At 56.6% G+C, this 57379-nt stretch carries 50 protein-coding genes and 7 pseudogenes (2 of these 57 cut by a window edge); 22 read left to right on the forward strand and 35 right to left on the reverse strand.

The window, feature by feature from the left end; all coding sequences use genetic code 11:
- Together tal and dusA are read right to left on the reverse strand one after the other, a co-directional pair.
- A protein-coding gene (tal, locus tag ACZ3GY_RS05975) for a transaldolase (RefSeq protein ID WP_465909310.1) crosses the window boundary here: on the reverse strand, window positions 1-302 show its beginning. 625 nt of this gene lie to the left of the window's left edge; only the first 302 of its 927 coding nucleotides appear in the window; it begins with the start codon at window positions 300-302; its stop codon lies off the left edge, out of view.
- A gap of 92 nt (window positions 303-394) precedes the next feature.
- A complete protein-coding gene (dusA, locus tag ACZ3GY_RS05980) occupies window positions 395-1405 on the reverse strand; it encodes a tRNA dihydrouridine(20/20a) synthase DusA (protein ID WP_465909311.1) in 1011 nt (336 codons plus the stop codon).
- Between the two features lie 108 nt (window positions 1406-1513).
- Between dusA and ACZ3GY_RS05985 the strand changes: the two genes are divergently transcribed.
- Window positions 1514-2698, forward strand: a complete 1185-nt coding sequence (locus ACZ3GY_RS05985) for a tyrosine-type recombinase/integrase (protein WP_465909312.1) — start codon at window positions 1514-1516, stop codon at window positions 2696-2698.
- On the opposite strand, the gene ACZ3GY_RS05990 is transcribed toward ACZ3GY_RS05985, so the two are convergent.
- The 18 genes from ACZ3GY_RS05990 to ACZ3GY_RS06075 all read right to left on the reverse strand — a co-directional run bounded on the left by ACZ3GY_RS05990 (window position 2668) and on the right by ACZ3GY_RS06075 (window position 19432).
- Window positions 2668-2943, reverse strand: a complete 276-nt coding sequence (locus tag ACZ3GY_RS05990; RefSeq protein WP_042554137.1) for a pyocin activator PrtN family protein — start codon at window positions 2941-2943, stop codon at window positions 2668-2670. The genes ACZ3GY_RS05985 and ACZ3GY_RS05990 overlap by 31 nt on opposite strands.
- Window positions 2944-3358: 415 nt before the next feature.
- Window positions 3359-4597 carry a type II toxin-antitoxin system HipA family toxin gene (locus ACZ3GY_RS05995; protein WP_465909313.1) on the reverse strand — a complete coding sequence of 413 codons (1239 nt, stop codon included), beginning with the start codon at window positions 4595-4597 and terminating at the stop codon, window positions 3359-3361.
- Window positions 4594-4890, reverse strand: a complete 297-nt coding sequence (locus ACZ3GY_RS06000) for a helix-turn-helix domain-containing protein (RefSeq protein WP_082045793.1) — start codon at window positions 4888-4890, stop codon at window positions 4594-4596. The genes ACZ3GY_RS05995 and ACZ3GY_RS06000 overlap by 4 nt, the downstream gene beginning before the upstream one ends.
- A gap of 338 nt (window positions 4891-5228) precedes the next feature.
- A complete protein-coding gene (locus ACZ3GY_RS06005; RefSeq protein WP_465909314.1) occupies window positions 5229-5516 on the reverse strand; it encodes a HigA family addiction module antitoxin in 288 nt (95 codons plus the stop codon).
- A gap of 16 nt (window positions 5517-5532) precedes the next feature.
- Complete coding sequence (locus ACZ3GY_RS06010; RefSeq protein ID WP_465909315.1) at window positions 5533-5811, reverse strand: type II toxin-antitoxin system RelE/ParE family toxin; 279 nt, start codon at window positions 5809-5811, stop codon at window positions 5533-5535.
- A 90-nt stretch (window positions 5812-5901) separates the two neighbouring features.
- Window positions 5902-6135, reverse strand: a complete 234-nt coding sequence (locus ACZ3GY_RS06015) for a DUF2274 domain-containing protein (protein WP_042554141.1) — start codon at window positions 6133-6135, stop codon at window positions 5902-5904.
- On the reverse strand, window positions 6128-7393 hold the full coding sequence (locus ACZ3GY_RS06020) for a TraB/TrbI/VirB10 family type IV secretion system protein (protein WP_465909316.1): 1266 nt from the start codon (window positions 7391-7393) through the stop codon (window positions 6128-6130). Before ACZ3GY_RS06020 ends, ACZ3GY_RS06015 begins: the two co-directional genes overlap by 8 nt.
- A gap of 3 nt (window positions 7394-7396) precedes the next feature.
- The gene (trbG, locus tag ACZ3GY_RS06025) at window positions 7397-8386 is read right to left on the reverse strand and encodes a P-type conjugative transfer protein TrbG (RefSeq protein ID WP_465909317.1); all 990 of its coding nucleotides are present in this window, start codon (window positions 8384-8386) and stop codon (window positions 7397-7399) included.
- Window positions 8383-9090 carry a conjugal transfer protein TrbF gene (gene trbF, locus ACZ3GY_RS06030; RefSeq protein ID WP_465909318.1) on the reverse strand — a complete coding sequence of 236 codons (708 nt, stop codon included), beginning with the start codon at window positions 9088-9090 and terminating at the stop codon, window positions 8383-8385. Before trbF ends, trbG begins: the two co-directional genes overlap by 4 nt.
- Before the next feature lie 12 nt (window positions 9091-9102).
- Window positions 9103-10263 (reverse strand): P-type conjugative transfer protein TrbL, encoded by a 1161-nt coding sequence (gene trbL, locus ACZ3GY_RS06035; RefSeq protein WP_463565121.1) that lies wholly within the window; start codon window positions 10261-10263, stop codon window positions 9103-9105.
- A gap of 193 nt (window positions 10264-10456) precedes the next feature.
- Window positions 10457-11191 (reverse strand): P-type conjugative transfer protein TrbJ, encoded by a 735-nt coding sequence (gene trbJ, locus ACZ3GY_RS06040; RefSeq protein WP_465909319.1) that lies wholly within the window; start codon window positions 11189-11191, stop codon window positions 10457-10459.
- A complete protein-coding gene (trbE, locus tag ACZ3GY_RS06045) occupies window positions 11188-13617 on the reverse strand; it encodes a conjugal transfer protein TrbE (RefSeq protein ID WP_465909320.1) in 2430 nt (809 codons plus the stop codon). The genes trbJ and trbE overlap by 4 nt, the downstream gene beginning before the upstream one ends.
- A gap of 10 nt (window positions 13618-13627) precedes the next feature.
- Window positions 13628-13894, reverse strand: coding sequence for a VirB3 family type IV secretion system protein (locus ACZ3GY_RS06050; protein ID WP_042554149.1), 267 nt, complete (start codon window positions 13892-13894; stop codon window positions 13628-13630).
- A complete protein-coding gene (locus ACZ3GY_RS06055) occupies window positions 13891-14223 on the reverse strand; it encodes a TrbC/VirB2 family type IV secretion system protein (protein WP_463565118.1) in 333 nt (110 codons plus the stop codon). The genes ACZ3GY_RS06050 and ACZ3GY_RS06055 overlap by 4 nt, the downstream gene beginning before the upstream one ends.
- Window positions 14220-15227: a P-type conjugative transfer ATPase TrbB gene (trbB, locus tag ACZ3GY_RS06060; RefSeq protein WP_465909321.1), complete on the reverse strand. Its 1008-nt coding sequence runs from the start codon at window positions 15225-15227 to the stop codon at window positions 14220-14222. The genes ACZ3GY_RS06055 and trbB overlap by 4 nt, the downstream gene beginning before the upstream one ends.
- Complete coding sequence (locus ACZ3GY_RS06065; protein WP_465909322.1) at window positions 15224-15661, reverse strand: ribbon-helix-helix domain-containing protein; 438 nt, start codon at window positions 15659-15661, stop codon at window positions 15224-15226. The genes trbB and ACZ3GY_RS06065 overlap by 4 nt, the downstream gene beginning before the upstream one ends.
- Complete coding sequence (locus tag ACZ3GY_RS06070) at window positions 15658-17652, reverse strand: conjugal transfer protein TraG (protein ID WP_465909323.1); 1995 nt, start codon at window positions 17650-17652, stop codon at window positions 15658-15660. Before ACZ3GY_RS06070 ends, ACZ3GY_RS06065 begins: the two co-directional genes overlap by 4 nt.
- Before the next feature lie 349 nt (window positions 17653-18001).
- Window positions 18002-19432, reverse strand: a complete 1431-nt coding sequence (locus ACZ3GY_RS06075; RefSeq protein ID WP_465909324.1) for an IS1182 family transposase — start codon at window positions 19430-19432, stop codon at window positions 18002-18004.
- A 335-nt stretch (window positions 19433-19767) separates the two neighbouring features.
- Between ACZ3GY_RS06075 and ACZ3GY_RS06080 the strand changes: the two genes are divergently transcribed.
- The 5 genes from ACZ3GY_RS06080 to ACZ3GY_RS06100 all read left to right on the forward strand — a co-directional run bounded on the left by ACZ3GY_RS06080 (window position 19768) and on the right by ACZ3GY_RS06100 (window position 26331).
- The gene (locus tag ACZ3GY_RS06080) at window positions 19768-21204 is read left to right on the forward strand and encodes an ABC-three component system protein (protein ID WP_465909325.1); all 1437 of its coding nucleotides are present in this window, start codon (window positions 19768-19770) and stop codon (window positions 21202-21204) included.
- The gene (locus tag ACZ3GY_RS06085) at window positions 21194-21886 is read left to right on the forward strand and encodes an ABC-three component system middle component 1 (protein WP_465909326.1); all 693 of its coding nucleotides are present in this window, start codon (window positions 21194-21196) and stop codon (window positions 21884-21886) included. Before ACZ3GY_RS06080 ends, ACZ3GY_RS06085 begins: the two co-directional genes overlap by 11 nt.
- Complete coding sequence (locus tag ACZ3GY_RS06090) at window positions 21886-24246, forward strand: AAA family ATPase (protein ID WP_465909328.1); 2361 nt, start codon at window positions 21886-21888, stop codon at window positions 24244-24246. Before ACZ3GY_RS06085 ends, ACZ3GY_RS06090 begins: the two co-directional genes overlap by 1 nt.
- Before the next feature lie 410 nt (window positions 24247-24656).
- Window positions 24657-25706, forward strand: coding sequence for a phosphoribosyltransferase-like anti-phage protein (locus tag ACZ3GY_RS06095; protein ID WP_465909329.1), 1050 nt, complete (start codon window positions 24657-24659; stop codon window positions 25704-25706).
- Between the two features lie 13 nt (window positions 25707-25719).
- Window positions 25720-26331, forward strand: coding sequence for an NADAR family anti-phage protein (locus tag ACZ3GY_RS06100; protein ID WP_498056003.1), 612 nt, complete (start codon window positions 25720-25722; stop codon window positions 26329-26331).
- A 150-nt stretch (window positions 26332-26481) separates the two neighbouring features.
- On the opposite strand, the pseudogene ACZ3GY_RS06105 reads toward ACZ3GY_RS06100, so the two are convergent.
- A pseudogene (locus ACZ3GY_RS06105) lies at window positions 26482-26631 on the reverse strand (integrase); the annotation flags it as partial.
- Here ACZ3GY_RS06105 and ACZ3GY_RS06110 point away from each other — a divergent pair.
- Window positions 26621-26875, forward strand: a pseudogene (locus ACZ3GY_RS06110) (transposase); the annotation flags it as partial. The pseudogenes ACZ3GY_RS06105 and ACZ3GY_RS06110 sit on opposite strands and share 11 nt — an antisense overlap.
- A gap of 109 nt (window positions 26876-26984) precedes the next feature.
- Here the strand turns inward: ACZ3GY_RS06110 and ACZ3GY_RS06115 are convergent.
- The 3 genes from ACZ3GY_RS06115 to ACZ3GY_RS06125 all read right to left on the reverse strand — a co-directional run bounded on the left by ACZ3GY_RS06115 (window position 26985) and on the right by ACZ3GY_RS06125 (window position 29006).
- Window positions 26985-27722: an SDR family NAD(P)-dependent oxidoreductase gene (locus ACZ3GY_RS06115; protein WP_465909331.1), complete on the reverse strand. Its 738-nt coding sequence runs from the start codon at window positions 27720-27722 to the stop codon at window positions 26985-26987.
- A gap of 94 nt (window positions 27723-27816) precedes the next feature.
- Window positions 27817-28770 (reverse strand): zinc-binding dehydrogenase, encoded by a 954-nt coding sequence (locus tag ACZ3GY_RS06120; RefSeq protein WP_465909332.1) that lies wholly within the window; start codon window positions 28768-28770, stop codon window positions 27817-27819.
- Entirely contained in the window at window positions 28767-29006 is a 240-nt protein-coding gene (locus ACZ3GY_RS06125) for a hypothetical protein (protein ID WP_465909334.1), read from the reverse strand. The genes ACZ3GY_RS06120 and ACZ3GY_RS06125 overlap by 4 nt, the downstream gene beginning before the upstream one ends.
- Before the next feature lie 173 nt (window positions 29007-29179).
- On the opposite strand from ACZ3GY_RS06125, the gene ACZ3GY_RS06130 reads away from it, so the two are divergent.
- The gene (locus ACZ3GY_RS06130; RefSeq protein ID WP_465909335.1) at window positions 29180-30109 is read left to right on the forward strand and encodes a LysR family transcriptional regulator; all 930 of its coding nucleotides are present in this window, start codon (window positions 29180-29182) and stop codon (window positions 30107-30109) included.
- 227 nt (window positions 30110-30336) lie between these two features.
- Here the strand turns inward: ACZ3GY_RS06130 and ACZ3GY_RS06135 are convergent, their stop codons facing one another.
- Genes ACZ3GY_RS06135 through ACZ3GY_RS06145 form a run of 3 tightly spaced genes read right to left on the reverse strand, consistent with a single transcriptional unit; the run spans window position 30337 to window position 37537 of the window.
- Window positions 30337-31902, reverse strand: a complete 1566-nt coding sequence (locus ACZ3GY_RS06135; RefSeq protein ID WP_465909336.1) for an ATP-binding response regulator — start codon at window positions 31900-31902, stop codon at window positions 30337-30339.
- 40 nt (window positions 31903-31942) lie between these two features.
- A complete protein-coding gene (locus ACZ3GY_RS06140) occupies window positions 31943-36349 on the reverse strand; it encodes a response regulator (protein ID WP_465909337.1) in 4407 nt (1468 codons plus the stop codon).
- Window positions 36350-36379: 30 nt separating this feature from the next.
- Window positions 36380-37537: a response regulator gene (locus ACZ3GY_RS06145; protein WP_111461845.1), complete on the reverse strand. Its 1158-nt coding sequence runs from the start codon at window positions 37535-37537 to the stop codon at window positions 36380-36382.
- Between the two features lie 218 nt (window positions 37538-37755).
- Between ACZ3GY_RS06145 and ACZ3GY_RS06150 the strand changes: the two are divergent.
- From ACZ3GY_RS06150 to ACZ3GY_RS06165, 4 genes and pseudogenes are all read left to right on the forward strand, one after another.
- Window positions 37756-38123, forward strand: a pseudogene (locus tag ACZ3GY_RS06150) (tyrosine-type recombinase/integrase); the annotation flags it as partial.
- Window positions 38124-38253: 130 nt separating this feature from the next.
- Window positions 38254-38352: pseudogene (locus ACZ3GY_RS06155) on the forward strand (PAS domain-containing protein); the annotation flags it as partial.
- Between the two features lie 296 nt (window positions 38353-38648).
- Window positions 38649-39122 (forward strand): ProQ/FinO family protein, encoded by a 474-nt coding sequence (locus ACZ3GY_RS06160; RefSeq protein WP_465909338.1) that lies wholly within the window; start codon window positions 38649-38651, stop codon window positions 39120-39122.
- Between the two features lie 20 nt (window positions 39123-39142).
- Complete coding sequence (locus ACZ3GY_RS06165) at window positions 39143-39640, forward strand: P-loop nucleotide/nucleoside kinase family protein (RefSeq protein ID WP_465909339.1); 498 nt, start codon at window positions 39143-39145, stop codon at window positions 39638-39640.
- A gap of 213 nt (window positions 39641-39853) precedes the next feature.
- On the opposite strand, the gene ACZ3GY_RS06170 is transcribed toward ACZ3GY_RS06165, so the two are convergent.
- The gene (locus ACZ3GY_RS06170) at window positions 39854-40297 is read right to left on the reverse strand and encodes a MarR family winged helix-turn-helix transcriptional regulator (protein WP_465909340.1); all 444 of its coding nucleotides are present in this window, start codon (window positions 40295-40297) and stop codon (window positions 39854-39856) included.
- 58 nt (window positions 40298-40355) lie between these two features.
- Here ACZ3GY_RS06170 and ACZ3GY_RS06175 point away from each other — a divergent pair, with 58 nt between their 5' ends.
- Together ACZ3GY_RS06175 and lpdA are read left to right on the forward strand one after the other, a co-directional pair.
- Window positions 40356-40913 (forward strand): PaaI family thioesterase, encoded by a 558-nt coding sequence (locus ACZ3GY_RS06175; RefSeq protein ID WP_465909341.1) that lies wholly within the window; start codon window positions 40356-40358, stop codon window positions 40911-40913.
- A 375-nt stretch (window positions 40914-41288) separates the two neighbouring features.
- Complete coding sequence (gene lpdA, locus ACZ3GY_RS06180; protein WP_465909342.1) at window positions 41289-42689, forward strand: dihydrolipoyl dehydrogenase; 1401 nt, start codon at window positions 41289-41291, stop codon at window positions 42687-42689.
- A gap of 67 nt (window positions 42690-42756) precedes the next feature.
- On the opposite strand, the gene ACZ3GY_RS06185 is transcribed toward lpdA, so the two are convergent.
- Both ACZ3GY_RS06185 and ACZ3GY_RS06190 read right to left on the reverse strand, forming a co-directional pair.
- On the reverse strand, window positions 42757-44244 hold the full coding sequence (locus ACZ3GY_RS06185; RefSeq protein ID WP_465909343.1) for a GGDEF domain-containing protein: 1488 nt from the start codon (window positions 44242-44244) through the stop codon (window positions 42757-42759).
- Between the two features lie 477 nt (window positions 44245-44721).
- Window positions 44722-44916 (reverse strand): annotated as a pseudogene (locus ACZ3GY_RS06190) (YetF domain-containing protein); the annotation flags it as partial.
- 7 nt (window positions 44917-44923) lie between these two features.
- Here ACZ3GY_RS06190 and ACZ3GY_RS06195 point away from each other — a divergent pair.
- Together ACZ3GY_RS06195 and nhaA are read left to right on the forward strand one after the other, a co-directional pair.
- Window positions 44924-45723, forward strand: a pseudogene (locus tag ACZ3GY_RS06195) (APC family permease); the annotation flags it as partial.
- A 900-nt stretch (window positions 45724-46623) separates the two neighbouring features.
- Window positions 46624-47973 (forward strand): Na+/H+ antiporter NhaA, encoded by a 1350-nt coding sequence (nhaA, locus tag ACZ3GY_RS06200; RefSeq protein WP_465909344.1) that lies wholly within the window; start codon window positions 46624-46626, stop codon window positions 47971-47973.
- Here nhaA and ACZ3GY_RS06205 read toward each other — a convergent pair.
- Window positions 47963-48895, reverse strand: coding sequence for a helix-turn-helix transcriptional regulator (locus ACZ3GY_RS06205; protein ID WP_463565013.1), 933 nt, complete (start codon window positions 48893-48895; stop codon window positions 47963-47965). The two genes, nhaA and ACZ3GY_RS06205, sit on opposite strands and share 11 nt — an antisense overlap.
- A gap of 480 nt (window positions 48896-49375) precedes the next feature.
- Here ACZ3GY_RS06205 and ACZ3GY_RS06210 point away from each other — a divergent pair.
- The 6 genes and pseudogenes from ACZ3GY_RS06210 to mntP form a co-directional block, all read left to right on the forward strand.
- A pseudogene (locus ACZ3GY_RS06210) lies at window positions 49376-49558 on the forward strand (MFS transporter); the annotation flags it as partial.
- 146 nt (window positions 49559-49704) lie between these two features.
- The gene (locus tag ACZ3GY_RS06215; protein WP_463565012.1) at window positions 49705-50400 is read left to right on the forward strand and encodes a fumarylacetoacetate hydrolase family protein; all 696 of its coding nucleotides are present in this window, start codon (window positions 49705-49707) and stop codon (window positions 50398-50400) included.
- A 170-nt stretch (window positions 50401-50570) separates the two neighbouring features.
- Complete coding sequence (locus ACZ3GY_RS06220) at window positions 50571-51335, forward strand: SDR family oxidoreductase (RefSeq protein WP_463565011.1); 765 nt, start codon at window positions 50571-50573, stop codon at window positions 51333-51335.
- 46 nt (window positions 51336-51381) lie between these two features.
- Window positions 51382-52338: a 2-hydroxyacid dehydrogenase gene (locus ACZ3GY_RS06225; RefSeq protein WP_463565010.1), complete on the forward strand. Its 957-nt coding sequence runs from the start codon at window positions 51382-51384 to the stop codon at window positions 52336-52338.
- A 70-nt stretch (window positions 52339-52408) separates the two neighbouring features.
- Window positions 52409-52642: a hypothetical protein gene (locus tag ACZ3GY_RS06230; protein WP_465909346.1), complete on the forward strand. Its 234-nt coding sequence runs from the start codon at window positions 52409-52411 to the stop codon at window positions 52640-52642.
- Between the two features lie 179 nt (window positions 52643-52821).
- Entirely contained in the window at window positions 52822-53388 is a 567-nt protein-coding gene (gene mntP, locus ACZ3GY_RS06235; RefSeq protein ID WP_463565009.1) for a manganese efflux pump MntP, read from the forward strand.
- A 153-nt stretch (window positions 53389-53541) separates the two neighbouring features.
- Here mntP and ACZ3GY_RS06240 read toward each other — a convergent pair whose 3' ends face one another.
- The 4 genes from ACZ3GY_RS06240 to ACZ3GY_RS06255 all read right to left on the reverse strand — a co-directional run.
- A complete protein-coding gene (locus tag ACZ3GY_RS06240; RefSeq protein WP_463565008.1) occupies window positions 53542-54543 on the reverse strand; it encodes an aldo/keto reductase in 1002 nt (333 codons plus the stop codon).
- Between the two features lie 208 nt (window positions 54544-54751).
- Entirely contained in the window at window positions 54752-55834 is a 1083-nt protein-coding gene (locus tag ACZ3GY_RS06245; protein ID WP_465909347.1) for an alpha-hydroxy acid oxidase, read from the reverse strand.
- A 128-nt stretch (window positions 55835-55962) separates the two neighbouring features.
- A complete protein-coding gene (locus ACZ3GY_RS06250) occupies window positions 55963-57069 on the reverse strand; it encodes an LLM class flavin-dependent oxidoreductase (protein WP_465909348.1) in 1107 nt (368 codons plus the stop codon).
- A 67-nt stretch (window positions 57070-57136) separates the two neighbouring features.
- Window positions 57137-57379, reverse strand: partial view of an LLM class flavin-dependent oxidoreductase gene (locus tag ACZ3GY_RS06255; RefSeq protein WP_465909349.1) — the final stretch only. It continues 1092 nt past the right edge of the window; only the last 243 of its 1335 coding nucleotides appear in the window; its start codon lies beyond the right edge, outside the window; its stop codon occupies window positions 57137-57139.

Below are 57379 nucleotides of genomic sequence, written 5' to 3' on the forward strand. Positions count from 1 at the left end.
GTCGCCTGGGTATCGAAGGACAGGCGGGCGTCCACTTCGGTGGAGATGCGCCCCGGAATTACCTGCAGAATTTCACGCCCAACGGTCACCCCGAAACGGTCGCTGGCCAGATCGACATCGCCTTTGCTGGCACTGACCGCCTGCTTGAGCAGCTCGGCATAACGCGGCAGGGCGGCAGCCTTGAGCAGCAGGGAAGGGTTGGTGGTGGCGTCCACTGGCTTGAGGCGGGCGATAGCGTCGATGTCACCGGTGTCGGCAACCACGGTAGTGAATTGCTTGAGTTGATCCAGCTTGGAGGTCATGGCGGGGCCTTGTCGATTCGCGGTGCCATGACCTTACCTGAGCATCATGTAGTGCTCAACTGGTGGCACAACAGGTCGCTTTCGGCAACCCGTTAGCGGCCCTGCAAAAGTTCGGCAGCCTGGTCGAAAATGGCCAGCGGCCGATCGCTCTTGTGGATTTCCGCAGAAAGCAACTGGCGGAAGCGGCGAGCCCCTGGAAAACCCTGCGCCAGGCCGAGCATATGGCGGGTGACGTGGTGCATCAGGCCACCGGCAGCCATGTGCCGTTCGATATAGGGGCGCATGACCTGCATGGCTTCATACCGGCTGATGGGTGGCCGTTCGCTACCGAACAACTGCCCGTCGACCTCGGCCAGCAGGTAAGGGTTGTGGTACGCCTCACGGCCAAGCATCACGCCATCGAAGGTCTCGAGGTGCTCCTGGCAGGCCTGCAGGGTCTTGATCCCGCCGTTGAGCACCAGCTCCAGCTCGGGGAAGTCCTGTTTCAGCTGCGCGGCGATGTCGTAGCGCAGCGGCGGCACTTCACGGTTCTCCTTGGGCGACAGGCCGGAAAGAATGGCGATCCGTGCGTGCACCGTGAAACTGCGGCAACCGGCGTCACGCACCTGGGTGATGAAGTCGCAGAGTTGCGCGTAGCTGTCACGCCCGTCGATGCCGATGCGGTGCTTGACCGTCACGGGAATGCTTACCGCATCGCGCATCGCCTTGACGCAGTCGGCCACCAGCGCCGGATGGGCCATCAGGCAGGCGCCGATCATGTTGTTCTGCACCCGGTCACTGGGGCAGCCGACATTCAGGTTTACCTCGTCGTAGCCCGCCTGCTCGGCAAGCCGCGCACAGGCCGCCAGATCGGCCGGATTGCTGCCGCCCAGCTGCAGCGCGAGCGGGTGCTCGGTCTCGTCGTAATGCAGAAACCGCTGGGTATCGCCATGCAATAACGCGCCAGTGGTGACCATTTCGGTATACAGCAGCGCGTGCTGCGACAGCTGGCGCAAAAAGTACCGGCAATGATGATCCGTCCAATCCATCATCGGCGCCACGGAGAAGCGGCGGGAGGGCTGAGCGCCCGTATTTACTGGCTTTGAGGCTAATTCTGAAGGCATTGGCTCATGTCATTTCAGTGCTAAAAAAGGCTATTTTTGGCCGTTTTTTGGCCTTCAGTGCTAAAATGTAGCACTGAGATTTTTTTTGTAGCACTGGTGGGAGGCAACTTGGGAACCATCACTCAGCGCGTTAAAAAAAACGGTAAACCCACGTACACGGCGCAGATTCGGCTGCGTCGCAACGGGGCCGTAGTCTATCAAGAAACCCAGACCTTCGATCGTAAGGCCGTGGCACGTGCATGGTTGACTCGTCGGGAGGCGGAGCTTGGGTCACCGGGCGCTCTGGATCGAACCAAGGGCGAGGATGTCCCTCTGAAAACGATCATTGATCGCTACCTGGATGAGTACGAGCGAATCCGCCCACTTGGGAAAACCAAGCGAGCGACCTTGAAGGCAGTTAGTGAATCTTGGTTGGGTGATGTGGCTGGTGCCGATTTAACGAGCCAGAAATTGGTTGAATATGCGCAGTGGCGGATGAGTGAACACGGCGGCAGCGTTCAGGCGCAGACCGTCGGTAACGATCTTGCGCATGTTGGCGCCGTGCTCTCAGTGGCCAAGCCTGCTTGGGGCTATCTCATCGATGCCACAGCCATGCCCGATGCCCGAAAGGTGCTCCGGAAGCTGGGAATGGTCAGCCGCAGTAAAGAGCGTGACCGTCGGCCGTCCAAGGACGAATTGGATAAGCTGCTCAACCACTTCTTTGATATTCAACGGCGCAGACCACGCTCCATCAATATGGCCAAGGTCCTGGCGTTCGCAATTTTCTCGACACGCAGGCAGGAAGAAATTACTCGGATCCGTTGGGAGGATCTGGATGCTCGGCGGCAGGCTGTGCTCATTCGAGACATGAAAAACCCTGGCCAGAAAATTGGTAATGACGTCTGGTGCCGTCTCCCGGATGAGGCCTGGAGAATCGTTCAGAGCATGCCCAAGGCCTGCCGTGAGATATTCCCTTATGACTCAACTTCGATTTCTGCAGCGTTCACCCGTGCCTGCCACTTCCTGGCGATCAACGATCTGCGTTTCCACGATCTGCGCCATGATGGGGTGAGTCGGCTTTTTGAAATGGGTTGGGACATTCCGCGAGTTGCCAGTGTATCGGGCCACCGCGATTGGAATGCCATGCGCCGCTATACGCATCTGAAGGGGTTGGGTGATCCTTACGAGGGCTGGGGCTGGTTGGACAAGATTGTTGAGGCTCCCGTAGAACTCGGAATCAGGGTCGTAACCCCTGAAGCCACATCCGCCCCAGGGGTTAAGCTTCAGGCGAGGCGCCGCCGCACCCCCAACTGATTCTGCTCTTTGAGTGCAGCTTCTCGCTGCCTATCGATGTAGGCAGCGAGATCTTCTAGGTGCACGGCCAGGTTGGCTTTCTGCGAGCTGGTGCCAAGCCTCATCACAGGAAGATCGATTTCACCCATAAGGCGCTTGCGCTTGAACTTGTCGACTGAAAGACCGAGAAAGTCTCTGCATACCCAGTCGATTGGTATCACGGCTTGGCCGTCGTACTGAGCCATCAAAAGTAAGAGGGTTTTCATTGCTCCTTCCTACAAGTGGTTTCGGTGTTCCCAGCCTATGGGGCAGCTCCTTGAATGAAAACCGGCTGTGTCGCAGCCTGGCGTAGAAAAGGACGGCGGGATTCCTCGTACCACACTGGGCAATGTCTGAAAGTTGTGCTCTGACGTCTCGGTAAAGCACATCGATATCAGCTACCTGACCACAGGCTTGTAAAACGGGTATGGCCCGCGACGCTGTATGGATCTCACTCTTATCGGGTAAAACTTGCTGCCACCTTTCCATCAGATTAAGACACACCAAGAGTTCGCATTGGCACAGCAACTGCGTCGCTTGGGATCCACGTAACCTGGTTCAACTCGTATGGACTTTGCGCCCGGCCGGTGTGCCTGCCACTTGATGTCTCCTCAACGTCCGTTACGTCGACTGATGCCTGCGTCAGTCGAGGCGCGTGCGGATTTCGTTGAATGCCCGCTGAATTACTCTCTGCTGACTGGGATCGATTTCAAGTTGATTACACAGTGAAGACCACCCGGAGAGCGCATCAAGGGTCTGCTCGACGTAAAGATCCGGATCTAAATATCGAAAGGCAGCGCAAACTTGTTTGAGCTTTTTTCGTGTTGGCAATCCGGAACCGTTGAAAGAGGTGGTGTGCTCGTCTGCATAACCCCGGACAGGGGCATAGGTCAGGTCATAGGCTGGAGCTAATTCCCACCGTCCTTGGTGGTGTAGGAACGCGAAGTTCTTGGCGTGATCATCATGGTTGTGGGTCAGCGCGTTGAATACCATGAGTCTCGCCATGCGCTCCACCTCCGCCGCATGGTTAGTGACCGCATTGGTTGTTTTCAAGAGATCTGAATAGTCAAGTGAGGGCGCTTGGTGATCAGCATAGAGAATGCCGCTGGCAGTCATCATGTGGAGTTTGCTATTGCCATGCCGGTCGAAACGTTTGGCAGCAAAGAAACGCTCGGTGCCGTTTAACGAGCTGACTGTGAGCAAATCGCTCGCAGCCATCTTCACTCCCGCACGTTCTGCCAGCAACGCGTAGGCGTATTCGATGGCGCCGGTATCACGATGCTCGGTTGGTGCCCGGAATTTCACTAGCCAGTGTTGGTAGCCGGCCGGGAGCTGCTGGAAAGACGTATTGCACAGCTTTCTGTCTGGGGACAAGGCAACCACTACCTTTGGTCGAGCGCCTGCAGGGGAGCCGCCAGCGAGGCGCAGAACATCAAGAATGGACGCAGTGTCTCCTTCGTAGACCGCCTGAGACTCCTGATAGAGCAGGGCCAAGTCAATATCATCTTCACTGGTGGCTTGCTCAAGCACCGGGCGGTATTCCAGTGCACCCATGCCCCTGTCTGCCATGTAAGCCAGCCGATCAAGCGGGGAAATGTGTCTACGGTCTAGGCCATGATTGGCAAGGAAATAACGATCCATTAGCAGCATGCCCCATCCGTCTGGAAGGGAATCGGCAAGCGCGCCTGGTAGGCCTGCGAAAAGAACAGGATCTGCAGCTTTCTGGGGGTGGGTTGTGAATTCCATGTTCAGGGGCGACAGGTTGAAGCCTTGCGCTACCCAATGTGGGTGATAGGCAAAGTAGATACCCTGTCGACTGGCAACAAGCTCCCCGACCGGTGTGCCTGCGAGCAATACCTCTACGACGTTGATGGATTTCATTGGCGCCCCCGGGTACGTCCTGTTTGTTTGATTTCTTCAAGCGAGACAGGCCGCTCATGCTTGAACAGGTCAGCGATTTGGCGTGTGGCACCAAGTGCTGTAGCGATGAGCACCAGAGCATCAAGGGTGATCTGCCCATTGGACTCAAATCGCTTGATGGTCGATTCGGACACACCCGCCATCTTCGCCAAGGATTTGCGGGAGAGGTTTTGTGCGAGTCGCGCTTCTCGGGCGTTGGCACCAATCTTCTGGGCCAGTTCGCCTGGAGCGAGCAGAGAATGGGTTAGAGCCAATGGGCAACCTTATTTAATGGTTCACATCTGATCAATTATATGTGATTTAGGTACTTATTGGTTCAAATATGATCCATTGTCTTCACGTCCTGGATGGATCTAAGGCGGAGACCGATTTGAGGGCTACTGATTTTTAAATTCATTCAGAGCAACTTAGTACGAGTGTCCTTTTGACGAAGATCCGCACTCACATTCGTTACCAGCCTTTCCGGACGCAGGGGCTTTACAAGCGGCCTGTGAGCAGAACAATCGATGTTAGTAAGTGCATCGTCTAAGGCGATGTCCAGCGTGCGATGCGAGCGAAACCGGGCTTTACGAACAGGGCGTGGTCAAAACGCCTAAGCAATCGCAGCGAAGCGCTCGATCGGAGGCTGCTCTCGATGCAGGGCTTGCCAGAGGTCATAGTCGGTCTGTACGCCAAGCCAAGCGCGAGCCTTGCCGATACCCGCCAACTCTAGGCGAACGGCGAGATCCGGACTGATAGGCGCGCGACCATGCAGGATCCGCGACAGCGTTTCACGTGCAAAGCCAAGCCGTCTCGCAAGCTCCGCAATGCTGATATCAAGTTCGGGGAGCACGTCCTCGAGCAACGTTTCACCGGGGTGCGGTGGGTTAAACATGGCCATGATTAAGCCCTCCTGTTCAGTGGTAATCGAGGTAGTCGACGAGTTCTATGTCGCTGCCCTCAAAACGAAAGATCACTCGCCAGTTACCGTTGACGGTGAGTGACCAGAACTCTTCCATTTCCCCTTTGAGGGGATGCAACCGCCAACCCGGTATATCCAGATCCGCAGGCGCACAGGCTCTATCCATAAAACTGAGCATCCGAGCCAGCCTTTTGGCGTGGTCGGCTCGGATGCCTCTGGTGGAGCCTGTTTCAAAAAAAATGCGTAGACCTTTGTGACGAAAGCTAATGATCATGGCTAAAGTGTGATGTATTAGGTCACGGTTTTCAACCGCGAGATGGATGTTTCCCCTGGCAATCTAGGGCGCGAAATGCAACCGTCGTGATCAACTGCTGCGAATTGCTCGAGAGCTTGTTTTCCGGAACGCTCGGTCTCTTGCCATGAATGTTTCGAGCATATGTGGGATCAACGCGAGCACATCAACGGGTTCACCGTAGGTCTGGGCATGCATCTGTGCGTAGCGTTCCAGGTCGCACTTCAGGCTCGCAGGGCAGGTGAATGTCAGTTTCAGGCTCTCGGTCTTCGGTAGTGGGCCGAGGCGCAGCTTGGCGTTACTCATTGCGGTTCCTCTGCTGGGTGAACAAGGGTTGATAGGGGCGCAGTACCAGATCGCGGTTGACGATCACGCGCAGCGGCAGGCCTTGCCGCTGGGTGAGGGTGGGCTGTATGTCGAGATTGCGCCGAGTGACTTCCTGGCCGACCTGGTTCACCGTGTCCTGAAGGCTATCGCGCCCTGCAATGATGATCCGGTCACCGTCGTTTCGATTTCCAGGGGCGGCGAGTTCGGCGCCCACGCCCAGCAAGCTGGTCATCGCAGCGCCCGCGACGAGCCTGTCCCAGTGCCAGTCGACGCCGTCTTCGAGGCCTGCATACCCGGCGGCATCGGTGCCGACTAAGTCGTCGAGCTCGAACGAGGAGGTGTCGGGAAGGATTACGCGTTGCCACACGACCTGTACGCGACTTTGTCCATAGCTGACTTGGCTGTTGTAACGACCGAGTAAGCGCGAGCCCTGAGGTATCAGTACGTGTTGTCCTGTTGCGCTGTCGTAGACCGGCTCAGTGACGGTTGCAATCACATCACCTGGCAGGTCTGACTTGATACCGGTGACAAGTGCCGCGGAGATGAGCGTGCCGGCCATCACCTGATAGGGCGAGGCGGGTTCTTGCAGCAAACCGGACCTACTGATTTCTGTATTTACGGATTTACTGAGAGTCCGCTCGTCCTTGCCAGGCACCGATGACCCTGTAGCCGAGCCGGTACTCATTGAGGCCAAAGCACTCGGCGTAGAGTGCTGAGGGTCAGCCGATGCACCACCCAATCCACCCGATCTGTTGGTCTGGAAGAACACCGACGACAATGCTGCCTCTTCGGCCTCCTTCAGTCTCGCTAGACGCTCCGCCTCAGCGTTGTCGGTCGCAGCTTGGTCGTACTCATAGCCGTGCGTGCGTTGTTCGGCTTTCAAGATGGGGGCACCAAGGTCGCCTGGCAGTGGTGGGCCCAATTGAGGCACGTCTGTCGGAGTCACGGGCGTCGGCGGTAGCTGCGAGTAATCCGCAGGCAATTGTTCGAGTGACTCTGAGCGTGCCACCCGGTCAACGTTGTACAGCTCGTTCTGCTCTTGGTTCTTGCGCTGCTGCTGTGGCTGCAGCGACCAAAGCATCGCGCCCAGCACTGTGGCTGATAGGCCGCCGATGATCGCGGCAAGCACGCGCAGATTAAGGCGACTGATCGGCCTTGGCTGGGCTCGCAGCTCCAGAGATTCCGGTGATTCCTTCGGTGGCAACGAGGAGGAGGGCTTGTTGATCTCGTCGGTCATGGCTCAGTTTCCCCGTGCCACTCCATCGTTGCGCTCGATGCGCACGATGTCGCCTTTGTCTGCGCCCAGCCGGAGCTCGGCGGCGCCAAAAAGCCGATCCACGATGTAATACGGAGAGCGGAAGCGGTAGTTCACCAACTGCCCATCGCCCTCGGCGCCGATCACGAAAAGCGGTGGAAGATCAGTGTTGGAAATGCCCGCCGGGAACTGGATATACACCTTGCTACCATCATCGAATGCGCGCAGTGGTTTCCACGTTGGATCATCACCACTGATTGCATAACGAAAGCGCAGGCGCTCCAGTGCAAGGCCTGTATTCAGAGGCTCGGCTAACTTGGCTTCGCCGGCGCGACGTTGCAGAGCCAGCATCTGATCCTTTGGGTAATCCCAGGATACTGATGCCATCCACGCCTGCTCGGTCGAGGTCAGCTCGATCAGGTACGTGCGCCGCGTTGTGGTGATCACCAGGTTGGTCTTGAGACCAGTGCGGGTCGGCTTGATCAGTACGTTGACGCGTAGGCTATCGCCTTGGCCTGTAGCCGTATCACCTAGGATCCAGCGTACGGTGTCCCCAGCTGCAACGGTCACCAGTTCCTCTCCAACCTGCAGGTTGATCGCGGTCACCCGACCGGGGCTGGTATACACCTGGTACAGCGCCCCATCCGAGTAAGGCCAGACTTGGATGGCGTTGATGTAGCCTTCCTGCGTAGGTGCCACCCGTGCGTCCCGGTTGGCACGCGAGACTCTGGCTTTTTCGTCGACTGGCTCGTTTGCCGGTTTGCGTTTGCCGGCTTCCGGCAGCGGCTTGAGCTGCGCCGGTAGCGCAAGAGGTTTGGGTACTTCCACGACTTCAACAGGCTTCGGCGGATCCGGTATCCGTTTAGCTTCAACGGGCTCGTCCAGCACAATTCTGGGTGGCTTCTGAGGGCTCGCACAGCCTGATAACAGCGTCATCAATACGACTAGAAGGCAGAGGTTCGAAGACATTTTCATGGTTTCTTCACTCCTTCCGAGGTGTCCAGTTCTCGGCTCCAAGACAGCCCGTTTACATAAATGCCCAGCGGGTTACGCCGCAGTTTTTCCTCCGTGCGGGGACGCTGCAGCACAAGCGAAATCATTGCCGTCCAGCGTTCTGACCCGGCCGGGGCCCCATTCACGTAGCGGCGTTCGACCCAGCGCACCTGGAACGTTTCATCGCTGGCACGCACGACGCTGGTCACTTCGACGGCTACCGATTCTTTGCCGACCCGCGTGAATGGATCGTTGCTTCGGGCATAGTCGTTGAGGGTTGCAGCGCCTCGGTCGGTGGTGAAGTGATAGGCCTCCAGCCAGTTTTGCCGTACGACCACCGGGTCGATGGAAAGAGAGCGGACCAGTCCGATGAACCGCGCCAGATGATGGGCAATCTGGGCGTCTTGGGGCTGGTAGGGGCTGGTGGCTTCACCAACAGCGCGTACCTGCCCGAGTGTGTCGACTTCCACAACGTAGGGCGTTACCCGCGACTGCAGGGAAAGCCAGACGAGTCCTGACGCCATCACCAACGACAAGCTCAGGCAGCCGAATGCCATGAGGCGCCAATTCCGAGCCTGCGCCAGGCTGCTACCCATACGCAGATCCCAGGCTTGTCCGGCTCTCTGGTAAGGGGTTACGGGTATTGGGGTGTCGCTGTAGCGAACCCCTGGACGTTTGAATCGCATCCGTGTCCTCCTTCACGAATTCGATGGGTCGCGTACAACCGGACCCGATGAGGAGCCGCCGCCGTCGCCGCCACGCAGGGTGTGGGCAACGGTGGTAGCTGCCTGTGAAAGCTGCTGTCGGCGTTGCAGGCGCCTCGCCCAGTCAGGCTGAGTGGTGGCGGCTGCCGATGATCCGGAACCAGCATTCAACTGCGCCGCAGATGAGCTAATAGATGCCCCCGTGAGGGAGTTCGAAGCACTCATCGCCTTGCGGCCGGCTACTGAAGTCATTCGAGCGCCTGCCATTACAGCGCCGCCCACACCGGACGCCATAGCTGCTGCGCCTGCTGCCATCCCTGCTGCTCCGAGTGCGGTACCGGCGACCGAACCAGCACTCAGTTGTGGTGCTCCGGAGACCAATCCCGTGGCAATCCCAGGCCCGAAAATACCCAGGCCGAACAACGCAAGCGAAGCGAGCATGATCACCAACGCGTTATCGATGGAGGGTTCATCGGGGACAGCCTGAAATTCGGCAAATAACCCGGTACCGATCCCGACGATCACCGCCAGCACAAGAACCTTGATGCCGGAGGCGACTACGTTGCCGAGCACCTTCTCAGCAAGAAATGCCGTCTTGTTCCACAGGGCGAATGGCACCAGAACAAAGCCGGCGAGGGTGGTCAGCTTGAATTCGATCAGCGTGACGAACAGCTGAATGGCCAGAAAGAAGAAGCTGATGATGACCACCAGCCACGCCAGGAACAGCACCAGGATGCTGTGGATATTGCTGAACACCTCCGGGAAGCCGCTCAGTCGGCTGATCTCCTCCAGCAGCGGTGCTCCGGCTTCAACGCCAGTCGCTGCAAGCCGCCCCGGTTGCAGGAACTCGTCTTGGCTCAGCGCAGACCCTGAAGCAAGAAGGCCCAGTCCCGCAAAGGAGTTGAAGACGATTTTCGCCAGGGCATTGAAGTTGCCGATGATGAAGGCGAAGGCGCCCACGTAGAGCGTCTTGCGGATCAATTTGGCGCTTACGTCTTCACCGCCCATGGCCCAGAACAGTCCCGCCAGCGTCATGTCGATCGCCACGAGGGTCAGCGTAAGAAATGCGACCTCATCACCGAGCAGGCCGAAGCCAGAGTCGATGTACTGAGCGAACACGTCGAGAAATCGGTCAATCACGCTGACGTCATTCATGGCACGGCCTCATCGAAGCTCGGTGGAATCTTCGGCAACTCGCTTGCATCCAGGAACTCGCCGTCCGGGGCGCAGCCACAGTAGAAACGGTCCACGGGGTTCTCAGGCATTGCAGCCGGCGAGTGCTCGTATCTGCACGCTGTCAAAGCGACCAGATACAACAGCAGCGTTGGGGCCTTCATAACGCTGCTCGCTACCGGTAGAACTGGACGGGGTGAGGGGTATAGGGCGTCCCGCTCCCCATGAACCGGCGGCTTAGCTCGCGTGCTTTCTCTTGCGCGGCGGCCTGACGTGCAAGCTCGGTGGCAACAGCCCGGTTCTGGGTGATCTGCAGCTGCTGGGACTGAATGGACTGCTTGGCCTGCAGGGCCAGCAACTGGTTGGTCGCCTGAGCAGCTTGCAGCGCCCCTTCGGCGGATTGGCTCTGATTCACGAGATTGGCGAGAGTGGCTTCATCCTGCCCAAGATTTTGCCGCACCTGCGCCTGCACGCGCATCGCGGTCTGAAGACTGTCGAGCCCCTTCTTCCAGCGTTCTCTAGTTTCAAGGGCAAGCTCTTCACTGCTGGTGTCGGCTGAGTACTGGTTTGGGTAGAGGCGCGAGAACTCCTGATCCAGGCGTTTAATTTCATACGCCAGCCCCTGTGCCTGGCTGATCAGGCGCTCGGTGTTGGCCAAGCTCGCAGCCAACTGATCCATCGCGTTGTAATCGAGGCGTGACAGATTGCGGGCCTGGTTCTTGAGCATCTGGGACTGATTCTGCAACTCGCTGATCTGGTTGTTGATCATCTCCAGCGTGCGCACTGCAGTGAGTGCGTTTTGAATCAGGTTGGCAGGATCGACCACTGTCATGGCCTGGCTCGACACTGAGCCGAGCAGGGCAGTCACCAGCAGAGCGGCGCGTTGAAAACGGCGGGTTAGGCATCTCATGACGTGTACTCCGTGCTTACTTGGGAATGATGAGCGAACAAGTCGCCGGCCCAATCCAGGCCGCAATGCCGAAGCCATGCTTCAGCGAAGTCCGGGGACTGGGCGTCCTGCTGGATCCGATCCATTTCACGTTGCTGTGCCGGGCTGGCAGAGGCAGCGAAGGCCAGCGCTAAGGGGCCCAGATCCAGATCGAACAAGCGATTGCCCAGGCGGGACTGGTAGTAGTACTCACGTTTGGGAGTTGCCTCGGCAACGATGTCGATCTGCCGCTCGTTAAGTCCGAAGCCCTGGTAGATGGTGCGGATCTGAGGCTCTCGAGCTTGGGGATTCGGCAAGAAGATGCGACTGGCACAGCTCTCGATGATTGCTGTCGCGATAGTGGAGTCCTTGATATCCGCGAGCGACTGTGTCGCGAAGATCACCGAGACGTTCTTCTTGCGCAGGGTCTTGAGCCACTCACGAATGCGCGCGGCGAACAGTGGCTCATCAAGAAACAACCAGGCTTCGTCGAGGATCAGAAGCGTTGGCGAGCCGTCGAATCGATGCTCGAACCGCTTGAATAGATAGCTCAGCACAGCGGCCACCGCCGCCTCGCTGTGCATCAGTTCCTCCATCTCAAAGCACTGCACATCGGCGCAGCCGAGACGATCACTATCCGCGTCCAGTAGCTGGCCGTGGGCTCCGCCAAGGACGTACGGCTGCAGGGCTTGGCGCAGATTGTTGTCTTGCAGCAATACAGACAGACCAGTCAGCGTGCGTTGGGCCTCAGGCGCGCCGGCCAAGCTGTCCAGCGCTGTCCAGAGCGCTGACTTCTGCTCTGGATTGATGGCTACGCCTTCTTTGAGAAATCGCGCTGCCAGCCATTCGGCGGCCCAGGCCCGGTGTCCGGCCTGATCTATATGCGCCAGAGGCTGGAAGGCCAGGCCTGCATCGTTGCTCAGCGCGTAGTGCTCACCCCCCATGCCCAGTACGGCCGCTCGCAGGGAGCGGCCCATGTCGAACATCAAGAGTTGCGAGCCTGCGTATCGACGGAACTGCAGGGCGAGCGTGGCCAACAGCACCGACTTGCCCATGCCGGTGGGGCCCACGACCAACGTATGGCCCACATCACCGACATGATTTACCAACCTGAAGGGCGTCGCACCAGCGGTGCGGGTGATCATCAGTGGCGGCCCATCCAGATGCTCATTACGTACCGGTCCGGCCCAGACTGCCGAGACCGGCATCAGGTGTGCCAGATTCAACGTTGAAATCAGCGGTTGCCGGACATTGGCGTAGGCGTTGCCGGGTATCGATGACAGCCAGGCCTCAACCGAATTGAGGCTCTCGGCAATGGTCACGAAGCCGCGACCCTGAATCACGCGCTCGACCAGCCGTAGCTTTTGATCCGCGAGCTGAGCGTCCTCGTCCATGACCGTTACGGTGGTGGTGACGTAGCCGAACGCGACATGGTCTTCCCCAAGTTCCTGCAAGGCTGCGTCAGCATCGCCTGCCTTGTTGGCCGCGTCGTTATCGACCAGAGGACTCTCCTGCTGAAAGATGGCTTCACGCAGCAGCGCCAAGACCCCTTTGCGTTTGGCGAACCACTGGCGGCGCAGACGAACCAGCTCCCGTTCGGCCTCATCCTTTTCCAAACAGATGAAGCGGGTCGCCCATCGATAGGCGAAGCCCAGACGGTTCAACTCGTCGAGCACCCCAGGCCAGGTCGTCGATGGAAAACCGCGTACAGACAGTACGCGCAGATGCTGATCGCCCAACCGCGGCTGGAGGCCTGTGGTCAGGGGGCTGTCGGCCAGTAAGGCATCAAGGTGGAACGGGACGTCGGGAACCGCCAGTCGTTGGCGATGTGTCGAAATGGTCGCATGCAGATAAGTCAGTGTCTGGCTGTCACTGAGCCAGGCGAGTTCCGGCATCACGCCGTCCAGCAAATCGAAGAAGCGATCGCTCTCGGCGATGAAACCTGCCAACTGTTCGCGCCAGTCAACACGCTGCTGAGTCTGCCGTTCGAACAACAAGCCAGCCGCGCGCGAGTGTGTTTCTTCCGGCGCCAAATACAGCAGCGTCAGGTGATAGACGCTTTCGAAGTGGCTGCCTTGCGCTTCAAATGCTGCCCGGCGCTCGTGGTCAACCAGCCAGGACAGAGCATCGGGAAACGAGCTCTGGGGGTAATCGCTCGCCGCGAGACGCTCAGCGTCGATGAACAGCGCCCAGCCTGAGCCAAGCCGGCGCAACGCATTGTTCAGTCGAGCTGAAAGGGCCAGCAGCTCACCCTGTGTAGCGCTGTCCATATCGGGGCCACGAAAACGTAGGGTGCGTTGAAACGCGCCGTCCTTGTTCAATACGACGCCAGGGGCTATGAGTCCTGCCCAAGGTAACCAGTCCGCAAGTTGGGCGGGGCGGCGCTGGAATTCGGAGAGATTCATCATCGTCTTGCACTCACACGTCCAGCAACGCGCGCTGCTTGATGTGCCTTGCGAAGACCGGCAGAAACTGGGGATCCAGCCGCGCGCCCCAGACCGCAAGCGAATGGCTGACTACCCATAGCACCAAGCCAGGAATCCATAGCTGAAGGCCCAGGCCTACCACCGCTGCTAGTGTGCCGTTGAGGATCGCGACATTGCGTGGTGCGCCGCCGAGCAGGATTGGCTCGGACAGCGAGCGGTGCAGCGGCACTTCGAAGCCGGTCATGCGTTCACCGTTCATACCGTCGCTCCCCCTGCAAAGCTGAAGAAGCTGAGAAAGAACGACGAAGCCGCGAAGGCGATCGAGAGGCCGAAAACGATCTGGATCAGTTTGCGAAACCCGCCGCTGGTATCGCCGAACGCAAGGGCCAGCCCCGTGGCGATGATGATGATCACCGCGATGATTCGCGCGACAGGCCCCTGTACCGAATCGAGGATTGACTGCAGCGGCCCTTCCCACGGCATGCCTGACCCGGCAGCAAGGGCTATTGCTGGCAGACTGAGGTAGATCATGGCTCCCAGCAAGGCGTGAAAGATGCGCTGGCGAGCATGCGCGAAGAGACGTGTCATGACCGTTCTCCCTGGCTATCACGGGTACGAAGTAGGGTGTCGATGGACGCGAGCTGGTAACCGTGGCTGTCGTGTCCCATGACTCGGGCAATCTGCTGGACGTGCCGGCTACGCCCGCGACCGGACAGGAAAACCACCAGGTTGACCGTCTCGGCAATCAGCGCGCGGGGCGCTGTGAGCGCTACCTCGAGAATCAATTGCTCAAGACGAAGCAGGGCACCTTGAGCAGAGCCGGCATGGATGGTTGCGATACCGCCCGGGTGCCCGGTTCCCCACGCTTTGATCAGATCCAGTGCTTCACCTCCGCGCACCTCACCCACCACGATCCGGTCAGGTCGCAAGCGCAGCGTGCTCCGCACCAGATCCGCCATGGAAACGAGTCCGGGTTTCGTTCGCAGAGCAACGTGGTCATGGACTGGGCACTGCAGTTCGATGGTGTCTTCAAGCACCAGGACGCGATCATTGGTGCTGACAACTTCCTCGAGCAGGGCGTTAGCGAGCGTCGTCTTGCCGGTACCCGTACCACCTGCGACCAGAATGTTTTGCCGGTCGCACACCGCTGCCTGCAGGTACTGCGCTTGATCGCAACTGAGTATTCCATCAGCTACGTACTGCCCCAGGGAGATGACGCCGCAGGAGCGTTTGCGCAAGGCGAAGCTTGGGGCACTTGCCACCGGGGGGAGGACGCCTTCGAATCGCTCACCCGTCTCTGGCAGTTCAGCGCTGAGCAATGGCTTTGTACGGTGTGCTTCGGCGCCAACGTGCGCAGCCACCAAGCGAATGATCCGTTCACCATCCTCAGGGGGCAGCGTGCCCAGACGGACGCGCCCTTGGGTAAGTCGATCTGACCAGAGCACCCCGTCGGGATTGAGCATCACTTCAACCACGTCGGGATCGTCGAGTGCGGCAGCGATCAGCGGGCCCATCGCGGTACGCAGCATGCGGGTGCGGCGATCCAATGAGGCTTCAGCGGCAGCCGCTACGGAGAAGGCGGCGCTGCTCATTGATGATCACCGCCATTGTGATGAGTGCTCTGAGGCTCAGCCGTTTGCAGGTCTGTGACCAGACTGCGGCCTCGCTGAAGGTGACGGCCCAGTTGCTCTACGAACTGAGCGAAGCGCAGCTTGCCCTGTGTACGTGCTGCCTCCTGGTGTGCCTCGGGCACCGGTGTGCTGACCGTCAGGTAGTAGCGGATGTAGAGCGCCATGGTTTCAACGAGAATGTTCTGATCGCGTTCCAGGCGTTCGAATTGTCGTGACAGACGATCCAGTCGTTTGGCTATGGCCGTGTCACGCTGCTCGCCAGCCTGGGGCGCAAGCCAGGAGGCGAGGGCAGTGGCCACGATCGAGGACTTGGATACGCCCTTTTTGATCGCGAGTTCATTGAGGCGTTTTGCATGCTCGGGCTGAATGAATAGGTTCAAACGGGCGCGACTCATAAGGCAACTCCATCGTCAGGATCAAGGGCAGCCAGCCTTGCCGAACGTTGAAAGTCAGGATCTGGCTGGCATGAGAATGCACAAGGCATGTCGTCTTCATCGAGAAGGAAAAGATCACTGGAGACGTCAGCCGAAGCCTGCAGCTGGCGTGATTCGATCAGGTCGTGCTGGTAATCCAGGTGGCTGCCTCCGACTGGCGCCAAGCGAGTCGAGTCGCCGATCGGCTGGGCCTCTTGCGCCTCGGGCAGCTGCAAATTGCTCCAGTCATCAGCACGAGGTGTGGGTGCATCGGCATATCGTCCAGGCTCCAATTGAGGTGCCGGCAGCACGCGCGTTTGAAAGTTGTCATCGGTGAAGTAGCGCAACTTCTTCGCCCGTATCGGCGCATGGCCTGCGAGCATCACGACGGACTCTTCGGCTGGAAGCTGCATCACTTCCCCAGGCGTCAACAAGGGTCTGGCTGTCTCCTGACGGGACACCATCAAATGGCCCAGCCAGGGGGCTAGACGGTGGCCGGCGTAGTTGCGTTGAAGACGCAGCTCTGTTGCGGTACCCAGGGTTTCGGAAATGCGCTTTGCGGTGCGCTCATCGTTGGTCGCAAACGTCACCCGTACATGGCAGTTGTCCAGAATTGAGTGGTTCTGGCCGTAGGCCTTGTCGATCTGGTTGAGCGACTGGGCAATAAGGAATGCACGCAGCCCATAGCCGGCCATGAAGGCGAGCGCAGATTCGAAGAAGTCCAAGCGACCCAGAGCCGGAAACTCGTCGAGCATGAGCAGCAGCTTGTGCCGACGTGCGAGGCTGTCATTAGCTTCGAGCGACTCGGTCAGTCGCCGTCCGATCTGATTGAGGAGCAGGCGTATGAGCGGCTTGGTACGGCTAATATCGGATGGGGGGACGACCAGATACAGCGACACCGGGTGCTCGGCGGAAATGAGATCTGTGATCCGCCAATCGCAGCGTGACGTGACCTGTGCAACGGTCGGGTCTCGGTACAGACCGAGAAAGGACATCGCCGTGGACAGTACGCCTGAGCGCTCGTTTTCACTCTTGTTCAGAACCTCCCGTGCTGCAGACGCAACGATCGGATGTGGTGCATTTTCCAGGTGCGGGGTGACCATCATCTTGTGCAGGGTCACTTCGAACGGACAGGCAGGATCGGAAAGAAAGTTGGCCACGCCGCAGAGTGTCTTGTCCTGCTCTGCGTAGAGCACGTGCAAGATGGCGCCGACCAGCAGCGCGTGGCTGGTTTTCTCCCAATGGTTTCGGCGTTCTAGTGCACCTTCAGGGTCGACCAGTACGTCGGCAATGTTCTGTACATCGCGCACCTCGTGGGTACCGCGACGCACTTCAAGGAGAGGGTTGTAGGCGGCTGACGCCGGGTCTGTCGGATTGAACAGCAAACAGTGCGAGAACCGTGAGCGCCAGCCTGCAGTCAGGCTCCAGTTCTCGCCTTTGATATCGTGGATTACCGCGGACGCCGGCCAGGAAAGCAGGGTAGGAACTACCAGTCCCACGCCTTTACCTGAGCGGGTTGGGGCGAAAGCCAAGACGTGCTCAGAACCTTCATGACGCAAGTAGGTTTGCTCGAATAGCCCGAGGAATACCCCGGCCGACTGGCTTAACCCAGCCTCTCGCACCTCATCCGCGTCGGCCCAGCGGGCAGTGCCGTAGGTGGTGACACGACCGGCCTGACGCGCACGCCAGATGGCCATGACGATGGCAACGGCCAGAGCCAGCAAGCTGCTACTGGCCGCTATGGCACCGCCGGCATTGAAGATTTCCGGCGCGTAGGCATCAAAGAAGAACCACCACTCCAGCAATCGCCACGGATGGTAGATGGGGGTGTCACCCAGTTCGAACCATGCCGATCCCAGGCGTGGCTGGTGACCCAGTTGTGAGGCCGTCCACTGGGTTGCGATCCACACCCCCGAAAGGGTGATGCCCAAAACTATCAGTACCTGGCCGTAAAGTACCGTCGTGCCTCGCATTGCCGAACCTCATCTCCTTTGCGATATCCACGGCACCTAAGGGTGCCGTGGGCGTGAGATTCGGTGCTGCGAGAGGCAGGGTCAAAGACCGTTTCGGAGACGATTCAGAGCGTAAAGGAAAGATTAGGAGCTGAACTCGCGAGGTCGCTAAAACCAGGTGCGCCGGAGCGTTCATCTGTGAGCATTACGGCCCAGAGTGTGTAAAAACACTTTCGTATCGTGGATGCCTCGGCCCAGCGCAGTTGGGCGAGTCGATTGCCCACGCATTTGCCACGATCAGCACCGGTAACGCTCCGGAGCGCTTATGAAGCGTTTTAGCTCCACCTGGAGCAACAAAAGCCGGGGGCTTTTACACCGCCATTGCCTTCAACAAGCCTTCGGCACCGATGATTCTCATGACCCGCTTCATGTTGTAGGCGAGCACATTCAGACTCATCTCCGCGCTGACGCCGGCCAGCCTACGTGTGAGGAAATGTGTGGATCCCATCCATTGTTTGAGCGTCCCGAAGGGATGCTCAACAGTGCGCTTTCGGACTCGCATCATGTCCGGCGCATGGTTCAGCCGGTTCTGCATTTCGTCTAGCACGGCTTCATGCTCCCAACGCCGCACTCGTTGCTGCTTGCTCGGCGTGCACTGAGTTTTCAGGGCGCAGCTCTGGCAGTTCGAACTCCAGTAGCAGTGCATGTTCAGGCCTTTCTCGACGCTGGAGAAACGCCAAATCAATGCCTCACCAGCTGGGCAAACGTATTCATTTTTAGCTGCGTTAAAAACGAAGGCATCTTTGTTGAAAAGCCCGTCCGCTTTAGCTCCTGAAGTCATCGGCTTGGGTACATAGGCGGTAATTTTTGCATCATGGCAGGCCAGGATTTCCTCGCTTTTGAAGTAGCCTCGATCAGCCACGACCGACAGCGTTTCTGAACCAATGGCTTCCCGCGCCTGCTTAGCCATCGAGCTGAGTTGGTCGCGGTCAGAGCCAACGTTCGTCACCTCGTGAGCAACGATCAAATGGTGCTGGGTATCGACCGCCATCTGTACGTTGTAGCCGACGATGCCATTGCCACGCGTCATCATCGAGCGGGCATCGGGGTCAGTCAGTGAAACCTGTTTGTCTGGAGAGTCGTTGAGCTGAGATTCGATTGTCTGAAGCTCTTTCATCTGAGCTTTGAGCTTGGCGATTTTCTCTTCCAGGCGCGTAGCATCTGGCTCAGCGGCGCTTGGCACTTGCCGATCAGCTGCATCAAGGGAGGTCAGGTAACGGTTGATGCTCGACTCGATTTCTTCCATTCGCCGCTTCAGTTTGGCGCTGGTGAAATTGCGGTCGCGGTTGTTCACTGCCTTGAATTTGCTCCCGTCGATGGCCACTAGGTTTTCGCTAAACAGCCCCAGCTGCTGGCACAGCACAACGAACTGGCGGCACGCGCCGCGAATGGTTTTGCTGTTGTCTTTTCGGAAGTTGGCGATGGTTTTGAAGTCGGGCATCAAGCGCCCGGTTAACCACATCAGCTCGACATTGCGCTGAGCTTCTCGCTCAAGGCGTCGGCTCGATTGGATGCGGTTCAGATAGCCGTAGATATAGATCTTCAGGAGGATCGCAGGGTGGTATGCCGGTCTGCCGGTTTCGGCTGGAATGACGCCATCAAAACCCAGCGTGGCCAAGTTGAGTTCATCGACGAAGACATCAACCACCCGTACCGGGTTGGTATCGCTGACGTAGTCGTCGAGGCTCTCGGGAAGTAAGGTGCTTTGCCCTCGGTGCTCAACCTGGATAAACCGTTTCATAGGCTTCCCTTGCGATGAAGTTCTCAGAAATCATAGCAAGGGTATGCCCGGGCGTTTTTACACACTCTGGGCCAGTAGCAGTCATTCAGCTGTGCCCAGGGAGTTAAGGACATAGCACCAGCGAACGATACCGCTTCTGGCTGAGTTCACGTGAAATCTTGTGCAAAGGCGGTGTTGGCACTTCAGATTTCCAATAGTCAGCCTCGCCAAAATTTCTGTGTGGTGGCATTGTGCTATAAATTGCTCCATCGCTCGACCATTCGGGCGTTTGCGCAGAAAGAAGTACTGATTATCTAAGAATGCTGGACTCTGAATTATTACAAGGAACTGCAAGCATGATCCACGACGCGACTCCCTCTTGGAGTGGATACAATTACCAAGGAAAGCTTGCTCTTCATTACGTACTTTGTCACATATGTGACAAGCTTGGCGCAGATCCTACATATACATTCCACCGTGACTCAATCGTTCTAGAGAATAACGAAGATTTTGAGTTGTTCGTTGGAAGAGAGTTGGTGTCGTTTCATCAAGTTAAAGCTTACGAAAAACAAAGTCTCAGTTCATATGATGAGGCACTTTTCGGGCTTGCACTAAATCTGTACAACCAACCAGGCCCGTTAGGCTATATACATACTTGGAAGGTGATTAATCTTCCAGCCGGTAAAAGCTTACAACAAGCCATTGCAGACTTTATTGCGGATCTGATAAGTGAGCATGATGCTGCACCGGCTTCAAGCACTATTTTTAAAGCAGTCAACGTTACAAAAGACAGGAATAAAACTGCTAAAATCATAAAGCAGGCGTTCAATGATTTTACAGTAGGGCAAGTATATGACGCACTCCAATCTATCCTAGGTGACCCGCAGCTTGCATTGGGAAGAATACAGAGCTATATGTATAGCGGAGTAGCTTGTTGCAGTATCGATGGTATCAATCATCTAATTAAGTCGAAGCTTCAAGAAGTTCTTGTTATAAGGGGTGGGGTTAATACTGCTAAGCAAATCGATAGCGGTTTTCACCACTTGCTGGAAATGGTAGACGTTTATGTGACGGAGCGGCACTTACAAAAGCAAGTATCTGATCTTTTACATATTGATATATCCGACATTCTCGCGATTTTGGATGCGGACTATGAAGATGTAAGTAGTAGGTATCTGGCTATTCAATTTAAAGAGCGTTTTTTCTGTCTCTTTGATGAATTCATGAATAATCCCGATTACTATTCCGTGCCTGAAAATTTGGAAGGGTTCGTGTGTAACCTTTCCCAGATTCGATATGCATTGCTGAGTGTTGGCCCGGAAAAACTTTTCAGTTATTACAAAAACTTTTCTCCAACCGTGAAGTTTGATCTGTTAACTAATATAGAGCAAGCCTTTGCAGTCAATGAGAATGGTGTGACCGACGTGCTGCTCAGGATTTTTAACGCTATTAGTTGTGCGTCTTGCGAGAATGATGAGGGCACTAATAAATTAGTGTATCGATCACTGGCTAATCCAGAGAACTATTATCTTCCGACAACCATAAATGATCGATCGCCTACTAATATCGCCAAGAAACTCAAAGCCAATACTCGGATAGTCGAGGACCTATATGAAGTAAATCATATGATCTACGACGGACCGCAGATGATGTCGCTGAATGAGCAAGCTACTACGCATACTACCGCACCACCGTCGGCCAACTGTTCAGAAGAAAGTCCCCGTGACGATTATTTTAGCAACCTTCGGCTGATACCCATTCAGCAAGCCATGGATGAAATAAATGCTGATTGATATTGTAGATAAGGTTTTTTTGAATAACGGATATGAGTCTGTAAGTTTCGAGCATGGCTACGATGATTTGATAACAAAACTATTTAAGCCTAAAGCTTCCGAAAACAAGGCTGAGTACTATTTGGTTGTGGAGTGCAAAAAAGCTACGATCCAGCATGCTGAAAAATTACTATCCGAATGGGCTGATGCCTTGCATCTAAAAGTTAGAGAAAGCCCTGTGGTGGATAGAGTTTTCTCTAAGAATTGTACGATGATCATTTGCTGGCCTGAGCTCGCCATCACTAGTAGACAAGTATTTCAGTTGGAAGAGGATCGATACAACTTCAAGAAAAATGTGATTTCCTATAGTTCGGAAGAACTCGAGGACTTGATCGGTAAAGATAGCGATTTTACAATTTCACAACTCAACGATTTAGTGGGTCAAGGTAATGGAGCATATTTTCAACGGTTCAAAGAAAAATCGGCTGACCTTGAAAATTACTACTCTCTTTTGCTAAAAATATTTATAAAAATCCCTTTTGTTACTTATGTGCATGATTCAAAGAGGTTGTTTGATTTAGACTCATCCTTAGTTTCAAGTCTGACCCAGAGAGAATTGGCGTTGTATGATTTTTCGATGGGGATTGATGAGGGTCTTTCCGATGAAGAAGTGATGTCCGAGTTTTTGAAGAGGATAAGCTAGTGCTAAGGCTATCAAGTATTGAATTTACCAATTTCAAGGTGTTCGGCAAGGACACCTATCGGGTCAACTTCAATAGTAGTGATTTAATGCTACTGGATGGACCAAACGGGTATGGAAAAACCTCGGTTTTCGATGCCATCGAATTAGCTCTTTCTGGGGCAATTAAGCGTTTCATTAGTACGGATGGTCGTCAGACTCCTGAGGATGTGGTAGTTGCTTATGACCCTCAATCAGATGTCCTTATTGATGTAGTACTGTCACGCCCCCTAGGAGAACAGTTATCGTTCAGGCGCAAACTCAAATCCCCAATACCCGCGGGCGCACAAAAAATATCTCGCTTTCCTGAACTTTGGGACGTTTTTATCAGGGATGAGTCGGGTTGGACGCCCGCAAAGCAAACGGACGTAGACAGATTACTTGAGAATAATAGCTTCACTAGAGACTTTCATCTGTTCCATTATGTTCAGCAAGAGGAAGCAGCTTCATTTTTGAAGTCCAATAGTGAAACTGCGCGGGCTACTGAGATATCACAGCTTTTTGGTGATACCGCCGCTGCAGAAGCTAAATACACACATTTGAAAAATACTGAAAAAAGGCTCGCTTCCCAACGTACGATACAGCTTCAGAAGGCACAGCTATTAAAAGATAGTCACAATATAGATGGCGCAAAACATACGTCGAAAATTAGTGAGGTCCAGCACCATTATCTGCTTCCTTGGTTGCTAGAGACTTCTAAATCTCCGGAATGGGATTTGCCGGAGTTTGAAGCATTCAATCAGTCAAAATTTTCATCTTTTTCCAGCGAGCTTGATCGTATGCTGGAACTTGTTAAGAATCGAGATTTCTATCTTGGCTCACTTCCGTATTTAAGAGCCTATCGGTCATCTGAGCTCGCATCAGATTATATTTGTTTTTACAATTCTCTAGACCTTATCCAAGGTATGGAAGAAAAGAGGTCGGTTGATAAAATCCTTGAAAGGTGTCATGACGCTTTAATAGGTGGCAACATTCCGGATAATTTATTTCATGTTTTTGATCTGTTAGGACGGAATGATTTCCAGCAATTTCAGAAAGATCAGGATTCTATAAATGAGCTTCGCAGGACAAGTTCTGGGCTCAAAGCAATCTACCGAAAAATTGTTAAACAACATACAGAGCTAAATAATTCCCTGGCTTCGTTGCCCGAAGAATCTAGATGCCCGTTCTGTGGCAAGCCTCACGGCAATCATGATCAGCTAGAGATTGCCGCCTCAATTCGCGTTAATGATTTTTCAAAGCTATTATCGGATCAGGATGTATCAATTCTGGCACTGGGAGACAGTATAAAAAAACGGTTCATCGATCCGGTAATTGCGCAGATTGCAGAGCATAGGGCTAAGAATGCTATTCTTCCTGATGACCTGATGGCTTCGTTAAAAAAAGCAGACCTAACCAAAGAGCGCCTGACTAAGTTTGACGCGTGGTTAAAAACTTGTCCCTTCAGTGTCGAAGATCTAATGTTTTCGCCATTGTCTCATCATGTGGATGCGGAAAAACTTTCCTCTAACCTTGAGGAAATGATGCGTCGAATACATAAAAATACACCGTCTGCCACATTGGAATACCAAGTCGCAAACGACGGTGATGCCTTTGATCGGATGTTCAGAGAATATTTTGGAAGTCGCAACAGCAATCTCTTGTCAATGACTGAAGAAAGTGTGGAGCAAAAGCTGAGATACCTGGAGTCTAGTTATTATTCGTCATTTCAAAATGTGCTTAAAGATATTGCCGTACATACAGAAAATGCTAAAAAGCTAGAGGGGGTTGAACAGGAGTTGGCCGGAATCGCGGTTAAGGTGCTTAAAAAAATTCGTCAATACAAAAAGAAATTGATTGGCGATATCGAGATTCCGTTCTACATATACTCGGGGAAGATATTGCAGTCACATCAGTCCGGGATTGGACAGGGTGTTTTCCTTAAGGATCCCACCGGTGGGGATGAACTTAAGAACGTTAGACTGGTATCAAATTATCAGCGTGATCATGATGTTCTGAACACCATGAGTTCAGGGCAAATTTCAGCAGTGGTTATTTCGCTAACTCTGGCCCTAAATAAAATTTACGCTAAAAAATTCTCGCCAATTCTGATTGACGATCCAGTGCAAACCATGGACGACATCAACATGTCTTCATTGGTCGAGCTGTTGCGTAATGAGTTCCCTGATCGGCAAATAGTGCTTTCCACTCACGAAGATAAAGTGGCTAAATACTTTGTGTATAAGTATCTAAAGTATGGCCGGAAGGTACGTCAGCTGAATCTTATGACAGGGGAGGAATTTGATTCAGTAGATAACTATAGATACGCACCTGTGGTCGGATAGTGCACAGTGAGCCGTTGTGGACTTTATGGACACCTCTGAACGGCTCTTCTGGCCGGATTCTGCCGTTCGTACGGGGCAGCTTGTGCCAGCCTCGGGGCGAGGTTGTATGAAGTCCTCAGAATCGAACTGTTAAAAAAGGATCTGAAAAATTGCTCTTCTACGCGTACTCTGGATTCATTGAGCAGCCAAATTTTTCCAAATTTCGCGTAGGAACATCATCCTGGACAAGCACTGGAGGTTTTCACATATCATCGATCGTCAGTGAATGGCCACAAGCCAACTCGGCTCTCTTTTGAGACCATACAGGTCAAGAACGATCGTTGTGTGCTAACCCTGCCTTTGTCGTGACGAGGTTGATGGCAATGTGCTACGCTGCTGATGGAGGCCGTCAGTGCGCAGGGAGCTAGCAGATGAGTGAGAAGAACCAGCTACTTGAGTCAATTTCAAAAACAATTCACACCTATCGCGAGGGTGAGCTTCCAGTACCGACCCCTGATCATGTCGAGCGGTGGGCATCTCAATTTACCCGCGCTGATGAAGTCCCATTTCTTCGTGAGTTCGATCACGTTATCAGGCAAACGTTCCTAACGAAGGAAATTGTCGGGAAGTTTCTCGCTGGGCTGGTCTTTAATAAACTTCTTGCTGGAGAGGATCCCCGAGTATTCTGGGCTGGGACTAATTTCCTTCAGATCCAGAGCGATGGGCAAAGTCAAAGGGAGATGGTACAGAGGTTTGCAGAAATTTTGCGAGATCAGTGTGGTCTTGAACTTGCAAAATGCGGTGGTGATACGGGAGTTTTTATATATCTAGATGACGTGCTATTCAGCGGTAGGCGAGTTGAGACGGACCTTCAGCGCTGGATTACTAACGAGGCGCCCGCCAATGCTATCGTGCATGTCATCCTAATAGCTTTCCACACCAGCGGACATTACTACATCACCAGCACTGGATTGAAACGCGCTATTGCAGATTCAGGCAAAAATATTAAAATCAAATTTTGGCGTCTGGTAGAGTTGAAAAATCAGAAAAGCCAGAAAAACTCCTCAGATGTTCTTTGGCCGTCCGCTGTGCCGGAGGATGACGCAGTTCAACAGTATGTGGCGTCAGAGCAGCGTTTTCCGCTGGCTCTTCGAGCACCTGGCGGGCCGCTAGGATTTTTCTCTTCTGAGGACGGTCGAGCCCTCTTGGAGCGTGAGTTCTTGACTGCAGGCGTCAGGATCAGATCGCTTACACAGACGCCGCGCAATCATGTTCGACCTTTAGGTTTTGGTAGTTTTGGAGTCGGGTTCGGTTCGTTGGTAGCGACTTATCGGAATTGTCCGAACAATTGCCCATTGGCTGTGTGGTGGGGGGATGCCAAAGCTACGTCAGGGGCATTGTGCTGGTATCCTTTGCTGCCCCGAAAAACGTATTCTGATCCGGAGAACATTTTCAGTGCCTTCAAGTCGCTCACTACCTGAAAGCTCGGCCCATATGCGGACGTATCTCAGGTCTGAAGCAGTTGTGGTGCATAAAACCAAGGAAGAGTTCGGTGGGCTGTCAAACATGGCCTCAGGCTTCCCGCTTCACATTGATGGTATATGCATTTTGACCTCTGAGGCCTTGTACCAAGCCTGCCGCTTCCCTCATGACCCGGATCTTCAGAGAGAAATTATCGGGCAGCATAGTCCCATGACTGCCAAGATGAAGAGCAAACCTCACCGTGAGAATTCCAGAGCGGACTGGGACGATGTTAGGCTCAAGGTGATGAGGTGGAGTCTTCGGGTGAAGCTCGCCCAGAATCACGAATCTTTCGGAGGGCTGCTCCTGTCAACCGGCGATGGCCCTATCGTTGAATTGTCCCGGAAAGACGTTTACTGGGGGGCCAAAGCTTCTGGTTTGGACGATAGCGAGTTGATAGGAATGAATGTGCTCGGACGTTTACTGATGGAGCTACGGGAATTACTAAGAAGAGATAGCGAAGGTAGGCTGAAGACCGTTTCACCTTTGAATATTCCGAATTTCTTATTGCTGGGAAAACCGATTGGTACAGTAAATTCTCAGGATTCCCTTCCGGTGAGTAGACGACAACCGGATCTATTTTAATGGATCAACGGTAAGTGTAGTGAATCGATCCGAGTTTCATAGATACTTTCGAGCCTCAGAGAAATCGGCCCGGCCTTGGCGTGACCGGCAGCTTCTGGCCGATTTCTGCCTGTTTCCACCGTCAACTATGGGGAGGTAGTTACTCCTTGGTCAGAGTATCGAGACGATTTTCCTGTCCTGGTTTTCCGTCATTGCTGACACTGACAGATTGCCCGTAGCAGCTTCCTGAATGTGATCACTCCACCGGGCAATCATTGGTCGCCTGCGTTCGATGTAGTCCGCCCAGTTATATCGCACTCGTTACGGCATGCGCCCGATCATTCCCCGTCGCCGCATGCATCGGCGCCCGCGCCCAGGCCTGCTGCACCAGTTCGACCGACCGAAATATCGCCAGCGAAATGTGGTGGAGCGTCTGTTTGGCTGGTTAAAGGAAAAACGGCGTCTAAATACGCGATATGACAAACTGGCCAGCAGCTTTAGAGCCATGGTGACGCTCGTCTGTATCGAGCGCTGCATGAGGGCCAACTTTTCAGACAGACCCTAAGTCGTTCTTATCAACGTGACCTACAACAGCGCTGATCTGGTCCGGGAATGTTAAGCGGACATCAACCGGCAAAGTAGCTGTCCGCTTCTCACTATGTCTCAGTCGGCGCTCAGGTCAGCGTGCCGCCATCAACGGTCAAGATGGTTCCGGTGATTTGCCTAGCCGCACCAGAAGCGAGGAATGCCACTGCAGCGGCGATATCCTCCGGCTCACCGTAGCGGCCGAGCGGTATTAGAGCGCGCTGGAAATCGCCGAACTCGCCCTCGGCCGGGTTCATCTCCGTGTTGGTCGATCCTGGTTGGATGAGGTTGACGGTGATGTCGCGGGGCCCAAGCTCTCGCGCCAGACCGCGGGTGAAGGATTGAAGCGCAGATTTGGTCATAGAATAGACCGTCGACGGTCCGACGATCCGTTCAGCGCCTGCGGAACCAATTGTGACAATCCGGCCGCCCTGGCTGAGGTAAGGCATGGCGGCTTGAGATGCCAAGATCGGTGAGCGCGCATTGACAGCGAAAAGTGCGTCGATCTCGGCGACGGTGAAGTCCGCCACGTCCTTGTAAATCGCGATTGCCGCGTTGTTCACCAGGATGTCGAGACCGCCCAAGGCCTGGGCGGCCTCATCGACCGACCGTTTGACCGCCTCGGGGTCCATGCTGTCGGCCTGGATCGCCAACGCCTTGCGCCCTTTGCCCTCGATTGTCGCCACGACTTGCGCTGCCCGATCGGCGGCGCGTTCGTATGTAATCGCGACATCTGCTCCCTTTTCAGCCAGCGCGATCGCGATCGCCGCTCCGATGCCGCGCGACGCGCCGGTCACTAGAGCGCGTTTACCAGTTAGATCACTCATCAATCATTCCTCTTTGTGTCGACAGGGGACATGTTTCGCCCCGCCGCGACGCGGCGGGCGTCCGTGCGGCCTGCCGCCGCACGATTGTTCCGGGTCAGGCGATCAGGACGGGCAGACCGCTCAGGCGGCGGTTGTCCATGTCGTCATGTGCGCGGGCTATCTCGTCGAACGGATAGCGGGCCGTTTCGAGATCGCTGAAAATGCCGGAGCGCATCGCATCCCATAGCTGCGAGGTCGCGATTTCGACGGCCGGTCCGCGCACATATTGCGGTGAACCGCCGCTGCGGACATCCACGCCGCGTCGCGCGAGATCGTAGGACGGCGCGGGCTGGCCCGACGCGGCTCCGATCGCAGCAATCACACCACCGTCGCGGATGCTAGCCGCGCCCAGCGCGAAAGTTGCCTGCCCCACCAGGTCATACACCACATCGACACCGTCTGGTGCGATCGCACGGATCCTGGCGGCGATGTCCGGCTCTCCAGTGTGGAAGGCATGAGTAGCACCTGCCGCGACCTTGTCGAACTTGTCAGACGATCCGGCCACACCGATAACCGTTGCGCCGAGTGACTTCGCCCAGCGAGACAGGATGGCGCCCACACTTCCCGATGCGCCCAGTACCAGCACCGTGTCGGTGGATTTGATATCGTGGAGCCCGCGCAGGCCCATCCATGCCGTTCCACCCTTTGCCAGAAACGTCGCCGCTGTCTCGTTCGAGATATCGGCAGGCAGGCGAATGAGCGGTGCGGTCGAGATGATCCTCTCGGTGGCATATGCGCCTTCAGCAAAGAAATAAGCAACGCGGTCACCGACCGACAGCCCCTCCACGCCGGGTCCGACCTCGGTGATCGTTCCAGCCGCTTCGAAACCGGGGGCCGCCGGCAACGCCATCGGATATTGGCCCTTTCGTATCATCGTATCGACGAAGTTGAGGCCTATCGCGTCTTGTGCGAGCCTTACCTCACCGGCGCGCGGCGCGCTGAGCTCCCTCTCGATGATCTGCAGGACGGAGGGACCTCCGATCGACCGCATCTGAATGATTTTTGTCACGATATTGTCTCCGGGCTCGGATGCCGCGCGGTACTTCCGATGAAATAAGAGGTGGGCGCAGCGATGCTCAGTTGAACTTGACGAGGTTGAGAGCAGACAACGGACCGCCGGGGGAACTGAATCAGTTGGCCGCCTATCGAGAGGGAGCCGAGTTCGATCACGGCTTCGTTGCCTTCCTTACCGAGCGCCATGGCAAACGCACCTCCGATATTGGCTCCGATGATTCCAACGGTCATGATCCAGTCCTTCCTGGTCAGTTAGCGGTCCTTCTGCTCCACCCTTGGCCTGATGCTGCTGGCGTCGCAGAAATCCGGCGTTACTGTTGAACCGAGTATTGCTGGAAAATAGACTCAGGATAAGTCATGAATGGGTTGTTTCAGTTTCAATCAATGCTTGAAGACTGGTGATTATGGAAACCCTTGCAAACCTTGAAGCGTTCGTCCGAAGCGCAGAAGCAAGCAGCTTTTCCGGGGCTGCGCGGCGTCTCTCGATCACTCCGGCTGCCGTCAGCCGCAATGTTGCGATGTTGGAACGGAACCTCGGCATTCGGCTGTTTCATCGCTCGACGCGGAAGTTAACATTGACCGAAGCGGGGGAGTCTTTTCTGGCAAGCATCGGAGAAAGCCTGAACCACCTCCAGGGGGCTATTGATGGGGCATCACAAACGAAGGGTGAAGCTGTCGGCGTTCTGAAGGTCAGCATGAGTTTGTCGTTCGCCATGGGATACGTTCTTCCCGCATTGCCCGATTTTCTGGCGCGCTATCCGGGCGTTAGGCCTGACTGGCATTTCGATAGCCGCAGGGTCGACCTGATTGCGGAAGGCTTCGACGTCGCGATCGGTGGTGGCTTCGACCTCAATCCAGGCATCGTTGCGACGACGCTGGCACCGGTGCACGTTATCGCGGTCGCATCGCCCAGCTATTTTGACGAGCGTCGGCGACCGACAAGTCCTGCCGATCTGGTCGATCATGCGGGGATACTGATGCGGTCCTCGAATTCGGGTCGGGTCAGGCAATGGATGATGCGTGACGCCCAGGGGTGCGAAGAGCACGCGCGGCTCAACGAGACGATCGTGATGAGCGACGCGTTCCCCATGGCGCAAGCGGCGATCGCGGGGCTCGGCATCGCGTTGCTGGCTGTGCCAGATGTGTTGCCGCATCTGGAAAGCGGTGCGCTCGAACGTATCCTCCCGAAGTGGTATGCCGATGCCGGATCGATCTCGCTCTACTATTCAGGCCGCGCGCTCCAACCGTTGAAGACACGCGCCTTCATTGATTTTTATACTGAATACTTCCGCCGCGAGCGTCTCAGCACCCGCTTCGCAGGCAGCCTCATATAGTGCCAACGCGTCCTTGTAAGCTCTGCAAGCTTCGATCGCTTCCGCCGTCATGCGGGTGCAAGCACAATTGCAGACTTCTGCTAAACCGTGGCCCCTGAGCCTTTGAATCGCCCCTGATTTTGTAGCAATTCGATGGCCGCTTATGGCCGATTGCAGCCGGTGAGGACGGGCCGCTACCGGCCAGAAGCTGTCAGTGAGTAGTTAGAGGCGCCCTTACCCTGCTTGGCCTAGATCTGATTAGCCAAAACTGCAGAGCTTAATTTTCTAGGCGGCAACTGCAACCGTAAGCGTGTCAGGTTCGCCTCGTCATCCACTTCCAACTCCAAGCTGCCTTGCTGGGCCTCCGCTAGTAATTTTGCTGAGTAGGTGCCCAGCCCCGTACCACTAGATTTGCCATGGCTCGCGTACTTTTCGAAGAAGCGTGACCGAAATGCCACGGGTACCGCTGGCTGGTTCTCCATTACCAATTCAACATGGTCGGAGGGTGTCAATATGAGCCGCACGCGGCTTTTCTCGGGGGCCGCCTCACAGGCATTTTTCAGCAGGTTGTTTAGTAGCGAAAAGCACAGTAATTCGTCTCCGCTAGCTAGCACTGGTGTCGATTCGTTGGTGTTTTCCGCCAATACTTCAATTGTTAGTTTTTTTGCCTGGTAGGTCAGCCTGGCCGAGTCGCATAGGCGCCTTACTAGAGGCAGCAGTTCGACCGCGACCGGCTTCAGTTCGAAACGACCGGTCTCGATCTTGTAAATGTCGCCAGCCATGTCGATCATTCCTAGCAGGTTCTGGCCATCGGTTTCTAGGCTGTGCAGCATCTGCGACTGGCGCGGCAGCAGGTTGCCCCCTTCAAGCAGGCCGCGGGCCAAGCCGAGAATATTGCACAGAGGCGCTTTCAGATCATGGCGTGAAATACTGCTGGCCTCCTCGCGCAAGCGCTCCAGCTCCAGCATGGTGTCGTACTCCTGTTGCAGATCGTTGCGTTGCTCTACCAGGCGTAACAGATTGACCACCCGAAGATGTAGCGACGTGGGATCAACCGGCTTACTGACAAAATCCACTGCGCCCAGCTCAAGCCCACGCAGCTGTGCTGCCGGATCGCTCATGGCCGTGATGAAAATGACCGGGATGCGGCTAGCGTTGGGATGGCTGCGTAGGTGCTGGGCCAGTTCGAAACCGTCCATATTCGGCATCATCACATCCAGAAGAACTAGGTCTGGCGGGGACTCAGAAGTACAGATGGCTAATGCACTGCGTCCGTCGCGCGCAGCCAATACGCGATACTCGTTCTGAAACAGCCCAGCAATCAGTGCTAGGTTGTCCGGTACGTCATCGACCACCAGCAGCGTGGGACGACGCTCCTCAACTTTTGGCTCTTGGGCCGGTTCAGCATTCACTGGTGGCGAATGCAGCCGAGGACGGTGACTCATGGCACGCGTTACGCGCTGCGAAAGGTCATTGGCGGTATAGGGTTTGATCAGTATGTTGCTGACACCGGCAGCGATGGCCTCGGTAATTTGGGAGCGAGAGCTCTCTGCGGTAATCATGATGAAGGGAAGCATGGCCAACTTGGGGTCACTGCGTACCCTGCGCAACAAAGTGAGGCCATCCATGACCGGCATGTTCCAGTCAGAAAGAATCACGTTTACCTTACGCGCTTTTAGTACTGCGAGGGCCTCTGCACCATTGGTAGCAGTGAGGATGTGTCGTGCCCCTAGACGCTCCAATTGGCTACTATTGACCCTGCGCATGGTGTCGGCATCGTCGACGACTAAGAATACGGTATCGGCGGTGATCATAATGCGTAGGGCTCCAATTCGGCGGATCGGGAAACGCCAGTCAGGCGCCTGTTGCTGACTCGCCCTGCAACAACGCCAGGGCTCGGTCAAAGTCAAATAGCTCAACCTGTTGAGCCACTAGCGCAAGGCGCTTAGCCATGAGCTGATCAAGCGGCTGTCGGCGCAGCTCCTCAAGAACCGTCACGGCAGCCGTGTCGCTCTCACCCAGCAAACGCGCTAGTAAGGTCAGTTCCCGCTCCAACTCAGCGTCGTTACACCGAACAGCGTTCTCCGGGCTCGCAGGGCCATTGCCCAGAGCGGTTAAGGCCGCCAGGATCGGCGCCAGGCATCGCTGCACCTCGGCCACTAAACTGCGAATTGTCAGCTCCTGATCGCCGGACTGGCAGGCTCCCTCAAGCGCGCCTGCAGCCTGGGCCACAGTCTTGGCGCCAATATTACCGGCGGTGCCCCGCAGGCTATGGGCGAGTCGGCCGGCAGCGCTGGTGTCCGGATCGGTTAAGGCCGCTTGGAACTGCTCAACGAAGCCAGTTTGGGTGTCACGGAATTTGCGTAACAGGCGCAGGTAGAGATCACGACGCCCCATACAGGTGCTCAAGCCGGCCGCGATGTCGATGCCCTCGATATGCTGCGGCAGGTCGTCCAAAGCCGGCTCCGGCAATGACGGTGCCGGCTCATGGCGAGAAGTCTTGGGATGGATCCACTTGGCCAGAGTGGCGAACATGCCGTCGACGTTCAGTGGTTTGGATATGTGGTCGTTCATACCACAGGCCAGCGCACGCTCGCGATCACCCTCCATCGCGTTGGCGGTCATAGCCAGTACCGGTAATTCCGAGAACCGTGCCTGCTCACGGATCCTGCGAGTGGCGGTATAGCCGTCCATTACCGGCATCTGGCAGTCCATCAGCACACCGTCGAAGTCGGCATCGGCAACCAGGATGTCCAGAGCTTCCTGGCCATGCCGCGCCAGGCGCAACTGTATCCCGGCGCTCTCCAGCAGCTCCCACGCGAGTTCCTGATTCAACTCATTGTCCTCCACCAGCAGCAACCGTGCGCCGCGTAGTCCGGCAACAGTGTTGGCACTCTGCTCGGAACGCTCGCTCGTCCGGGTCTCACCCTGGGGCACCCGGCCCAACACTGCGCCGATGGCTTCGAGCAATGACGATGGGGTAACCGGCTTGGTCAGCACAATTGGCAGTTGGATGCCCTGCCGCTCGGCCTCATCGCGGGCGTCGTCACGGCCGAACGCGGTAACCATGATCACTGACGGCGTGAGGCGCAGGTTGCCAGAACGCATTCGGCTCACCGTTTCCATGCCGTCCATACCAGGCATCCGCCAGTCCATCAGCACTAAGTCGTAAGGCAGCTCGCGCGCCTCGGCATCGGCCAATAGACGAAGGGCCATACTACCGTTCTCGGCGACATCTACCTCTAGGCCGAAGCTGCGCGCCATACCCGATAGGATTTCGCGGGCGCTGGCGTTGTCGTCCACCACCAGCACACGCATACCCGGCAATTCGTCTGCCCTGAACATGCGCCGTGGCTGTACACCATGTTGTATGCCTAGGCGCACCTGAAAATGGAAGGTAGAACCCAGTCCCGGCACGCTCTCCACCCAGATTCGTCCTTGCATCAGCTCCACCAGCTTCTTCGAAATGGACAGACCTAACCCGGTGCCTCCGTACTTGCGTGTGGTCGAACTGTCGGCTTGGCTGAACGACTGGAACATTCGCTCGCACTGCTCGGGCGTCATACCGATACCGGTATCACGCACCCAGAAATGCAGCTCAACCTGCTCGTCGTTCGCACCAATCTGCTCTGCGCCGACCACAATCTCACCGCGCTCGGTGAACTTGGCGGCATTGTTGCCCAGATTGATAAGCACCTGTCCCAGGCGCAGGGGATCGCCAACCAGCGCAGTAGTCAATTCCGGTTGGGTATGGAACAGCAACTCCAGCCCCTTGTCTTCGGCCTTCAGGCCGACCATGCTCGCGAAGCTGTCGAGTACGTCCTCCAGACGGAAAGGAATGTGCTCAAGGCTCATCCTGCCCGCCTCGATCTTGGAGAAGTCGAGGATGTCATTGATGATGCCTAGCAGATTCTCCGCCGAGCGATGCACCTTCTCGATGTAGTTGCGCTGTCTGCTGTCCAGTTCGGTGCGCAGCGCCAGGTGGCTCATGCCGATGATGGCATTCATCGGAGTACGAATTTCATGGCTCATATTGGCGAGGAACTCGCTCTTGGCTCGAGTGGCCTCCTCAGCCACCGCCCGCGCCTCGACCAGTTCGGTGATGTCGATGTTGACACCGGTCGCACGCAGTGGCGTGCCGTCCGCGGCACGAGTGAAACGGCTGAGCGACTTGAAGGTGCGTACCGCGCCGTCGTTCCGCCGTACGATGCGGAAGTCCAGTTCAAAGCGGTCGACACCGCTGATAATCGCCTCCGCGTAAGAGGCATCAGCAGCTTCTGCATCATCGGGATGTAGCATTGCATTCCAGTGCGCCATGGTTCCACCGAATTCGCCAGCTTTGAGCCCGAACATATGCTCCAACTGAGGCGTCCAGTAGTCGTGACCAGTAACCAAATCAACGTCGAACAAGCCAATGTCACCCGCCTCCTGAGCCAGGCTCAAGCGGTCACTTGCCGTGCGCAGCTTGGTTTCCATCGCACGGCGCTCACTGACGTCACGCACCGATGCGCAGACGCAAATACCACGCCCCTCGAGGCTAGGCAGATGGGAAAGGCCAATCTCCACCGAAAATTGGCTGCCGTCTTTGCGCACGCCGCGCAGGTCATCTAAGTTACCGCCCATCTGACGCGTGGTGCCGCTAGCGATGAAACCGTCCCGCAAACCAACATGCCGTTCGCGAGCAGCATGCGGCACCAACCGCTCGACAAAAGCCCCGATTAGCTCGCCGTGTTCATAGCCAAATAGAACGTCGAGTTGCGGATTGGTCATCATGATGCGGCCGTCGGCACCCAGTACCAACATGCCGTCAGGCGACGCCTCAATGATGCCGCGATACCAGGCCTCGGTCGCTCGCAGTGCTGCCTGCTGGGCCTCCAACTCCTGAGCCTGGCGCTCCAGCTGCTGCGCTTGATTTCCCATCTCGTCTGCTTGGCGACGCGTCTCTTGCAGCAATGCCTGAGCGGCTTCGCTACGTTCCATGATCGCCAACGCACCAGCCAACCTAGGCAGCACCTCCTGCAGCAGCAGTTCCTCGTCCTCGTCCAGAGGATGGAACCCGGCTAGCTCCAGCACGCCGAGTAGACGCTCGCCACGCATTATCGGCTGTACCAGTAGATGGCTGACTCGAGCCTCGCCCAATTGGGAACGCACATGCCAAAAGGATTTTGGAAGATCGTTGAGCTGACGCGGTTGGTGATCACGGGCACATTGGCCTACAAGCCCTTCTCCGAGCTCCACCTCTACGTACGGCGGGCTCTGGCCATCCAGGGCGTAGCCTCCTAGCAATCGCAGCTGTGAAGCTCCCTGATAGAGGACATACAGCGCCCCCTGACACATGCCCAACTGCGGGACTATGCGGCTGAAGAAGGCCTGGGCCAGATCCTGCGGCGTTTCCGCTTGCTGTAGGTCGATCTGCAGCAAGGAAGCGTGCCCCTTGATCCAGCGCTGACGCTCAAGCTGACGCGACTCAAGCTGGAGCTTGGCTATGGCACGCGCCAAGTCGCCGGTCTCGTTTTGCAGGTTTGTATGGGGAATCTGCTGATCAAGCTTGCCGGAGGCCAGCTCGTCCACCGCAACGCGTACCCGGTTGAGAGGCAGGCGAATCGATCGGCTCACCAACCACGCAAGTATTAGTGCCAGCGTTGAACCACCCAGCAACAGTGCGTAAGTGACATTGCTGCTGCGCACTGCATAATCGGCGAGGTATTTCGCCGTATCGTGGATATCGGCGCTCTTATTTTCCGCCACACGATCCAACAGCGCGTCACTTTCCATCTCTAGATCGATGAACTCCTGGCTATTGAGCACAGCCATGGCCTGGCCCATATAGCCGCGACCTACCAGCGCGAGCGCATCATCACCGCTGTCCAGCAGGCGTTGCAGGGAAGCCTCGAACTCAGCCAAGCCGTTCAGGCTAGTCTGTCGGCGCAGGGTGGGGCGTGCCTGAGTTACAGCCTCCTGCAAGCGCTTCTGCGCATCGTGCATGTGGGTCAATGCAGCTATACGAATTTCCGCATTGTTGGTGCCGACCGCTCTTTGCAGGGCCTGCATCACATGAGGCAACTGCACCCGGGCCTCCTGCACCAGTTCTATCCCCACCAAGTCTTGCTGATACAGCTGCTGCATCTCGTGCTTAAGAGAGTTCTGAGTACGTAAGCTCTGCACACCAAGCAATAGGATCATCGCGAGCAGCGTGGTGAAGCCAATCAGCAGCTTGCGCCCCAGTGGAAGACGTTCCAGCAGGTCGAATAATCGGGTCATTTATCGTCTCTTCGCAGGGCTGCACTGTACTCAAGGCTGCTGGGCAATGCTCTCTAGCGTTGCCAGCTGCTTGGCCATGTCTTGGTCGGTATCAGAGAAGCGCTCGGATATTTCCCGAAAGCGCTCTGCGTTAGCCACAAAGACGTCGCAGATATCTGGATCGAAATGCGAGCCGCGCCCTTCGCGAATGATGCCGACTGCCTGCTCATGGGGCATACCTGGCTTGTACACGCGACGGCTGATCAGGGCGTCGTACACGTCCGCTACAGCCATTAAGCGGGCGCTGATAGGAATATCGTCTGCGGCCAGCCCCTCTGGATAGCCACTGCCGTCCCATTTTTCCTGGTGGCTGTATGCGATTTCCTTGGCAAGACGTAAAAAATCAACCTTCACTCCCAGCTGATTCTCGGCATGCTGGATGGCGTCGCGCCCCAATGTGGTGTGAGTCTTCATTACCTCGAATTCTTCCGGGGTGAAGCGCCCAGGTTTGAGCAAAATGTGATCAGGGATTCCGATCTTGCCGATGTCATGCAAAGGCGCAGACTTGAACAGCAGCCTAATGGTGTCCTCATCAAGAAACTGCCGAAATCGTGGATGTTCGCGCAGCAAATCCGCCAATAAACGGATGTAGTGCTGAGTACGGCGGATATGGTTGCCGGTCTCGTTATCACGGGTCTCGGCAAGCGAAGCCATTGCATGGATGGTGACGTCCTGAATAGCCATCACCTCACGGGTACGCCGCTGCACCTCCTGCTCAAGAAAATCGTTCTGATCGCGCAGGAAGTCGGCAGCCGCCTTGACCTTGAGTTGAGTATCGACTCTTGCCAGAACTAACGGTGGGCTGATCGGCTTGGTTATGTAGTCGACAGCACCCATCTCAAGGCCGAGGATCTCATCCTCTATGGTGGCCATGGCGGTAAGGAAGATGATTGGAATACCGCAAGTTCGCGGGGAATTCTTTAGGCGCTCTGCCACCTCGTAGCCGGACAGCCCAGGCATCATTATGTCGAGCAAAATCAGATCCGGTAACGGGTCGTTTTCAAGAATACGCAACGCCTTCTCGCCGCTATTGGCTGCTTTGATGCGGTAACGATCCTTGAGCAGATCGACCATTAGCATCAGATTGTCGGGGGTGTCGTCGACCACCAGGACGGTAGTTGGCTGAGGAATATCGTGCAGGCTATCCATGGGGTTTCGGCTCCCTTGCCAATCGAGGAGAGCTCAAAAAAGCCGCTCCGTTTTTGGGAGCGTAGCCGAGAAATATGCAATCGTTACTACGCTCCGCCGCTTCTAAATAACTTTAGTCGCAGATGTCTGACGTCCGCTTCTTACCGAGGCTGTGTAAAAACGTTTTAGAGCACTTTTGACGGTCAGAAACAGAACGAAAAATGCGTTTCTATGCAGCAAAAACGCAGCGGCCAGAACAGTTCGTGATCACTGAGCAACCAAGGTCTGCTCTCGCGACCTGGATACATCAAGCCCAGCTCCGTAGCGAGGGCTGCCTTTTTCCGAGCACGTTACATGCCTCCGACCATCTATCAACTCGCCAATACGCTCGTATTGTAAAAAGCTGGGTAAAGCTATTGGCCTTGATCAGGCCATGTATGGCACTCACGCCATGAGACGTACGAAGGCATCACTGATCTATCGCAGGACGAAGAACCTGCGGGCGGTTCAACTGCTGCTCGGCCATACGAAGCTGGAGAGCACTGTTCGATATCTGGGGATTGAGGTCGATGATGCCTTGGAGATGGCTGAACAGACCGAAGTTTGACTATGCAAAGCGACGGTCGAAGCCAGACCGTCGCTAACCCGGCCAAAAGCTGCCTCTCGCGACCGGCAGCAATTGGCCGATAGCAGCCTGTGGTAGATGCCCGCTATCGGGCGGGAGACGCAGGCCAAATTTCGATATCGAATATCGGCTGGAGATGAAAAGTGGCGAGTACCGATGGTTTAGGGCGCGCGGGCAGACCAAGCGCGACGCCTCTGGCGCACCGCTGCGCGGACGAAGTTCGTAAGCTGGCTACCAGGACTACAGAAGCCACCGAACAAGCGGCCGAAATGATGCGGGCTTAAACTCTGAAGAGATGGTGCATGGGCTGCAGCTTTGGCTTCAGCCCATGTTCTTAGCGCTGCTTGAAACGGTCGTACCTCACCATCACACGAGATGATGCCGATGCCGGGAGGTGAGCAGCCATATCCTGAATCGCTAGCGGCGAAACCCAGCAGTAGATGTGCTCTAAAGGACTACGTAGGATAAGCTTCCGTTCGTATCAACCATGAAGCGGTGAAATGAACGATGGGTTTTGAGCAATTAGCTGAGCTGCGTGACCGTCTGCGGGCTGAAAAAGAGCCGAAGACGGATGGCGCCAAGCAGCGCAAGCGGGCGCCTTCCGCGCAAGCGAAGCCTCGTGAGCAAGATCCTGCAGTAGAGGCGATCTGGCGACTGCAAAAGCATTTTCCATTGGCGTTTCCAGTCAATCCGGCTCCCAAGGTTCCGCTGAAAGAGGGCATCCTCAAGGACGCGGAACAACACCTTGAGCTGCTCGGCGTCTCCAGCGAACAGCTCAAACTGGGGCTCGCTTCCTGGTGCCGCGGAAGTCGCTACTGGGCGAGCATGACGGAGAATGCGCCGCGCCTGGATCTGAATGGACAAGCCGTCGGTGCGGTAACAGCGATCCAGGCGCTGCATGCAAAGCAGCAAGTCAAGAAGCAGCGAGTGCAGGCACGGCGTGCCCAGGGTGAGCGCCCAGCCAAGGCCAATGCTGAGTAACACACTTCAACGGACGGACAATGCTTATCGTATTCAGCGGCCTTCCTGGCAGCGGAAAAACCACGATCGCCAAGGGGCTCGTCGATAAGATAGGTGCTCTCTACCTGCGGATCGATACGATTGAGCAAGCGATACGAAACTCCGGCGCGCTTGCTCAAGATGTGGGGCGCAGTGGTTATATGGTCGCTAACGAGCTTGCGCTGAGCAATCTCAATCTCGGGCGTACAGTCATCGTCGATTGTGTAAATCCAGTGATCGAAAGCCGAATGGCTTGGAGCGAAATCGCCTCAAGGGCCGGCGCTCGGTTGATAAATATTGAAGTGATTTGCTCGGACAAAAATGAACATCAGCGCCGTGTGGAAACAAGGCTGAGTGATGTTCCCGGGCTCACTCCACCAACCTGGCAATCTGTGTTGGATCACGAATATGAAGCGTGGGCCGAAGCACCGTTTTCGATAGACACGGCTCTGACTTCACCGGTGCAAGCAGTATCGATGGTCACCAAACGCCTGCTGTAGCGTCCGCTATGCACAAGGCGGCAGGAGGGATCACTGGATGCTTACTGCTCAGTCAAAGTATCCCCGCATCGATATCACGTTTGGACAACGCAGCCGACGTAAATCCGGCAACCCAGCACCTAGACACACCAGCTCAGCTGCGCAGCGGAGGTAGTCCTTCTATCTGACGCCGACGCTCACTCAGCCAAGACAAATCGATCCTATGTGATCGCTTTAGGCTTCCGAGGTATCACTCAAACGGCCCATGCAAGCATCCAGAAGCGTGTGCAATTCGACAACACGCTCTTGGCCAAGAAGTTCGTTGAGGGCTGTCTGGGCTGATTTCCACGCGCGTTGGGCTTCGGCCCGCTTGGCTATACCGGCCTCAGTTGCCTGAATCAGATGGCTGCGCGCATCAGGGCCTGCTTCGGAGGTCAGAAGCCCCAGGCTTGCTAAGGGGCGCAGGTTGCGCGTGAGGGTGGAGGCATCCATGTGCATGTGGCGAGCTAAGTCGACAGGCCGAACAGGACCGAGTTTGACCACGTGCGAGAGCAAGGCGTACTGGGTGTTTTTTAGCCCTGTCTTACCAAGATATTGGTCGTAGTGACGCGTCACCACACGATCTAGTTGGCGCAGCTTCAGATTGGTACAGCCCTGTGGTTTGCTGACGTTTTCCATGATATATGTTGTACCTGCAACTGTTGTGGCTACAATCATAAGCCGTTGGGAGCGACAGATGGAAGTAGATGAGATTCTCGACCAGTGGCGTGCAGATGAGCAGGCTGTCAGGTCTACTCTTGGTGCGCCTGGTGTTGCATCGGCGAGTGAGGTCGCCGGTAAGTCCGGAATGGAGTTTTTCGAGGCCGTCTTCGCTGGCGTGCTTCCTCAACCACCCATAGGACAGACACTCGACTTCGTGCCGATCCACATGGAACCAGGTGTGGCCATATTCCAAGGCCGTCCGCAGCGCCATCACTATAATCCCATGGGAACAGTGCACGGCGGTTGGTTCGCGGCCATGCTCGACTCTGCGGTTGGTTGTGCGGTTCACTCCACGCTTTTGGCGGGTAAAAGCTTTACCACGCTGGAGCTTAAAGTGAACATGGTGCGGCCACTAAGCGACGCCGTACCGCTGGTACGCGCCGAGGGCAGGTTGATTCATACGGGGCGTCAGGTAGCAACAGCTGAAGGGCGCATTATCGATGCGAGCGGTAAGTTGTACGCTCATGCGACCACGACCTGCCTAATTTTTGATGTTCCCACACCTCGAGATGGGGCCAATGCTCAAAACTGACTTCGCCTCGCCGGGGCGTTGAGATCCATTGCTGGAAAATCAAGCACCGGGGTGAGCACTTCCAGCACGCCGAACCACCGAGTTGGCGCGAAGAAGATTGGACTACTGCCCCTGTTATTTTGGCCAACTATCAGACGCGATTTACTACGCCCGTACTACCAGCGGGTTGATAGTGGCGGATGTAGCAGAGCAGGGTGGTCAGAGATTTTGATTGTTTGACGTGACAGCTATTACGCCGATGTCAGGTCTGGTGTAGAGCGTAGTGAGCCAGAGATCGATTCGCCGTAATCGTAGCGTCATGCCAGCTTGTTTCGTTTCAATAACTCAGTAGGCAGACAGGTTTACTGTTACGGTCTTTTCCGTAAGGAGCTTCTCTTGAAAAACTATGACGTAATCGTTATCGGTGCAGGGCCTGGCGGCTATAACGCAGCAATCCACGCAGGTCAGCGCGGATTGAAAGTTGCGTGTATTGAAGGCCGCGAAACGTTGGGCGGCACCTGTTTGAATGTCGGTTGCATCCCCTCAAAAGCGTTGTTACATGCTTCCGAACTCTATGAAGCTGCCGCCGGTAAAGAATTCAAAACGCTTGGAATTGAGGTGACTCCGACGCTGAATCTTGGACAGATGATGGCGCAAAAAAGCGAGAGTGTTGCAACCTTGACCAAGGGTATCGAGTTCTTGTTTCGTAAGTACAAGGTCGAATGGATTAAAGGCTGGGGGCGTCTTGCCGGGCCTGGAAAGGTTATCGTCAAGGATCTGTCTGGGGTTGAAACCGAGCTGACAGCCAAGGACATCATTATCGCCACCGGCTCCGAGCCAATGTCGCTGCCAGGTGTGACAATCGATAATAAACGTGTGCTGGATTCTACTGGAGCCCTCTCGCTGAGTGAGGTGCCCAAACATCTCGTCGTTATAGGTGCGGGTGTTATCGGTCTAGAGCTGGGTTCAGTGTGGCGCCGTCTCGGTGCAAAAGTGACGGTAGTGGAGTTCCTTGATCACATTGCCCATGGTACTGATCTTGAGAGCGGAAAGACTCTGCTTCGCTCGCTCTCACGCCAGGGTATTACGTTCAAGCTCAGCTCTAAAGTCACCTCGATCGAGTCCGACGAATCCGGCGTGAGGCTGAATGTGGAGCCGGCTGCAGGAGGCCAGAGCGAGCTTGTAGAGGCGGACTATGTACTGGTATCGATCGGTCGCCGTCCCGTTAGCAAAGGCTTGGGATTGGAAAGTGTAGGCCTTCATACAAACGATCGCGGAGTTTTGGAAAACAAGAGTCTTCGCACCGTTGCGGAGGGTGTCTGGGTTATCGGCGATGTAACCTCTGGAGCGATGCTCGCACATAAGGCGGAAGAGGAAGCGATGGTTTGTGTTGAGCTTATCGTGAATAAGAAGCCGATGCTCGACTACAACCTCATTCCCAGCGTCATTTACACAAGGCCTGAGCTGGCCAGTGTGGGTAAAACGGAAGAGCAACTTCAATCAGAGGGGCGTAAGTATAAAATCGGAAAGTTTCCGTTCAGTGCCAACAGTCGCGCTAAGGTCAACCATGAGTCCGATGGATTTGCCAAGGTCTTGGCAGATGAGGTGACTGACGAAATTCTCGGCGTACATTTAGTTGGGCCAAGCGTTAGTGAAATGATTGGCGAGTACTGCGTAGCAATGGAGTTCAGGGCTTCAGCTGAAGACGTCGCTTTGACCAGCCATCCTCATCCCACGCGCTCTGAAGCTTTGCGCCAGGCTGCGATGGGCGTTGGGGGGCACATGACTCAGGCGTGATATCGAAAATGAGATGGGGCAGGTTGGTGTTGAGTCATCCGGAACGCGGAGTCTCGACGTGACCTGCCTATGCAAGATGACTGCAAATCCTGGCTCTCCCACCACGCTTGGCAGCATAAAGGGCTGTGTCTGCTGCCAGGATCAGGTCGGCACCACTATCGAAGCTTTTCCCATCAAAAGTCGATACACCAATGCTGACGGTCAGTTGCTCTCCAGTTGGTGTGATGTTCTTTATTTGCAACGACTTGATGGCTTCCACAGCGCGTTTTGCGACGTTCAGAGCATTTGACAAATTGGTTTGCGGCAATAAAATCGCGAATTCCTCGCCGCCGTATCGAGCAGCCATATCTGAAGTACGATGAACGCTGCTCCTCAGGGCTTTGGCCACGCGTGTCAGGCACTCGTCACCCTGGAGGTGACCTTGCGTGTCGTTTAAGATTTTAAAGTGGTCAATATCGATCAATAGTAATGACAGTGGTGTCTGATTTCGTTTGGCCAATTCGAAACTGGATTGAAGTGCTATGTCGAACATCCTTCGATTGGGAATGCCAGTCAGGCCGTCGTTGTAGGAGATGTGCTCCAGTGTCCGGTTGGCTGTTATTAGCTCCTCCTGCAGCAAGATGTATCGGCTGTGCGCAAATGCACTTCTGATCGCGGAGACCGCAAATACCGCAATTACAAACCAGAAGCCTAGCCACTCATGATGTTGTCCAACCACCACAGCCAAACAGATAGGGACGGCAGTTAAGGCGGCGGGGCCAATATTGTCAACTATCAATGCAAATCTGGTTCGCTGGTCATCGTCTTGGACATCTTCATGAGGTGTTCGGGTTAGAAGCCACAATACGAGATAGGGAAGGGCGATTAGTACGTCGTGAGGGCCAGGCTTGGATTCGTAGTAAAGGTTGTAGAAGCATATGATCGGTTCGAACAGCAGGATGAAGATAACAAGTGTTCGGTCGAAGTGACTACGGTATGAGTGCGTTGAACGGCCCACAAGCCTTGCAACAGCAAACACTACCAGTGCGGCATTCATCAGGTTGAACGTGAACACTAGTTTGTCTACAGGTACTGGATTCGGACTCTCACCGCTCAGCGGAAGTACACCAAACAGCACAATATAGCTCAGGAAAAGGCACATGATGACAAGCACAGCGTCCGCCCAAAGGAACCAGCCTGAAGGTGGCTCTTCTTTGGACCATGTCACCGCCAGCAGTGCAGCAATGTAGTTGAGCACATAAAAGTAATCGGAGATATTGGCTTCATCATAACTGGCGCCGTGCCATCGATAGGCCCATAAGCAGGAGATGGTATTGACTGCCGTCAGCGCGCAAGCGAGCGACAGATATGACCAACCAAGCCTTACCTTAGAGGTATTGCGCTTTGCAATTTTGAAACACCCCCATGCCGCGAGCAATTCGGCAATGATTTGAAAGGGGGCAGAGGTCAGGTCTTCAATGCCTGAAGTATTGGAGGCAACAAGGAAATGTACGACAAGAAAGCCAAGGGCAAATAATACATCTCGTTGGCCGACACGGCTTAAAAATATGGACAAGGTGGTTCCTCTTTATGTCAGCAATCAAATTCTGAAACGCTTGAAGTGCTCTTTATAACTGAGCGACTATGCGCCAATGGACGATTGCTGGCCGCCATGTTCCTTCGCGGCCTTACACCTTTTTATACTACTGATGGCTCGTTGATATCTACTATTTGGCACAACATTTAGATTTGCACAAGTGATCAGCTGCGTGGGGAACCCGCATAGAGCCACATCCTTAGGATGGCCTCTAGCTCCGTGTATCTCCCTCTTCCATTGATGTCCCCGTGGACGTGTACCTTGTGCTGCGGCGGTGGAAAAGCGAATAGCGCGCTTTTTGAGGCTACTTCCCAGCTCTGCGCCGATGTGTGAGGTATCGGGGGCCGACACCAAGCGCTACCGCTGGTTGTGCAGGGCGTCAAATCTCCTTGGGATCTAGATTTAGCAATGTTGCAGACCCTCGTGTACCAGACGTTGGGACTGGGGCGTGTCACTTCATGAAGGAGCGGTTGGGATAATCGAAATTTTCCCGTTCTTTTCTATGATGGCGAATTTGATCTGATCAAGCCGCTCAAGTCCTTGTTTCTCTCTCGCGGACTCTAAAATGTCCTCGATCTTGATACGGGCTGCCTTCAGGCGCGAGTGAAGTGGTACGCCGTTCTCAACGACTATGATGGGCGACCCTTCCAGCCAGAGAGAGGCGGATTTCAGCCGAGTCATCGAATTCAAAGCAGGGGTCAGTCCGGCTTTTGCCGTACTCGCTGCAGCGCTGCTAGCGTTCTACTCATTCGTCGGCTTTGAAACATCGGCGAACCTCGCTGAAGAAATTCGCGATGTGCGTAAAACGTATCCCCGTGCGTTGTTCGCAGCGCTGATCGCTGCCGGGGCGATTTACATGGCCGTCGCCATCGCCGCGGCGGTAGTGATGCCAGTCGAAAACATGGTGAATTCTTCAGCGCCACTGTTAGAGGTAGTAAAAGCCTCGGGCCTCGGGATCCCACCGCAACTGTTCGCGTTTATCGCTCTGATCGCCGTTGCCAATGGCGCGCTGCTGACGATGATCATGGCCAGCCGCCTGGCATATGGCATGGCCCAGCAAGGGCTGCTGCCAAGCGCTCTCTCCAATGTCTTGTCAAAACAGGCGTGGCCATCGTGATTACGACGTTGGTGGCCATCGTGCTCACGCTCACCGGTTCGCTGGCGACGTTGGCGCAGACAGTCGTTTTACTGCTGTTGTTCGTATTCATCAGTACCAACCTCGCCGTTCTCGTTCTCAGACGTGACAGGGTTTCAACCGACCATTTCCGTGTGCCCACCTGGGTTCCGGTTTTGGGCATTGCCTCATGCCTGCTGCTAATGACACAACAAGATCTGGCGACTTGGCTTCGCGCGGGAGCGCTGCTTGTGGGAGTCGTCGTATATGGCGTCACGCGTGCTGGTGGCGTAAAACCGCTCAATGCCGACGATTACAACGTTGTGAGCGAGACGGAAAAGTAGGGGATTTGGGTAATGACGCCTTTAAGGTGAGTGAAATGGGGAGTCTTCTGACTGCCGCACTTTACTTCAGGCAATAAAAAACCCGCCGAAGCGGGCCTTTACTGACCAACGCCAACATCCTGTCGACTCACCATCCTGGCTGTGGTCACATCATCCATGACCCTGAGCACGTCCTGTGCTTCAAGGTAGGCATAGATTAAGGCGTCGCTTGGGTTGTCACCAGAGCCACCTTACACAACACCGTGTAAGCCTTTTGCTATACGAGTGGGTGCCTGCTGATGGAGATTGAGCTGAGTACACCGTTGAAGGACATCGAGTTTTCCGGGAACTGGTGATTGCTTGCGTTTAGCTGGCTTTTCCCTTTGAGGCCGATATGTACAGAGCATCCGTCTTTTACTTAAAACAGGCAGCGCCTCGTCAAGGATGAGCGATCCTTTACAGCACCGGTAGCTGTGTAAAAGTGTTCAGTGCTAAAAAAATGCTTAAATTTCGAGGCTTAAAATTCTAATTAATTGAAAATATTAGATATTTTATAAGTATCCGTCCAATCCATCATCGGTGCGACGGAGAAGCGGTGGCTGAGCAGGGGATGCGTATGAGTGGGTTCTGGGAGCATTGCAGGAATCAACGTCTTCATGGCTGGCATTTGCTTACGGGCTATCGGCATCAGACTTGCCAGGCGCGCATCGCAGTCTAGCAGCATTCGCGATCAACTCTCTGGACGGTTTGCGCGCGTAGGTAACTGAGCTCCCGAGATTTTCGCGGATTGAGTAAGATTTTTCCGGGGTTCCCATCATCCACAAAGTTTGTGTAGGATTCGGGCAGGGTGTCTGCCGCATACCGTGGTGAGACAGGTTCATTTGCACTGGTCGGGCCGCCAGAGCGGAGTCCGCTGTCCGTATGAAAACGCACCCGACGTTTCAGGAGCTGCCGCGCGCGCAGCTTTTGGCAAACCGCGTATTTGCTGCCATTCACCGTCTTCTTCATCTCGAAGTTTTCAGCGGCATTGCTCTGCTGGTCGCTACCGCCGTGGCCCTGCTCTGGGCCAACTCATCATTTTCTGCCAGCTACCACGCGCTGTGGCATACGCCGTTCAGCTTTGGCGTTGGCAATCTGGAGTTTTCCCAGTCGCTGCATTTCTGGATCAATGATGGCCTGATGACGGTGTTCTTTCTCGTCGTGGGCATGGAGATCCGCCGGGAAATTCACGATGGCGCATTGAGCGACCTGCGCCAGGCACTGCTGCCGATTTCCGCCGCGGCCGGTGGTGTGGTACTGCCGGCATTGGTCTATGTACTGATCAATGGCCAAGGTGAAGGGCTGCATGGCTGGGCGATTCCAGCTGCGACCGATATTGCCTTTGCCGTTGGCTTGCTGGCATTGCTGGGCAAGGGAATTCCGTCTGGTGTTCGGGTGTTTCTGCTGACTTTGGCGGTTATCGACGATGTGATCGCCATCGCATTGATCGCCATTTTCTACTCGGATGGCCTCAATTACCTGGGCTTCGGTGTTGCCGGGCTTGGTTTACTGATGGTGCTTGGCTTGCAGCGCATCGGAATCGGCTCGGCCTTTGGCTATATCCTTCCCGGTGCGTTGGTGTGGGTGGGCATGCTGATGACGGGTGCCCATCCAACCTTGGCTGGTGTCATTCTTGGCTTGCTGACTCCCGTGACCGGCATGAGCATGCTGGAGCGCCCGCGTGAAGTTGTGGCCCGTGCCGCCCGTGAGTTGCAAGGTTCGCACGCTGGCCATGATGACCGTCATGCTGCGCATACGCTAAATGAATTGCGCATCGCCCAACGTGAGTTTCTACCACCTGTTGTCCGGGTGCAGGCAGCACTCCACCCATGGGTTACCTTCGGGCTGATGCCACTATTCGCGTTGGCTAATGCAGGGGTGACCTTCGGCGGTATCGACCTCTCCACGACTGTTTCGATGCAGGTGCTGCTAGGCGTGGCGATCGCGCTGATCATCGGCAAGCCGCTTGGAGTCCTCGCTGTGAGCTGGATTATGGTTCGCCTGAACCTATGCCGCCTGCCGGCTGATGTGTCGTTTTCCAGCATCGCTCTGGTCGGCCTGCTGGCAGGTATCGGATTCACCATGTCGATCTTCATCGCCAATCTGGCATTCGCTGACGAGAACCTGTTGGGTGCCGCAAAACTCGGCGTACTCTTGGGTTCAGCTGTTTCTGCGTTGGCGGGGCTGGGATGGGGATTGCTGTACCTGCGTCGGCAGCGTTCTAGTCGTTAAATGGTATCTGCGGCGTGTCCGGATCCAGTTGCTGGCGGCGGAATTGGCCGGGTGGCAGACCGTGGATCTGCCGGAAGCGCCGCGAAAAGTAGGCCTCGTCGGCGAAACCGCATAACCGTGCCACTTCACCCACCGGCTTGCTGCCGTTGAGCAGGTGGTTGCGGGCGGCGTGCATACGCCGCTCCAGTACCATGTCGCTGAAGGTCTTGCCAACTTCCTTGCGCAGCCAGTGGGTCAGGTAACTGGGCGACAGGTAGGTAGCCGCGGCGACCTTCTTCAGGTTCAGATCCGGGTCGGCAATATTGCGCCGCAGGTATTCGGACATCCGCCCCAGCGCATCACGACGGCTCGCCTGGGCTGCGTTGCTCTCCGCCAACTGCTTAAGCGGCTCGGCGTAGAGCATGCACACCAGGCCGATCATCTGCAGCATCAGGCCCTTTAGGATTTCCCGCACGCCGAATTGGCGGCTGACGTCCAGCTCGCGCATCTGCGCGATCAGCGCGCAAACCTTGGCGAAATGCTCGTCGTCGAGGGTGAAGTCCAGGTATTCCTGAAAGCGGAAGGGCGACAGCTCCGGCGCGAGCAGGATGGAAACGTCTTCCAGGTCCATCGGGTCGCATTGCAGGTGGGGTAGCAGGAAGGTCTGCGAGAAGTTGATGACGATGAAGCTGCTTTCCGGCGGATGGGGAATCACATGCACCCGATGGGGAAGGATGAACGCCAGGGTGTTACGCGCAAAGGGGCGCTCGACGTTGCCGATGTGCTGAACGGTGTCGCCACCGAGGTTGATCTGGATTTGGAAGTACTCGTGACGGTGTGGCGCGGTTTCTGCGCGGCGACCCTTTTTGTCGCGGATGTAGAAGTCCGTCAGCTCGCTACGCTGCTGCATGAAGTAGGTAGGTACTCGACTCAGTGAAGACATCTACCAGCTCTCGGATTAAGAATGTTTCGCAACATATTGGCTGCTGGCAGAGGGCTCTGGCAAGCGGTTGTACGATGATCTGCTCGGCTGAGTGCGATAGTTGCCGTGAGTGGCCGTTACGCCCTGTCCAAACCCTGTGAGCTGCTTCAGGTATCGAGAACCCCTCTGGAGCGGAACTTTCAGAGTCTTGACGCATGTTTCATCCACCCTGTCGGTCAGCTGGATTTTTTGCACGGGTTCAATGCAGGAAGAGGGCAGCGCAAAAACACGCTAACGGAAATATTGATTTACAACGGTTGTACGATCACCTTGTGGGCATGCACAGCGACATCTCATTCAAGAATAATCTCAGGTGCAGCTCCATGACTCTTCCCCACACTTCATTGCCAACTCGCCCTACGTCGATCACTGCGCACGCTGTTCAAGCGCTCTGGCCGGTGTCTGTCACGCCGCGTGATAACGCCCGAAACCCAGCGATAACGTGAGGTGTGGGCGATCTGTATCGGCAAGTTCGCCAGTACCTCGGTGCCCTATTTCTTCCTGACCGGATTCCTGACCTATCGGATAGAAGAGCGCCATCTGACCCTCATCAAGGTCGGCATCTTCGCGGTAATGCCATTCATTGGCTCGACGCTAGGCATTCTGCTGGCGGGTATCGCGTCCAGCTGCAAGCCCGCTGAAGAGTACTGCGTCGGTTCTGACTCAAGCCTTTGAATTGACCGGTTTTGTCCAATACGAAGCAGCTTTCGTCCAACTTTTAGCGAGCACACGGCCTTAGGCTGAACGCTCTGAACAGGAATCCAATAACAATGACCTCCATCTCCTATGTCTTCACTCCAGAGCCCCAGGTCGACCTGCCGGTAGCCGGCAGCGATCAGCGCTTTCCCGTTGGCCGCGTGTTCTGTGTTGGCCGCAACTATCCCTGGCCGGGCGCCGGCAGCGAAAAGCCCGACGCACCGGTGTTCTTCATGAAACCGGCCAGCGCCGTGGTCGAGGCGGTGGGTGAGGTGATCTACCCGCCGATGACGGACGAGTTCTGCCATGAAATCGAATTCGTGGTGGCAATCGGCAAGGGCGGCGCGAACATCGCCGAAGCCAGCGCGCTGGAACACGTCTGGGGCTACGCCGCCGGTCTCGATCTGACCCGCCGTGATATCCAGATGCGGGTCAAGAGCGCGGGTATGGCCTGGGAAATGGCCAAAGTCTTCGAGGGGGCTGCACCGATCAGCGCCGTGGTGCCGGTCGCTCAGGCCGGGCATCCGCAGCGGGGCGCGGTGTGGTTGAGCGTCAACGGCCAGGAACGGCAGCGCAGTAACCTTGAAGAGCAGATATTCACGGTTGCTGAAGTGATCAGCCTGCTGTCTCGCCTGGTACCGCTACGTCCAGGTGATCTGATCATGACCGGTACGCCCCACGGCGTGGCTGCGCTGAATCCGGGTGACGTGATCAATGCCGGCATCGGCGGCGTCGCCGAGCTGGAAATGCGCGTTGGCGAGCGCCCCTAGTGCCTTTAAGGGCGGGCGTTTTAAAGCCCCCCGAGGATTGGATGCACGGCTGTAGGGTGGGCTTTAGCTTACCAATTGGCAGCCCCACAACGAACGTCCGCTATCACCACTTCGCTGCCGCCAAACAAGCCGGCTGGACGTCGTAAACAGGTCACCGAGGAGAACAATAAATGTCCCATGAAACCCTGAAAAAAGTCGCACTGGTAACCGGCGCTGGCAGCGGCATCGGCAAGGCCGTTGCCGATGCGCTGATGGCCGATGGTTTTTCGCTGGTGCTGGCCGGGCGTCGCCCCGAGCCGTTGCAGGCGCTGGCCGAGGCCGCTCGTACCCGTGGCCAGGAGGCCATCGCGGTGCCTACCGACGTGCGCGATCCAGTCAGCGTTGATGCCTTGTTCGCCACCGTGGAGGAGGTCTATGGTCGGCTCGACGTGATCTTCAACAACGCTGGCGTCAATACGCCCGCAGTGACCCTCGACGAGTTGGATGTCGAGCAGTGGCGCAATGTTATCGACACCAACCTCAATGGCGTCTTTCTCTGTGCCCGCGGTGCCTTCCGCCTGATGCGCAAGCAAGTCCCACAGGGCGGCCGGATCATCAACAACGGCTCGATTTCGGCACATACCCCGCGGCCCTACAGCAGCGCTTACACTACCAGCAAGCACGCGGTGCTGGGCCTGACCAAGTCCCTGGCACTCGATGGCCGCGAGTTCAGTATCGCCTGCAGCCAGATCGATATCGGCAACGCCCTGACCGAGCTGTCGGTGCGCATGACCAAGGGTGTGCGCCAGGCCAATGGCGAGATCGCCGTCGAGCCCATGGTCGACGTCAAGCACGTTGCCGATGCCGTGCGCTACATCGCCGCTCTGCCACTCTCGGCCAACGTGCTGAACATGACCGTGATGGCCACCAACATGCCCTTCGTTGGCCGCGGCTGATCGGCAGGCCCCTAACGGCCTGCGCCAACAGATAAACGAGGTACCCATGAAACCAGAAGTCCTGCAGCTCAGCCCCATCCTGATCCCCGAGATTCGCGACAAGCTCGATCAGATGTTTACCATCCGCCGCTACTATGAGCAGGCTGACAAACCGGCTTACCTGGCGCAGCACGGCACCAATATCCGTGGCGTGATCACCGGCGGCCACACCGGCATCACTCAGGCGGTGATGGCGCAGCTGCCGAATCTCGAAGTGGTGGCGGTCAACGGCGTGGGCACCGATGCGGTGGATCTTGCCTATGCCCGTGACCGTGGCATTCAGGTCACGGCCACCATCGGCGCGCTCACCGAGGATGTCGCCGACCTGGCCATCGGTCTGTTGATTTCCATGTGCCGGGGCATCTGCACCGGCGACCGCTACGTGCGTTCCGGCCAGTGGCCACAAAGCGCCACGCCGCTGGCACCCTTGCCCCTGGCGCGCCAGGTGTCCGGCATGCGCATCGGCATTGTCGGCATGGGCCGTGTCGGGCGGGCCGTGGCCACTCGCGCCGCCGCCTTTGGCTGCCCGATCAGCTACACCGACCTGCGGCCGATGAGCGATGTGTCACACACCTTCGTCGCCGATCTGCTGACCCTGGCCAACGACAGCGATGCGCTGATTCTGGCGGCGGCTGCCGACAAGGGCGAAGCCATCGTCAATGCCGAGGTGCTGCACGCACTGGGCCGCGACGGTTACCTGATCAATATCGCCCGCGGCAAGCTGGTCAACGAGGACGATCTGGTAGCCGCCTTGCAAAATAACCAGATTGCCGGCGCGGCGCTGGACGTGTTCGCCGACGAACCGCACGTGCCTACCGAGCTCTTCGAACTGGAGCAAGCGGTACTGCAACCCCATCGCGCCAGTGCCACGGTGCAGACCCGCACACGTATGGGCGAGATGGTAGTCGCCAGCCTGGTGGACGTGTTCGCTGGGCGCAAGCCGTCGGGTAGCGTCACTGGTTGATCGCTTTGCATGATCGTTGCTCACGCAGGGCCGCCCTTTGGGGCTAGCAGGCTGTTGAAAAACTACCTGCGTGGCCATCGCGGCGTTAAAAACAGGCTCAAAATTCTCATTTACAACACGTAAACTCCGCTTTTTCGCCTGTTTTTGCCTTGCGCTGGCTGCCTCGCCAACGTTTTTCAACGGCCTGCTATTGATCGTATGTCTGGCCCCTGTTTTGCTGCTGACGGTAGTCGTTGAGCGCTGCGTCAGCCAGTCGCTTTTCCTGGCAAAAAAAGTGGTTTTTTCTGCCGGTACTTTTGGGTAAAGTGCGGACCTCTTTGGGGAGTAGCCTGCTGTCGAGTTCACTCGGTAGCGTTCGTATCAACATTCTCGGCAGAAGCCGTGGTACGAACACCGTTCGGTTGGTGAGACCAATGACAGATACGTGCCTAAGGTCGGGCGCGTGTATCCGTCATTGACTCATAGCCCGACCGAGACGTAACCGTGAATCCCATTTCCCTCATTCTCTTGGCTTTCGCCATGTCCACGGACGCTTTCGCCGCGGCTATCGGCAAGGGCGCCAGCCTGCACAAACCCAGATTCATCGATGCCCTGCGCACCGGACTGATCTTCGGTGTCATCGAAGGCATCACCCCCGTGGTCGGCTGGTTCATCGGCCAGGCTGCAGCCGGTTTCGTCGAGGAATGGGATCACTGGATCGCCTTCGTGCTGCTCCTGCTACTCGGTCTGCACATGATCTACGCTGGCCTACAGCCCGATGCTGCGGACGCGACCGAGAAAGCCAAATCACATTCCTTCTGGGTGCTGGCGGTAACCGCCTTCGCCACCAGCATCGATGCGCTGGCTGTGGGTGTCGGCCTGGCATTCGTCGATGTCAACATCTGGATCGCCGCGCTGGCGATCGGCCTGGCGACCATGACCATGGTCACCATCGGCGTGATGCTCGGTCGCATGATCGGCACCGCTATCGGCCACAAGGCAGAGATCATCGGTGGCCTGGTGTTGATCGGGGTCGGTGCGGCGATTCTCTATGACCACATGCTGCTCTGAGCCTTGTGCGGCCACCGTTTCGGCCTTCAGATTGTTGTCGGGCTGAAAATGATCGAGCGGCGTCAGTCGACTGTTCGCCCCTGGCCATGGGCCAAGGGCGATGATGCCGGCATCGAGTTGCGCCGCTATTGATGAAGATTCCTGTGCAGGCGATCAATATCGCCCACTGACGAAGTGGGCGGGGTCGTTGAATCCGTGGGTCGAGGCATGGCCGGGTGCGACCAGACTGTCGATGAACGCCTCGTCCTCGCCGTTCAGATGCAGCTCGAGGGCGCCGATATAGCTCTGCCACTGCTGCAGCGTCCGCGGCCCGACAATGGCGGCGCTGACCTGAGGGTTGGCCAGCACCCAAGCGATGGCGAAGCTGATCGGGTCGCTACCGCGGCGTTGTGCATGGGCGCTGACCTGCTGCGCCAGGTTCAGTGATTCCTGGCGCCATTCGGTCTCCAGAATTCGTTTGTCGTGCCGTGCCGCCCGCGATCCGGCATCCGGCTCGCTGCCAGGCTGGTACTTGCCACTCAGCACGCCACGCGCCAGCGGGCTGTAGGGCACCACGCCAAGGCCGTAGTGGCGCGCCGCGGTGAACTGCTCGGTTTCCGCCTGACGGTTGACGATGTTGTACAGCGGCTGGCTGGCCACGGGGTCGTCGACGCCCAGGCGGCGGGCGATGTTCACCGCTTCGGCCAGTCGCCAACCGCGGAAATTGGAGACACCCCAGTAGCGGATCTTGCCCTGGTGAATCAGGTCGCCGATGGCGGAAATGGTTTCCTCCAGTGGCGTATCGTGATCCTCGCGGTGCAGGTAATAGAGATCCAGGTAGTCGGTGCCGAGGCGACGCAAGCTGCCTTCCAGCGCATCGAAAACGGATTTGCGGCTCAGCCCCTGGTTGGCTGGATGTGACCACGAGCGCGGGCTACCGACTTTGCTGGCCAGCACCCAGTTGGCGCGGTCGGCGGCAATCGCGCGGCCAGTGATTTGCTCGGAAATACCGCCGTTGTAGACGTCTGCAGTGTCGATGAAGTTGACGCCCAGATCCCGCGCCTGATCGATGATGCGCCGCGATTCGGTTTCGTCGGTGGCGCCGCCGAACATCATGCTGCCCAGTGACAGTGGCGACACCTTGAGGCCGGATTTGCCCAGTGAACGGTAATCCATCGGTAATTTCCTCCCATTGGCTTTACTGCTGATCAGTATTCTGACCGCAGGTTCGCTGAAACTGCTGCTTGTACCCGTCGATATCGATGCTGGCTGGTACCGACATCCGTGAGAATGGCACCGAAATGCAGTTGTCGTTGAGTCATGCTGTTATCCCGTCGTCATGCCGGTCGCGAGTGATGGCTGCCGCGGTGCACAGCGCTGCGCTTCATGCGTCGAAAAACGGCGTGTGCAGCAAAGGCGTGGTGCGGATTTCGGCAACGGTGGCGGCGCCGGAAAGTTGCATGACGATGCGCAGTTCCTGCTCGAGCTGTTCGAGCACCCACTGCACCCCTTGCGAGCCATTGAGCGCCAGGCCGTAGAGCACGGGCCGGCCCACGGCGACCAGATCAGCGCCGGCGGCGATGGCCTTGAACACATCGAGACCACGGCGGATGCCACTGTCGAAGATGAGCGGGACGCGACCCTGCACCTCGGCGGCCACTCGCTGCAATGAGTCGAATGCAGCTGGTGAGCCGTCCAACTGACGGCCGCCGTGGTTGGAAACCTGGATTGCATCGACACCGTATTGCAGCACCGAACGGGCATCTGCCGTGGTGGTCACGCCCTTGATGATCAGCGGCAGGCCGCCGCTGTGCTTGCGCACGAAATCCAGGCTATCGAGGCCGATAGCACTGTCGAATGCCCGCTGGATGTCACGCGCACGGTTGTTGCTGTCGAGGAAGTTGCCTGGTGTCGGCATGCGCAACTCATTGCGCCTGTCCTGTTCACGGTTACCGCCGACGGTAACGTCGGCAGTCAGCACGATGGCCTTGTAGCCGGCTGCATGCGCTCGCTGCAGCAGCTCACGGTTGAAGCCGCTGTCGCGGGTCAGGTAGCACTGGAACCACTTGTCACCGCTGCTGGCCGAGGCGACTTGTTCCAGATTCTGGGTGGCGACCGTGCTGACTCCCAGCAGGGTGCCGTAAGCGGCGGCACCCTGTGCGGTGCCCGACTCTGCCGATGGATGGGCCAGGCCGTGTGCGGCCATGGCCGAAACCATCACGGGGGCACGTAGCCGGCTACCAAAAATCTGCGTTTCCAGGCTGTGTACCGTCTTGCCGGTCAGGATGCGCTGGTCGAGGAAGGCTCTGGAGAAAGCCGTGCGGTTCTCCCGCAAGGTCTGCTCGTCACCGGCGCCACGTGCGATGTAATCGAAGGCCGGGCGAGGAATGACCTCTGATGCGAGCGCTTCCAGCTCCAAAAGGTTGTAGGTTTTCGGCGGTTGCGGGGGCGTCGATGATTCTTTCACGCGGCGTGGGCTTTCTTTGAGTGGCGAATGCTCGGAGCCCAATGCCGAATGTGCCGCCAACAGGGCGGCACCTCCAGTGAGCATCCCCAGGGTGTCGCGTCTGCTTGGGGCATCGTGGTGATTCCTGCTCAGGCGTTCTGGACTTTCTTCGTACTGCCTTGCTGCTCGACCAGCGCGCGAATGCGTGGCAGCAGATCCTGGCCGTACTCCACCGCGTCGCGCAGTTGCTCGAAGCCACGGAACAGAAAGGTGGTGATGCCGGCGTTGTAGTAGTCCAGCGCGGCATCGGCGACCTGATCCGGCGTGCCGACCAAGGATGTGGAGTTGCCGGCGCCGCCGCTCAGTGCGGCGATTTCGGTCCACAGGCGCTTGTCGTGTACCTTGCGTTGGCCCGCCAGTTCGACCAGCCGTGAAGAGCCCGAGTTGCTGGTGCCGAAGTTCTTGTCGCGACGTTTGCCCTGGCGCAGATGGATCAGTTCACGGGCATCGGCCAGGATGCGCTCGGCACGCGCCCAGGCTTCATCTTCGGTGGCACCGAGGATCGGCCGCAGCGACAGGCTGAAGCGGATGTGCTTCTCGCGGCCGTACTTGGCCGCAGCCTTGCGTACCTTGGCGATGCGTTCACGAACCTGCTCCAGCGGCTCGCCCCACATCATGTACACGTCGGCGTGCTTGGCGGCGACTTCTACCGCAGCGTCGGATGCGCCGGAAAAGTAGATCGGTACGTGAGGTTTCTGGACTGGCTTGACCAGGGTCAGATTGTCTTCCACGCGGTAGTGCTTGCCCTGATGATCGAAGGGCTCGGTGCTCGTCCAGACCTTGCGGAAGATATCCAGGTACTCCTCGGTGCGCGCATAGCGGGCGTCCTTGTCGAGGAAGTCGCCATCGCGCTGCAGGTCACCGCTGTCGCCACCGGTGATCACGTTGATCGAGGCACGGCCACGGCTGAGGTGGTCGAGGGTGGCGAACTGCCGGGCGGCGAAGGTCGGCGCCTGGAAGCCCGGGCGGTGCGCGACCAGCAGGCCGAGCTTGTCGGTCACGGCGGCGACATAGCTGGCCAGAATCATCGAATCCGCCGCGCTGGTGTTGACCGCCAGCAGTGCCTTGTCGAAGCCACCGTACTCCTGAGCCTGGGCGAATGCCTTGATGAATTCGACGTCGACGGCGGGGCCATGGGCCGCTTGCGATTCACTGCCTTCCTGCGGGCCGATCAGGCCGATAAATTCAAGACTCATACGTTGCTCCTTTCAATTGGGGTGGGCTGCCGCCGACCCGCTTGGCGAGTGCGGTGGCGGGCGACCATCAGGCCACCTGGCCCTGCAAGCGGCGCAGGGTGTTGCGGTTGCTGGGCACGGCCAGGCCGAAGTTGTCGCGCAAGGTCTGGCCTTCGTAGTCGCGGCGCAGCAGGCCGCGCTCCTGCAGCAAGGGCACCACGAGCTCGGTGAAGTACTGCAGGCCATCAGGCAGCAACGAGTTGACGATGAAACCGTCGGCGGCGCCGTCCTCGAACCAGTCCTGCAGGGCGTTGGCGACCTCTTCGGGGGT

The sequence above is a fragment of the Pseudomonas sp. PME37.24/006 genome, from assembly GCF_055556635.1.

Bases quoted from the DNA above. Each gene is read 5' to 3' on its own strand.
- dusA (WP_465909311.1), bottom strand. From the start codon at position 1,405: ATGCCTTCAGAATTAGCCTCAAAGCCAGTAAATACGGGCGCTCAGCCC.
- ACZ3GY_RS05990 (WP_042554137.1), bottom strand. From the start codon at position 2,943: ATGAAAACCCTCTTACTTTTGATGGCTCAGTACGACGGCCAAGCCGTG.
- ACZ3GY_RS05995 (WP_465909313.1), bottom strand. From the start codon at position 4,597: ATGAAATCCATCAACGTCGTAGAGGTATTGCTCGCAGGCACACCGGTC.
- ACZ3GY_RS06005 (WP_465909314.1), bottom strand. From the start codon at position 5,516: ATGGCCATGTTTAACCCACCGCACCCCGGTGAAACGTTGCTCGAGGAC.
- ACZ3GY_RS06010 (WP_465909315.1), bottom strand. From the start codon at position 5,811: ATGATCATTAGCTTTCGTCACAAAGGTCTACGCATTTTTTTTGAAACA.
- ACZ3GY_RS06015 (WP_042554141.1), bottom strand. From the start codon at position 6,135: ATGAGTAACGCCAAGCTGCGCCTCGGCCCACTACCGAAGACCGAGAGC.
- ACZ3GY_RS06020 (WP_465909316.1), bottom strand. From the start codon at position 7,393: ATGACCGACGAGATCAACAAGCCCTCCTCCTCGTTGCCACCGAAGGAA.
- trbG (WP_465909317.1), bottom strand. From the start codon at position 8,386: ATGAAAATGTCTTCGAACCTCTGCCTTCTAGTCGTATTGATGACGCTG.
- trbF (WP_465909318.1), bottom strand. From the start codon at position 9,090: ATGCGATTCAAACGTCCAGGGGTTCGCTACAGCGACACCCCAATACCC.
- trbL (WP_463565121.1), bottom strand. From the start codon at position 10,263: ATGAATGACGTCAGCGTGATTGACCGATTTCTCGACGTGTTCGCTCAG.
- trbJ (WP_465909319.1), bottom strand. From the start codon at position 11,191: ATGAGATGCCTAACCCGCCGTTTTCAACGCGCCGCTCTGCTGGTGACT.
- trbE (WP_465909320.1), bottom strand. From the start codon at position 13,617: ATGATGAATCTCTCCGAATTCCAGCGCCGCCCCGCCCAACTTGCGGAC.
- ACZ3GY_RS06050 (WP_042554149.1), bottom strand. From the start codon at position 13,894: ATGAACGGTGAACGCATGACCGGCTTCGAAGTGCCGCTGCACCGCTCG.
- ACZ3GY_RS06055 (WP_463565118.1), bottom strand. From the start codon at position 14,223: ATGACACGTCTCTTCGCGCATGCTCGCCAGCGCATCTTTCACGCCTTG.
- trbB (WP_465909321.1), bottom strand. From the start codon at position 15,227: ATGAGCAGCGCCGCCTTCTCCGTAGCGGCTGCCGCTGAAGCCTCATTG.
- ACZ3GY_RS06065 (WP_465909322.1), bottom strand. From the start codon at position 15,661: ATGAGTCGCGCCCGTTTGAACCTATTCATTCAGCCCGAGCATGCAAAA.
- ACZ3GY_RS06070 (WP_465909323.1), bottom strand. From the start codon at position 17,652: ATGCGAGGCACGACGGTACTTTACGGCCAGGTACTGATAGTTTTGGGC.
- ACZ3GY_RS06075 (WP_465909324.1), bottom strand. From the start codon at position 19,432: ATGAAACGGTTTATCCAGGTTGAGCACCGAGGGCAAAGCACCTTACTT.
- ACZ3GY_RS06080 (WP_465909325.1), top strand. From the start codon at position 19,768: ATGATCCACGACGCGACTCCCTCTTGGAGTGGATACAATTACCAAGGA.
- ACZ3GY_RS06085 (WP_465909326.1), top strand. From the start codon at position 21,194: ATGCTGATTGATATTGTAGATAAGGTTTTTTTGAATAACGGATATGAG.
- ACZ3GY_RS06095 (WP_465909329.1), top strand. From the start codon at position 24,657: ATGAGTGAGAAGAACCAGCTACTTGAGTCAATTTCAAAAACAATTCAC.
- ACZ3GY_RS06100 (WP_498056003.1), top strand. From the start codon at position 25,720: ATGCGGACGTATCTCAGGTCTGAAGCAGTTGTGGTGCATAAAACCAAG.
- ACZ3GY_RS06115 (WP_465909331.1), bottom strand. From the start codon at position 27,722: ATGAGTGATCTAACTGGTAAACGCGCTCTAGTGACCGGCGCGTCGCGC.
- ACZ3GY_RS06125 (WP_465909334.1), bottom strand. From the start codon at position 29,006: ATGACCGTTGGAATCATCGGAGCCAATATCGGAGGTGCGTTTGCCATG.
- ACZ3GY_RS06130 (WP_465909335.1), top strand. From the start codon at position 29,180: ATGGAAACCCTTGCAAACCTTGAAGCGTTCGTCCGAAGCGCAGAAGCA.
- ACZ3GY_RS06135 (WP_465909336.1), bottom strand. From the start codon at position 31,902: ATGATCACCGCCGATACCGTATTCTTAGTCGTCGACGATGCCGACACC.
- ACZ3GY_RS06140 (WP_465909337.1), bottom strand. From the start codon at position 36,349: ATGACCCGATTATTCGACCTGCTGGAACGTCTTCCACTGGGGCGCAAG.
- ACZ3GY_RS06145 (WP_111461845.1), bottom strand. From the start codon at position 37,537: ATGGATAGCCTGCACGATATTCCTCAGCCAACTACCGTCCTGGTGGTC.
- ACZ3GY_RS06160 (WP_465909338.1), top strand. From the start codon at position 38,649: ATGGGTTTTGAGCAATTAGCTGAGCTGCGTGACCGTCTGCGGGCTGAA.
- ACZ3GY_RS06165 (WP_465909339.1), top strand. From the start codon at position 39,143: ATGCTTATCGTATTCAGCGGCCTTCCTGGCAGCGGAAAAACCACGATC.
- ACZ3GY_RS06170 (WP_465909340.1), bottom strand. From the start codon at position 40,297: ATGGAAAACGTCAGCAAACCACAGGGCTGTACCAATCTGAAGCTGCGC.
- ACZ3GY_RS06175 (WP_465909341.1), top strand. From the start codon at position 40,356: ATGGAAGTAGATGAGATTCTCGACCAGTGGCGTGCAGATGAGCAGGCT.
- nhaA (WP_465909344.1), top strand. From the start codon at position 46,624: ATGAAAACGCACCCGACGTTTCAGGAGCTGCCGCGCGCGCAGCTTTTG.
- ACZ3GY_RS06205 (WP_463565013.1), bottom strand. From the start codon at position 48,895: ATGTCTTCACTGAGTCGAGTACCTACCTACTTCATGCAGCAGCGTAGC.
- ACZ3GY_RS06215 (WP_463565012.1), top strand. From the start codon at position 49,705: ATGACCTCCATCTCCTATGTCTTCACTCCAGAGCCCCAGGTCGACCTG.
- ACZ3GY_RS06220 (WP_463565011.1), top strand. From the start codon at position 50,571: ATGTCCCATGAAACCCTGAAAAAAGTCGCACTGGTAACCGGCGCTGGC.
- ACZ3GY_RS06225 (WP_463565010.1), top strand. From the start codon at position 51,382: ATGAAACCAGAAGTCCTGCAGCTCAGCCCCATCCTGATCCCCGAGATT.
- ACZ3GY_RS06240 (WP_463565008.1), bottom strand. From the start codon at position 54,543: ATGGATTACCGTTCACTGGGCAAATCCGGCCTCAAGGTGTCGCCACTG.
- ACZ3GY_RS06250 (WP_465909348.1), bottom strand. From the start codon at position 57,069: ATGAGTCTTGAATTTATCGGCCTGATCGGCCCGCAGGAAGGCAGTGAA.